This window comes from Blastocatellia bacterium (genome assembly GCA_025055075.1).
Lineage (GTDB): Bacteria > Acidobacteriota > Blastocatellia > HR10 > HR10 > HR10.
In genome coordinates this window covers 1-57671 of the sequence record JANWYV010000006.1, presented here as the reverse complement: position 1 = coordinate 57671, position 57671 = coordinate 1, and the positions used below count along the sequence as shown (strand labels likewise).

The window sequence follows — 57671 nt, the reverse complement described above, 5'->3', positions numbered from 1 at the left end:
GGCGATCACTACCTGCAGCATCAGGACACGGCGCAATCGAACGCCCACTTCCAGGAAGCGAGCCGATGGTACGAACGCGCTCTCGCGCACAAGCCGAATGACGTGAACGTGCGCACGGATTATGGCCTCACGTTCTACAAGCGACAGCCGCGCGACCTGGATCGCGCGATCGCCGAATATCGGCGAGCGCTCGCCGCGGATCCGAAGCATCCACAGGCCTTGCACAATCTCATCGTCGCGCTGACGGAGAAGGGCGAGCTGGACGAGGCTGAGGCCACGCTCAAGCGACTGGAGGAGATCGCTCCTGGAGCGCACATCCTGGAGACGTTGCGGCAGGAGATCGCCAATCGGCGCAATCGGCGGGGCGCATGACCGAGAGGCGCCTTCACGGGGTCTCGTCCGATACGGGCTTCGGCGAGTGACGGTCAAGAAGCGCGAGCAATTTCTCCGAATCCACCCGACCTTCCCGAGCGATGAGTCGGGCAGCGCGATCGCAGATCTCTTGCAACGGATGTCCCGCGTGTCCTCGCATCCACGTCCATATCACCTCATGGGGCTTGGCCGCGCGCTCCAAACGATCCCAAAAAGCGAGGTTGGCCTGCCGTTTGTAAATCCCCCGCATCGTGCGAACCACGTATTGGGAATCCGTGATGAGACGCACGCGCGCGGGTTGAGCGAGCGCTTCCAGACCTAGGCAGGCGGCGACGATCTCCGCTTGCTGATTGGTCGCCGCGCCGAGATACTCCCCGTAGATCGCCATCTCCGCACCTCGTTTCACAATCGCTGCGGCCGCCGCGCGGCGCTCTCCCGAAGACAACCGCTGACTACTCCCGTCGCAGACGATGAGGACATCGGCACGGTCCTCCTCGCGATCGGGAAACGGAAGAAGCGACTGCTGAAATTCCCGCGGCGCTGCTCTCGAGCGCTCGGACGTGGGGGGGACATTCGATTCCTCGCCGAAGCCACAGAGGGGACTTTCGCTGTCGAGAGCCAGCAAATCGGCGGGCGTATCAACGTCGGCGAGCGGCCTGGCCGAGGGGATCTTCTGCTCGTGCACGCGCGCGCGATACTTCTCGATCAGAACGCGTCCCCCGACATCTCCCGACAGCGCCATCAGCTCCGGGAACAGTTCGGCGGAGAAGATCACGGGACTTCCGCGCACCCCCTCGTGCACGGGATAGCAGATGAGCGGACGATGCGCGGCGAAAGCGTCAATGAGCGCGTTCAACATGGACGGCGTCAGCAATGGTTGATCGCACGTCAGAAACATCGCTGCCTCGGCGCCCGGCTCGAGCGCGCGCAACCCGCGACGAATGGAACTGGCCTGCCCTTCCTCATACTCGGCATTGAAGACGATGCGAAGACGCGGATCGCGAAGAAGCGATGCGAGCGCTCGACGAACGTCATGAGCGGCATAGCCAAGAACGACGATGACGTGCCGCAGCCGCGAGGCCAAAGCCGTCTCCGCAACATGTGCGACAAGCGGTTTCCCTCGCCATTCCGCAAGCTGCTTCGGACGTCCGAACCGTCGCGAGAGCCCTGCGGCTAAGAGAATGCCATCAATCACCATGCCGCGAATCCACGATTTAGGAGTTTCCCTCCACCCGCGGCGGAATTCGGCACCTGCCTATGCGAAGCGCACGTGAGCATTCACCGCCCGCGCTTATATCCGTAGAGCCATCGAACCGTTCGACCGCTCGTGTTCCGCACCGAATGGCGCGTCCGACGAGGAATGAACCATTCATCCCCGGGCTCAAGTTGCGCGACCTCGCCCTCCCACTCTACCTCAATGGGAGCATCGAGCGGCGTGACCAATTCGTCCACGCTATGGACGAAATCCTCCCATCGCTGACCAGGCGGATCCACCCACACGTCGCACGAAAAGCCTCGCGCGTCCCAATCTCGCGCGATTTCCTCCTGACTTTTTCCATACCACTTTCCGCGCTCAATGTGCATAGGCTTCCTCTCCCCGACCTCTCAGACACTTCCCACTATCATGACTTCCTTCGTCCGAGATCCGCCGCCTGAGCAGCGCTTAAGGCTGAAGCACGGACAAGCAGAGAGCTTCCAGGTCAATCCCGATGCTCATAACTCCCGCAGCACGAGAGCGGGCGCTTGCCGAGCCGCTCGTCGCGCTGGGAGCATCCCTCCCAACGCTCCGACGAGCGTGGCGAACACCAGACCAGTGAGCATCAACGCGGGCGTCACGCGGAAGGCGAAGATGATCTCGCTGAACGTCTCCCAATTGGCCGTTCCCGTCGTGAGCCCATGTACGGGAAGCGCGAGAGCGCTCCCGATTGCCCCTCCGATCAACCCCAGCAGCGCCGACTCGACGAGAAAAGCGATCCCGATCTGTCTCCGGCGGAATCCGAGCGCGCGAAGCGTCGCGATCTCGCGCGCCCGAAACGCGACGGCCGCATCCATCGTATTCATCGCAGCGAAGCCCGCCCCAACTCCCAGTACGAGCACGAGAAACATCCCCAAAGCGCGAATTGGTCCGGCGACGCGCGTTTGCTCCCGGTAGTATTCCATCTCCGGTTGCGCGAGCAGCGGATATCGTCGCTCTTGTTCGATTCGCTCGATCAGCGTTTTCAACGCTGCCTCATCCGTGGCTTTCAAGAGAAACGAGGAATAGCCGGGCCGATTATAATCGCTCGCCAATTGGTTCACGTCCACCCAGATCTCCGAATCGAAGGCCGTATTCCCGGCTTCGAAAAGCCCCACCACGCGCCACGAGCCTTTGCCAAATCGCACCTCATCGCCTAATCCCAGATTTTGAAATCGCTCGGAGAGCCGACGAGCGACGATGGCCTCGCGCAGTCCGGGACGAAACATTCGCCCCTCGACGATTCGCACGCGCGGCCGCAGCGCCAGGCTCTCCGGTGAGAGCCCCCGCACCGTCACGTTCACCCCTTGCGTCTCGCCACGCCTGGGTAAATTGATGATGACGGCAAGCTCAGCCGAAGCGAGCGGTTCTCCCCGAGAATCTCGCGCGATGCCCGGCAGGTATCGAACCATGGGCCAGATGTCGCGCGGGATGAAACTCGATCCTTCGGAGTCCGAGCCGCGACGACGAACAAGGACATGTTGCGGCTCTCCTGTCGTCCCCAGAGCCGTCTCCAACCCTTCGGCCAACGCCATGACGCCCACGAAGATCGCCGTCGTCAGCGCGATCCCCAGCACGGTCAACGCCGTGCTTCCCCAGCGTACCAATAGGCTGCGCACATTGTATTTCAGCAGCATAGTCCGTCACCTCTCATCCCACGAACCGCAAGCCCTCGAGGACGCTCTTTCGCGCGGCGAGATAGGCCGGGATCCCCGCCGCGATCCCCCCCACGAGGATCGCGGCAACCATCCCCGCCGCGAGCGTCGTCCATGAGATCACCACCTGCTGGAAGAACCCTTGTGAGAAGGCGGCCAGATCCATGGAGGCCCATGTCAGGCGCGCCCACACGCTTCCGATCGCTCCCCCCACGAACGTCAAAAGCATCCCCTCGGCCGTGAGCAATCCCACGATCGTGCTTCGCCGAAAGCCCAAAGCCTTCAGCACGGCGATCTCACGCGTCCGCTCGCGCACGGACATCGCGATCGTATTGCCCGTCACCAGCAGCAGCGTGATGAGGATAACCGTGCTGATCGTCGCCACGAGCAACTTCACGTTCCCCAACATCGAGATGAAGATGAGCGTGAACGCTTGCTCGGTCTCCGTCTTCGTCGGCGCGTCCGTATTCTGGAAGAGCGCATCTACGGCCTCACTCACCCGTGGGGCAGACTCCGCCGAATCCACGCGAATCCAATAGGCCCCGGCGAACCCCTCAAGCCCCCATTCGCGCTTCACGCCCTCTTCGAGGTAGGCATGGTGGAAGTAGACTGAGCCCTCCTGATTCGGCGTGCTCTCGAAGATGCCGCGCACCGTCAGCTCCAAATCCACGGGGAAGATGACCCCCTTGAGCGTGATTCGATCGCCGAGCTTCCACCCGTGCTTCTCCGCCTTGCGCCGACCGACGAGAATCCCTCGGCGATCTTGCTGAAATGCCTGTTTCTGCTCGGGAGGGATCCGAATGTCCGTGTAGACGTCGAAAAACGTCTGCGGATCGCAGGCGAACTGCGCAAAGTCCGTCTGGGCGCGATCGCGATAGATGCCACCGAACCATGTCAGCGGCGTGACGGCGACAACGCCAGGGACTTGCTCGATGAGCGCTCGATGGCGAGCCGGTAGAAAGTTCGTCAGCGAGACCGCATGACGGGTGAGCAGGCGCACGGGGCTCGCCTCTTCGAGATTACGATCAATCTCCTGAACGAAACCGATGAGGGTCATCAACGCGAAGAACGCGAGCGCGACACTCCCCATCGTGAGCAGAGCGCGCCGACGATGACGCATCCCATTTTTCCAGATGAAGCGTCCGTATCCCATCGGCCCTCCCCTTATGCGCGAACTTCCTGGACCTCATCGGGCGCGAGCAAAACACCCTTATCCAAATGGCGCACGACCTTCGCGTACCGCATCGCTCGCGCATCGTGTGTGACGAGCAGGATGGTCTTCCGAAGCCGTTCGTTCAGCTCCCGAAGTAGGGCGAGCACATTCTCGGCCGAATACGCATCGAGATTCCCCGTCGGCTCATCGGCCAAGATGAGCGTCGGATCGGTCACGATCGCTCGCGCAATGGCCACGCGCTGCTCCTCACCACCCGAGAGTTGCCGCGGATAGTGATCCGCGCGATCGGCCAAGCCCACGAGCTTCAAGGCTGTCATGACATGCTCGCGCCGTTCTCGTCGAGAAAGCCGCGTCAGTAAAAGCGGCAGCTCCACATTCTCAAACGCTGTGAGGACGGGAATGAGATTGAACGTTTGGAAGACGAAGCCAATGTGCCGATTGCGCCATGCTGACAGTTCATCCTCGCCCATCCGATGCACCTCGAGCCCCCCTACGCGCACGGTCCCCGATGTCGGCTTGTCGAATCCAGCGATGAGATTGAGCAGCGTTGTCTTCCCCGAACCGGATGGCCCCATGAGGGCGAGAAAAGCTCCGGCTTCGACCTCCAGCGTGACGTCGCGCAGCGCCGGGATCTCGACATGATCCCGCCGGAAAATTTTCGTGACGCCCTCAAGCTGTACGATCGCCGCACTCATCGTTCCCTCCACGTCGTTTTTCTTTTGAAGGCGATTCGATGATCACGGGCGGACGTTGACGCGATCCCCCTCGTTGAGTTTCTCCCAACCGCGGGCGATCACCCGTTCGCCGCCCTGCAGGCCGTTGAGGATCTCTCGGTACCCTCCTTCTTCCCGGCCCGCTGTGACCGATTGCAAAACAGCCCGCCCATCGCGGACTACGAAAATCAAAGTGCGCCCATCCCGCACGAAGACGGCGCTCTGCGGCACGAGCACGACTGAACGCGTCGTGCGCCCATCCGTCCCTTTCTCGTAGAACGTGACCTTCGCGCTCATATCCGGTCGCAGGTACTCGTCAGGATCGAGCACTTTCACCTTCACCCTGATCGTCGCTTTCTGACGATCGGCGATGGGCGCGATATATTCGACGACGCCTCGATACCGGCGCTGCGGATACGCGTCGGGGACGATCTGCGCCGACTGTCCGAGTTCCACTCGAGCGATGTCCGCTTCGCTCACATCCAGTTCGACCTGCAAGTCCCTCAAATCAGCCAAGGACACGAGCGCTTGCTTCGCCCCCCGATCCGAGGTGAAGCCAATGGTCACCATCTCCCCCACGTCCACGTACCGATCGAGGACGGTCCCGCTAATGGGCGCGCGGATGAGCGTATGCTCCAGTTGTGCGCGCGCCAGCCGCACAGCAGCCTCCGCCTGCTGGACTTCAGCTCGCGCGAGCGCGACGTGCTCCGGACGAGGTCCAATTCGCACAAGCTCATAACTCTCCTGAGCAGCGCGATGAGCGGCGCGCGCCATCTCATATCGCGCGCGGGCATCGTCGAGGGCTTGTCGCTCGACGACACCGCGTTCGGCCAATTGCTGCAGGCGCCGCCAGTTCAGCTCGGCGTTCCGCAACTCGGCCTCAGTACGCGCCACTTCCGCTTGCGCGCGCTCGATCTCCTGAGGACGAGACCCCGCCTCTAGCTCCGCCAAACGAGCCCGTGCCGCAGCCAGGGCGGCTTCCGCTCGTTGCAGCTCGGCGCGGATCTCCGAATCCTCGAGCTGCGCGATCACTTGCCCTTCCCGGACGAAATCCCCTTCTCTCACGAACAATGCGATCACGCGCCCGATGATCTTCGATCCGACCTCGACCTGATGACGCGCGATGACGTAGCCGCCCGCTGTGAGGACCGCGCGCTCCCCCCTATCGTCCCGACGCACGGCTTCGGCAACGACTACTTCCTCGACCTCCCGTCCCGCTCTCCAACGCAGAAAAGCGAACCCACTCAACCCAAGCGCTATGATCAATCCCACTCCTCCCCAGATCCACATCCGAGGCCGAGTACGCGCTGTCCCTTCTTGCTCCCGATCAATCCGCAGGGCGCGCAGGTCTTCCTCTCTGATGCGCGGAGGCCGATCTTCCATCACTCAACTCCTCTCGCCATCATGCTGGAAACCGGTGATCATGAAGAGCACCTTTGGCACTCTGCTTGACGCCGAATCCGAACCCGCCCGAATGCTGGATCATCTCAACACACCGTCCATCCTCGGCTTCCCATGCATCTTCTCCCCACGCATTTTATCAACCGCTTTCACACCTGAGCAAGACATCTTACGACACGCCTCCTGCAACTGTTCCCTCCGAATTCCAATCGCGTGCGCCAGCACTTCGACAGAGGGAAATCCACGCGCCCGCGGCTCTCCGCTTGACAAAGTCAGGAATACCCATTACCTTGCTTGGCAATGAATATCCGGTCAATCGAAAAGCGGCGGAGAACACTATGCGATGCCGGTTCGTGCTGCGCACGTGCGCTCTCGTGGTGTTGTTCCTCGGCCTTCTCGATCGCGGATGGGGACAGACCCCGACAGGCGCCGTTCAAGGTCTGGTGACGGATGAGCGTCGAGGTGTCATCCAACGAGCCGTAGTGATGCTCCTCAATCGAGCCACCGGCGAGGTGCGCCGAACCGAGAGCCAAGACGATGGGATCTATCGTTTCGACCACCTCCCGCCGGGCGAATATGAGCTGACGGTCGAAGCCCCAGGATTCGCGCCGACTGTGCGGCGACTTCTGGTTCGCGTGGGGACGACGACCTCGGCCGATGTCACGCTGCGCGTCGGCTCCCCAAGCGAGACGGTGGAGATCACCGCCGAACCCTCCTTACTCGATCGCGTCAGCTATAAGGTGGATGGCGTCATCACGCGCGAGAAGATCGAGGCCTTGCCCCTCAATGGTCGAAACTTCTTGCAGCTGGCGATGCTGGAGCCGGGCGTCTCGGTGACGATCTCAAATCCCGGGCAAGCGAACAACTTCTTCAACGTCTCCATTGGCGGCGCGCAAGCCGCCTTGACGCGCCTGACGGTGGACGGCGGTAACATCGTAGACCCCATCACCGGAGGCGCCGCGCAGAACTTCTCAACTGAGACGATCCAAGAGTTTCAAATCTCCACCTTCAACTTCGATCTCTCGACTGGCATCACCTCGGTCGGCGCCATCAACATCGTCTCCCGCTCGGGAAGCAACGATTGGCATGGCAGCGGCTTTCTCTTCTATCGCGATCGGTACTTGGCGGCCTATCCCGTTCTCGTGCGCGACTCGCAGAATCCGAATCCCTTCTTCCGTCGCGCGCAATATGGCGGCTCACTCGGAGGTCCGATCCGCCGGAATCGCGCCTTTCTCTTCGGGAACGTAGAGTGGTTGACGCAAGATGCGGCGCTCTCGATCGTCCATACGGGATGGGAGGGCTTCCGTCATTTCAACACGGTCGCGCAAAGCCCCTATGACGGCACGGTCGCGACCGTACGCACGGACTTTCGATGGAACGATCGGCACACGCTGTTTCTTCGCTACAGTCGAGATGACAATCGAACGTTCGCGCCTGACGATGCGAATACGCTTCCCTCGAACTGGCGCGTCAATCATAACGACGATGACAACGCGCAGCTCGGATTGGTGAGCATTCTGCGATCCAACGTGCTCAATGATCTGCGCTTCAACTACCACCGGATTCGGAATCGCAATCGCCTCCCGACGGCGCAGGAATGCCCGCCCGCGCAACTCGGATGCTTGGGTTTGGGCGGACCACAAGTGCGCGTGGACGGCAGCAACCTTCGCTTCGGCAACAGCTTCAATGCGCCCCAGGATCGCTTCATTGATCGCTTCCAAACGAGCGACAATCTCTATTGGCAACGCGGACGCCACCGTCTACAAGTGGGGGGCGAATGGGAGTATCTCAATGGACGTGGACGATGGGCATTTTTGGAACCCGCACTTGTAGTGCTGCACGATCCGCGGAACGTACATCTCGTCAATCAACTGGTCGCCCAAATCCCTCTGCCGCCGGCCGTGCGCAGCGCGCTCACGATCCCCCTACCTCCTGTTTTCGCACGATCGGACATCAGGCCGACGCTCGCGGAGATCTTACAATTGCCGTTTGCGGTCGCGTTCGTCGGCTTGGGCGACCCCTCGCAACCTCCACCGTTTCGCGCCAAGAGCGCTCGGCGCAACCATCGGCTCCGCTTCTACGGGCAAGACGCCTGGACGCTCCGGCGTACGTTCACGCTCACCTTTGGCCTCTCCTACCAGTACGAGACGAATCTGCTCAATCACGATCTGCCTAAGCCCCCGCTGCTCGCCCCGATCATCGGCCGACTCGATCCTCCCGGGAAGGACAAAAACAATCTCGCGCCAGCGCTCGGCTTCGCCTGGGACATAAATGGACAAGGCCGAACCGTGCTGCGCGGTGGCTTTGGGATCTATTACGACACAGTCCTCTTCGTCACGCGCTTGACCGAACGCGGGATCATCGGGCCTTTGGGCACCGGACGCGTGCCGCTCAGCAGTTCTTTCTTCCGCAATCCTTTCGCCTTTCCACAAATTCCCGGACTTCTGCCCCCGCTTAATCAGATCAATCCACCGCTTGGAACGCCTTTGCAATTCACTTCGATCCCGACGAAGTTCACGGGCGCACAATTCCTTCAAGCGTTGTCTCAACAGATTCCCGACCTCGAACGCCGGTTCCAAGAGCTGGGACGTTTGGGAGTGACCGCGTTGGACTTCTTCAAGACGGGCTCGGATCTGCTCGATCCCAATCTGGAAGTCGCCTACGCCGAGCATGCCAATGTGGGGATCAGACGCGAGCTGCCGTATCAGATGCAGTTGGCCGCTGACGTCGTTCTGCGGCTCCGTCGTCACACGCTCTTTCAAACGGATCGCAATCTCTACAATCGCGCCGAGGCGCGCGGCGGCGCAGTGATCCCTCGCTGTCTGGGCGCACACGCGACCGATCCTTCGGTCCTCTGTTCGAACGGGCCGATCAGCCTCTATCAGAGCAGCGGGCGCGAACGCTATCTGGCGCTCCTCACGAAGCTCGAGAAGAGGTTCTCGCACCGGCATCAGTTCACGGTCTCCTACGCCCTCTCCAGCCTCACCGGCTATTTCCCCACCGAAGACCTGACCGATTGGTTCGCCCACCGCGGGCCGCTCGATCGCGATGCTCGGCATCGGCTCACGGTGAGCGCCATCGTGGATCTCCCATGGGGAATGCGCGCGTCGCTCATCGCCGTGTATGCGAGTGCTCCACCGTTCAATGCGCGGGTGCGCGGCAATCTTGATCTCAATGGGGATGGGACCTTCGGCGATACGCTGCCCGGATTGACGATCAATACGCTCGGCCGCGGCACGGGTCGCGCCGAGCTGCGCCAACTCGTCGAACGCTTCAATCGCGAATTCGCGGGACGCGAAGACGCGCATGGAGCCATCATTCCTCCGCTGGTGCTCCCGCCCCGCTTCGCCTTCGGCGATTCTTTTCACTCGCATGACGTGCGCTTGGCCAAGACGTTTCGGCTTCGCGAGCGCTACGCCGTGGAAGTGCTCGTCGAAGTCTTCAACCTCTTCAACATCTCTAACCTGGGCGGGTTCACGCCCACGCTCGACGCTGGACAGTTTGGCCCCAACGGCGAGATTCTCCCCCCGACCATCTTCAATTTCGGCCAACCCACGCTTAAGGCCGGGCACTACTTCGGCACAGGTGGCCCCCGCGCCTTTCAACTCGGCCTTCGCGTGAGCTTCTAGTGTGGTCCGGCCGGAAGGACCTCGAACAAATTCCCGGCTTGACAACGCGAATGAGTTCGGGTATTTAACGAGAGGCCATGCGATGCCGAATGCAGCTTTCGATGCTCGTTCGAGTCGGGAGGTGTCCGATGAGGCGATGGTTCACGATCGCAGTGTGCATGCTCGCAACGGCTCTGGCTCCGTTCAACGCGCTCTCGGCGCAAGAGGTGTTCTGGCAAGCGACGAGCGGTCCGGCCACTTATCCTGTTCAAGCGCTTGCGATCAGTCCCGATGGCTTGATCTTCGCGGGTACCGATGGCGGAGGCATCTTCCGATCCCAGGATGGCGGCAGAACGTGGGTTCAGACCAATCAGGGTTTGACTCATCCCTATGTCAGCTCCCTGGTGATTGACCCGGAGGGCCGAATTTTCGCCGGAACGGGGAGTCTCTCGGTGGGAGGCAGCGGCGTCTTTCGCTCCGACGATCGAGGCGAGACCTGGACGGCCATGAACGCGGGCTTGCGCAATCCGCATATCGTGTGCCTGGCTCTGGATCGCACTAGCGGCATCCTCTATGCAGGGACGTGGGACCAGCCGAGAAATCCAGGGGGCGTCTTCCGTTCGACCGATGGCGGGCGAACTTGGACGCGCGCGAGCAATGGGTTGAAAAACCCATATGTCCTCTCTCTCGCCGTGGCTCCTAATGGAGATCTTTACGCTGGGACTGGGGCGCTTCGGCTCTTCGGGACCTTCGGGGGCAGCGTCTTTCGATCCACGGACCAAGGAGCGAGCTGGACGGAGATCGGCACAGGGATGGATGACGCCCCGGTAACCGCTCTCCTGGTGACCTCACAAGGCCAAGTGTTCGCCGGGACATTTAACGGCGACTTCTATCGGCTACTGGGGCGCAGTTGGGTTCGCTACTTTCAATTCAACGCGATAATCTTCTCCTTGATCGCGAACGAGCAAGGACATCTCTTCGCGGCCACCTACGGCGCCGGTGTCTTTCGCTCGACCGACGGGGGACGAACATGGACGGCGGTGAATACGGGTTTGACCGACCCCAATGTCATCTCGCTCGCTCGGAAACCAGACAACGGGGTACTTTTTGCCGGGACCTCCACCGGTGGTGTCTTCCGCAGCGTGGCCTCCACTCTGGAGCGCTAGGCTCAAGCTAAGTCATTTGCAAACAATCTCATGCCGAGTGAGGGGGGCCTCCGAAAAAGGCTTTGACAGAGGCCGAGGAGTTCTGCTACATTATTTGGCTTGAACGTGGGGAAAACCGAGGTGAGGGTGAATGGAAATTGAGCAAAATCTCGACCGAGCAAACGACCCAAACCTATGGAATTGAAAACTGGGGCGCAGGTTACTTCGGGATCAATAAATTGGGCCATCTCACGGTCCGACCCACAAGAAATGGGGCCCAGGCGGCTGATGTCAAAGCCATCGTCGACCACCTCATCTCCCGCTGTCGGTTGAAGCCTCCGCTGTTGCTGCGATTCCCACAGATCCTCGCCAATCAGATCCGTGAATTGCATCAAGCCTTTGCTCAAGCCATCCGCGAGTTCGATTATCGCGGCGCCCATCAGGCCGTCTATCCCATGAAGGTGAACCCACGGCGCGATGTCGTGGAGGCCTTCCTGCACGAAGGCAGCAAATACAACTATGGCTTGGAGGTGGGAACGAAGGCGGAGCTGTACGCCGCCCTGGCCTTGGAGCAACCGCCGGAGTCATTGCTCGTCTGCAACGGCTTCAAGGATGATGCCTTCCTCGAGATGGCGTTTCTGGCCAGCCGGATCGGCAAGCAGACGTTCGTCGTCATCGAGAAGTTGAATGAGCTGGCGAGCTTTTTGCACCTGGCGGCGCAATCCTCGCGCTGGCCGCGCTTGGGCGTTCGCGTCAAGCTTTATTCGCGCGGCAGCGGTCGCTGGGAGAAATCCGGCGGCGAGACGGCCAAATTTGGTCTGACGACCACCGAGACGCTAGAGGTCATCAAGCAGCTTCGGGAACACCGGCTCTTGGACACGCTGAAGATGCTCCATTGCCACATCGGGTCGCAAATCACCGACATCCGTCGCATCAAAAACGCCATTCGCGAGGCCGCCCGCGTCTATGCGAAGATGCGAAAGATGGGCGTGGACCTTCAGTATCTCAACGTCGGTGGTGGCATCGGCGTGGATTACGACGGGAGCCACTCTTCGTTTGAGTCCTCGGCCAACTATACGATGCAGGAGTTCGCCAACGACGTCGTTTACACGATCTCCAGCATCTGCGCCGATGAGAACGTCCCGGAGCCCATCATCGTCACCGAATCCGGGCGCATCCTGACGGCCTACCATGCCATGGTCGTCGTCAACGTGCAAGACGAGATCGAGACCGTGATTGATGAGATCGCTCCCACGGATGTGGACGAAGACGATCCGCAAGTCGTGCTGGAGTTGCGCGATCTGCGCGATCACATCACCTCGAAGAATTATCGCGAGTACTATCACGACGCCTTGGAACACAAGGACGAGCTGGTGACGCTCTTCAACCTCGGCTACATTGATCTCGAAGATCGCGCCAAAGGCGAAGTCCTCTTCTGGCAAATTCTGGAGCGCGTCGAACACTTCGCCCGCCAGTCGAAGGCCTTCCGGGAGGAGAGCGAAGAGCTGCAGAAGCTGCTGGCCGCCAAATATCTCTGTAACTTCTCAGTCTTTCGCACCGTCCCCGATGCTTGGGCTCTCGATCACCTCTTCCCGATCATGCCGATCCATAAGCTGAATGAGCCGCCGACGGAAGCGGCGACGCTTGTGGACCTGACCTGCGACTCCGATGGCATCATTGATAAGTTCGTGGATGTGAAGGACGTCAAAGAGGTGCTCGAGGTCCATCCCTTCACGCACGAGCCGTACTATCTGGCCATCCTCCTGGTCGGCGCTTATCAAGAGGCCATGGGGAATTTCCACAACCTTCTGGGGACGCTCAACGAAGCCCATATCCTCATTGACGAGGATGGGGGCTTTCATGTCCAGAAGATCATCCCCGGCCAACATCTGGACGAGGTGCTTGCCCTCGCCCGCTATGATCGCGCCTTCTTGCAGGAAGGCTTTCAACGAAATCTCGCTCGGGCCATCAAGCGGGGGCAGATAGCCGATCACGAGGAGGCCGATCTTCACCAGCGATATCGCGCATACGCGCAAAAATACACCTATCTGGAATGAACGGCTATGATGGTCATTCGCAAGACCAAGAGCACGAAATTCCTGACGACGCCCACGCGTCCGATCCAGATTGATCGGGATCGGTCTGTTGCGGGTCTGCTCGATAAAATGGAGGGCATCTCCTTCCAAGGGCGGAACCTCGCCCTAGCGCGCAACATTTGGAAGAAGATGCTCGCCGATCATGCGACGATCCTCATGGGGCTCGCCGGATGGGCCGTTCCGGCAGGCATGCGGCGTCTGGTGGCCTACTTGATTAAGAATCGCTTCATTGATGTTCTGGTCACGACGGGCACCAACCTCTTCCATGACTTACATGAGACGCTCGGACGGCATCACTACATCGGCAGTCCGAACTTGGATGATGCGGAGCTCCAAGAAGCGCTCGTTGATCGGATGTACGACACCCTGGCCAGCGAGGTCGAATTTCGCGAGGCCGACGAATGGATCGGTAACTTCATCGCACAATTGGACTTGAGTCGCCCCTATTCGACGCGCGAGTTCTTCTATCTGCTGGGGCGCGAGCTGGCGGAGATCGCCACGGAAGATGGCATTCTGACCTCAGCCTATAAGGCGAAGGTCCCGATCTTCTGTCCGGCCATAGCCGATTCCTCCATCGCCGTGGGGTTGGCCGTCAGCCGAGTTGAACGGAAGACCGCCTTTCAGTTCGACATTGTGCAAGACGTGGTGGAGATCGCACAGATCGTGAGCCGAGCGCCGAAGACGGGCATCATCTGCTTCGACGGTGGCAGCCCGAAGCAGTTCCTGGAACAAGCCGAGACGACGGCCGCGATGCTCAAAGCGAATGCCCGCGGCCATCACTACGCCATTCAGGTCATCACCGATCCGCCGTACTTCGGGACGGTCTCCGGCTCGACCTTCGAGGAGGCGCAGAGTTGGGGCGCCATCGCCAAAGGCGCGCAGACCGTCACCGTCTACTGTGACACAACGATCGCCATGCCGCTGCTGGTGACGGCGCTGGCGCAGGGTGCGATCCGAGAGACGAAAGTCCGCCGCCGTCCCACTTTCATCATGGGGCGCGAGCTGCGCATCAATTACCCGTGAGCGGCCTTAGTCATGTCCGCCCGCTGCACCCGGCGAGAGGACGATGAGCATCCCAGAACTCTGGTTTAACTTCGGCGGCGTGCCCGACGAGCACGCGGCGTGGGAGACGGCGCGCATCCTCATCTGGCCCGTGCCGTTTGAGGCGACGACCACGTTTCTGAAAGGCACGGCGCTCGGCCCCCATGCCATCATCGAAGCCTCGCGCCATCTGGAGCTGTATGACGAAGAGTTGGAGGCTGAGATCTATCGTCTCGGCATCCACACGCTCCCTCCGGCCCCGGTCAATGCGCCCATTGAGGAGGTCATGGAGCGGCTCTTTCACGAGGCGCGCCGACTGCTCGCGACGGGGAAATTCCTCTGCGCCCTCGGCGGCGAACACTCGATCACCAGTCCCATCGTTCGCGCCGTCGCCGAACGCTATCCTGATCTGACTGTGCTGCAGATTGACGCGCACGCGGATCTGCGCGATCAGTATGATGGCACTCCGTATAGTCATGCTTCGGTCGCCGCGCGCCTGGTCGAGATCTGTCCCGTCGTGCAAGTCGGCGTCCGCGCTCTCTCGCTCGAGGAAGCGCGCGCTCGACGACAGCTCCCCGTCACGACGTTCTTCGCCAAAGACCTTCACGATCCTCGCGAATGGATCCCTCAAGTCATCGCTGCCCTGAGCCCTCACGTTTATCTGACCATTGACGTGGACGGCTTGGATCCCTCGCTCATTCCCGCCACGGGGACGCCGGAACCCGGCGGTCTCTCCTGGACCGAGACCCTGCAACTGATTCGTCAAACGGCCGAGCACCGCACCATCGTTGGCATGGATGTCACTGAACTCTGCCCCATGTCCGGACACGAAGCCTCGAATTTCATCGTGGCGAAACTCGTCTACAAAACGCTCGGTTATATCTTCCACCGTGATCTCCCGCGCGAGAGTCTGTGAGCTCGGAACGATCCCAAGCTCTGGAGAAGCCTATGGGTGATGGCCTCAAATTCGGAGACGCGGTCTTGCTCTACTCGCCCGATCGCAAGACCTATCTGATCTCCCTCACCGAAGGAGGGAAACTCGGGACGCACGCTGGAGAGATTCGTCACGCTGACGTCGTGGGGAAGCGCTACGGCGAGGTCGTGCACAGCTCGGCAGGCCGACCCTTCGTTGTGTTGGAACCCGTTCTCGAGGATCGAATGATGAAAGTCCGGCGGCTGACGCAGATCATCTATCCGAAGGACGCGGGCCTGATCTTGGTGAAGACCGGCCTGGGTTCCGGCATGCGCGTCATTGAATGTGGCGTCGGCTCCGGAGCGGCGACGCTCTGCCTGGCGACGGCTGTCGCCCCGACGGGGAAAGTCTATGCCTACGATCGCGAGGTGCGATTCTTGGAGATCGCGCGTGAGAATGTCGAGCGCGCTGGGCTCGCGCACCTGGTCGAGTTCAAAGTGCGAGACGTCACTGAAGGCTTCGACGAAGAGGACGTGGACGTCGTGCTGCTTGATCTTCCCTCTCCATGGGAAGGAGTGCCCGCAGCCCGGCGAGCACTGCGCGGCGGTGGACGCTTGGCCTCGATCTCTCCAACCTTCAACCAAGTTGAACGCATGGTCGCTACACTGGAAGCCGAGGGCTTTGTGATGATCGAGACCGTCGAAGTCCTCCTTCGACATCTGCTCGTGCGTTCCGGCAAGACCCGTCCATTCGAGCGCATGATCGGGCACACGGGCTTCCTCGTCTTCGCCCGACGCGCCCTGCACGCCATAGAGACCTCGCCCGAGGAAGCGCTGGAGGTCGAGATTCCCTGATCCCCCTTGACGACGTCTGCGGGATTGGGTTTAATTTTCCCTAGCATCGAAAAATCATTCTCAGGAGAGGCGAGACATTGTCGGCGAGGGATGAAACGATCAAGGCGAGGATGGCGCAGTTCGTCGAGCACTGCCGCGCGCGCGGATTGAGCGTGACGCCGCAACGGTTGGCGATCTATCATGCACTCATCACGTCCTCGCAGCATCCGAGCGCCGAGGACATCTACCGACGCATCCGACGCCAATACCCGACGATCTCCCTGGCAACTGTCTACAAGACCCTGGAGACGCTCGAACACGAGGGATTCATCTCGAAGGTGACCCCATTACATGAGACGGCGCGCTACGATGCCAATCGCGCGCGTCACCATCACCTCATTTGCGTTCGCTGTCACGCCATTGAGGACTTCTCCGCCGAAGCGCTCGAGCATTTGTCACTCCCTCAAGAAGCCACCAGGTCGTGGCGCGTCCTCGAATATACGGTGCAAGTCCTCGGCATCTGCCGCGAGTGTCAGCAGAAAGAGCGCGCCTCCTAGCTCCCTCCACCGACGAAGTGCACGATCTCCAACCGATCTCCGTCTCGAATCTCGACGCTCGTCCACTGCGCGCGAGGGACGACTTCGCGATTTCGCTCGACAGCCACCCGCTCCGGGTTCACGCCCAGATACTCGATGAGCCTCGCAATAGTGAGCCCGTCGGGAATCTCCCGCTCCTCTCCATTCAGGACGACGCGCATCGGCGCCCCTCCCCTCAACTTCTCTCACCCAAGATCTGTTTGATCATCCACTCGCACAAGCTCGGATTCTCGTTCCAGGTGAAGATGTAGCGGATGCGCCCCGTGCGATCAATGATCGCGATCGTCGGGACCCACGTCACATGATACGTGTCGAAGCTTCGCTGTCCATCATCAATGGCCGTCCCATAGGGCAATTCTCGAAGGCGCTTGAACTCAGCCAAGAACCGTTCCTCTTCTTCCCGAGACGCGCGTCCGACCTCGCGACCATTGAAGCCATAGTATCGAGTCACAGCGAGGACCTTCAAGCCCTCCTTCTCATAGCGCGCGGCCCAGGTGCGCAGATGCGGGATCAGCCCGCGACAATCCGGACACCAAGCCGCCCAAAATTCCAATGCGACGACGCGTCCGCGCAGATCGGCCAATCGTACGGGCGCTTCCTCAATCCATTTCGCGACGGCGATCTCCGGCGCCGATTTGCCGATCAACTCAAGTTGCGCGAGCGTGCTCTCGATCTGCGAGATCGTGCGCGCGAGCATTTGCAGCGCTTCGCCCTGGGCCCACGGCAGTTGCCGTTGGAGCTCTTCCTTCAATCGTGAGAGCAGCGTGCGACTCTCAGCGTGCTTTCCCAAAGCGGCATACAGCTCGGCCAGCGCTCGCGCCGCCTTCCAGGTGAGGGGCACGAGTCCGCTCCCGCGCGCGGCCTCATACGCTTTCTCCTGCTCCTGAAGCGCTCGTTCCAACTGTCCAGCCTGCGTGTAGGCGATGGCCAGGCGCATGGCCGCCATCGCCATTACTTCGCGAGCGTTGAACGCCTGTGGCGAAATGGCCGCGCGCTCAGCCTCCGCCTCCGCCAAACGCCCGCTCTCACAATACCTCTCGATGAGAGCGAGCCGCACGCGCTGCCGATCCTCTTCGCTCAGCGTGCGATCGTTCACAAGATCGCGAAAGAGGGCCAACGCGTTTTCGGTGTCATCGGCGAGGTGGTAGAGATAGCCGAGCTGAAACCGTTCCACGCCTTCGAGATTCCTGCCTTTGAGGCGCGCCGCATATTGCCGCGCCAAAGCGCGCGCGCGCTCGCGCATCGCCGCTGCCTCTTTCTCCGCGATATCCGCTCGTCCAGCTTCGCGCAGAAGCTGTTGCACTTCCTCGACGTACTCGGCCACCGAACGCTCTGGCGCCGCTTGCCCGAAGCTTTCGCGCCAGGAACCACTGGCGCCAAGCCCCACGGCGAGCAGAAGCGCACTCCTCCATATCCACTTCACCGAGACGCTCGCTATTTCTCCGCGACGAGTTCGTCCTCTCGTGCCTCCCATCATCGGCATGAGTTTAGCACAAGGAAGCGGGCGCTTGAAGGCGCCGTCCTCCGTGATGATCTTCTTGGAGCGAAGGCCTGACGGGCTCAATCGCAAAAAGAGTGGGGACCCCATCGAGGGGTCCCCACACGGAGGGCGAGGTGGGGGGTTAATTCTTCCGATAGAAGGAGAGGAAGCCCAAACGTCCGCCCGTATTGAGCGGGCCGATTCCGCCCCAAATGATCATCTCCGTTCCGGTCCAAACGGCGGTGTGCCCGCTGCGCGGACTTGGCGCATTGGAGCTGGTGAAACTCGACCAACTGTTCGTGCGTGGATCGTACCGGCCGCCGGAACTTTGCGCACCATTGAGATTGGTTCCACCCCAGACGAGCATTTCGCTTCCCGTCCACACAGCCGTATGTTGACTCCGCTCATCGGGAGCGTTGGCTGTGCTCATAGCCGTCCAACTGTCGCGCGCCGGATCGTAGCGACCGCCCGTGGCGAAGAAGTCGAGATTGTTGATCCCTCCCCAGACGAGCATGAGCGATCCCGTCCAGATGGCCGTGTGATGGCTGCGGGCGCTGGGCGCGTTGGTCGTGCTGATAGGACGCCAGCTATTGGTACGCGGATCATAAGCTCCGCCGGTGTTTGTGCGCGCACCCCCACTGCCGACGCCCCCCCAGATGATCATCTCGCTTCCGGTCCAAACGGCCGTATGACCGCTCCGCGCGCTCGGGGCATTGGTGGTCGAGATCGGAGTCCAAGTATCGGTTGCCGGATTATAACGCGCGCCAGTGTTCAATGGGCCTCGGCTATCGCTTCCGCCCCAGATGATCATCTCTGTGCCCGTCCAGACGGCCGTGTGATTGCTTCGCGCACTGGGAGCATTCGTCGTCGAAATCGGCCGCCATGTATCGGTCGCCGGATTGTATCGTCCGCCCGTGTTCGTGAAGCCTCCAATGATCAACGTGCTCCCCCCCCAGATGAGCATCTCCGTCCCCGTCCAAACGGCGGTATGTCCGCTGCGCCCACTCGGCGCGTTAGTCGTCGAAGTCGAAAACCAAGCTTCGATCGCCGAGCGTCCAATCTCGGAGAATCCGGCGGCGAGAATCCTCTGATCATTCGGTCGTCCCAAGATGATCGCCCCAGCAGGGAGTGTTCCCTCGGTCGAGATGACGACGCGCTCAGACCCAGGCGGCCCGGGCGGTCCCGGAGGTCCAGCCGGACCGATCGGCCCGGGCGGTCCCGGCGGCCCAGTCGGGAAATCCACGACGCTCACGAACGTCGGCTCCACAGACGCGGAGTCGTATCGCGTCGGATCGTTGGGGACAAGGAGTCTCACGCGCGCAAGCCCCACTTCCGCCGAAGTGAAGGCCACGATCTCCGCGCACACGCGATCCTCGGAGCGAAATGGCTTGGATTCGCCCCGATAGTGAAACTCGAGCGCATTGCTCAGGAAATCCACGCGCACGAGCCAATCTTCAGCGCGCAGTTGCTCCGAGCTGCTGTGCATGCGAATGACCTGACCATCGAGGAGCAGGCGCGCGCGGTCAAACAGAACGCGCCACACGTCTCCCTGCTGTAGCCGCGCCGTCGCGCGCGCGTTCGCATTGCTCACGCACACGAGCATATGGACGTCCTCTCCGACCGGGACGAGGTTCGGAACGATCGCCACGCGCGGCGCTAATCGCTCGGCCTCTGCCGCCGCGATCGGACCAGCGCCTCCCTGCAGCGCCACCCACAGGAGAAGGATGAGCGCGAGCATCCCTTTCGGCTCAATAGTCCCGAGACGCTCGCTCATCATGTGCGCCGTGCGGCAAAACGCGCGCTTCGTGCGACAGTCCCATTTCTTCTTCCCCATCGCTTCCTCCTTCGATTCCACCGAGTTCGACTCCTAATGCTGGGCGAAGTGTTGCACGGAATTTTCTGGCTTGACAGAGCGCATACGCTGTTCTATTCCCTAGCAGGAGATCTCACGGAGGGCAAAAGGCAATGAGAATGAGATGTGGCGGACTTGGCGCACTTCTCTTGATCGTCAGCCTACTGGTCTTTCTATTGGTCCTTCCCTTTGACGGAAGGTCGGCTCCCGCCCAATCCGAATTCTGGGAGCAGACGAATGGGCCTCTGGGCGGGACGATCCTCGCACTGACGGCCAGCCCGACGGGCACGCTCTTTGCCGGAGCCTTTGGCGGAGGTGTCTTTCGCTCCGATGATCGCGGAGAGACGTGGACACGGATAGCTACTCTTGGCGCCCACGTGCTGAGCCTAGTCGTCACGCCGGCGGGCGACATCTTGGCGGGAACGGCCGGTCAAGGCATCTACCGCTCGCGCGATGGCGGAACGACGTGGACGGTTGCGAACACGGGGCTCAAGAATCTCTCCGTGCAAGCCCTCTTCGCCACCGAAGACTACATCCTCGCAGGCACCTTTGGCGGCGGCATCTTCCGCTCTACCGATGGCGGCCAAAGCTGGACGGAAGTGAACTTCGGCGTCGCGGCCCTCGATGTGCGCGCCTTCGCCCGCGATTCACGAGGCCGAATCTACGCTGGGACCAATGGAGAACTCTACCGCTCGACCGATCAAGGACGGAGCTGGCGCTACACCTATCACCTCGGGCTTCTCAACAACAACATCGCGACCCTCGTCATCACGCCTGAAGACACCATTTACGTCGGCACGCTCGGCGGCGGCGTCTTCGTCTCGACCGACGATGCCGATCACTTCCGAAGTGTCAACCAAGGCCTTGGAGACAATGAGATCCTCGCTCTGGCGCTCGCTCCCGATGGCACGCTCTTTGCCGGAACGGCTGACAAGGGCATCTTTCGCTCCACAGACGGAGGCGCGACCTGGCAGGACGTGAGCGCGGGATTGGAGAGCTTACGGGTCTTCAGGATCCTGCCCACTGAGGGAGGGGAAATCTTGGTCGGGACTTTGGGAGCTGGCATCTTTCGTTCAACAGACGGCGGGACGAGCTGGAGCGCGGCGAATCAAGGTCTCATTGCTTCGACCGCCCGCTCGATTGCCGTTCGAGCTGATGGGACGCTCGCCGTAGGAGTGAGCACGAACGGGATCTTTCTCTCTCGCGATCAAGGCCAGAGTTATCGGCGCACGCTCCCGCGCGTCGAAGCATTGGCGCTCGCCACGACGCGCGGAGGGACATTCCTCGCAGGAACGCCCGCGGGCTTTTTCCTCTCGCGCGATGGGGAGACATGGACGCTTGTGGGGTTAGCGAATCTGGCTGTTCACTCTATCCTTGTGACGCCAAGCGGTGACATCTTCGCCGGAACTCAAATCGGCCTCCTTCGCTCCACCGACGGAGGAGGGAGCTGGAGGCGTTCGGGACTTCTCGGACGTCGCGTCCTCGCCTTGGCCTCTGGCCCTGGTGGACAACTGTTCGCTGGAACGGGCAACGGCGTCTTCCGCTCGACGGATAATGGCCAGAAGTGGAGCGGATACGGACTCTCGGGAGTGGCTGGGGTTGGCGGAGAGGAGATTCGCGCGCTTGTGGCGACTTCGGATGGCATGCTCTTTGCGGCGACTAAGCGCGGGGTCTTCCGCACGCCCATACAAGACAAGCCTCAATGGCGACGCGTCGTCACGGGATTGAGCAATCTGGATGTGCGCGCGCTCGTCCTGACCGCAAACGGCCATCTCTTCGCTGGAACAGCTCAAGGCGTCTTTCGCTCTCGCGATCGGGGTGAGAGTTGGACGCCGGTCAATGCCGGCTTGACCAACACAGTGGTCCTCGCCCTCGCTCTCGACGCGCGCCAAGTGCTCTACGCCGGGACCGAAGGCGGTGGCGTCTTCCGCAGCACGCGCCCGGTCAGTCCATGAGATCCGTCAGGAGCCCGCGAGTACGCTCGGCCGCGATCAACTTGAGCCCGCGAAGTGAATAGCTGGAATCTCGCTTTGGCGATCCGCTGTGGATCTTTCATCGAGATCCACGCCACAACACCCCCGCGCAAGCGGGCAATCCGAATTCAGCCTGGAGCGCGAGCAAATCCCTACCGCGGCCAAACTCAATTTCAGATGGTCTCCGCCTGTGGCAGGGCTCGCGATGATCGTGGGGCACTCCCTCAGGACAGCTAGTCAGAATAGTGAGCTCCCTCACGGCCCAACGGCGCAACTTGACATCACCGCTCGTTTCGTTTTTGTTATTCCACAGCCCGACGGCGGGTGGATTGTAGGAGGCGCGGGGATGCTGAGGACAGCATCCCGAATCGGGGGGAAGCAAGAAGAGCCTTCGCTTTGAGGGCGAGAGGAGCTTTCAACTGAAAGAGGGGGTGCGCTATGTCGAAACGACAAATGATGAAGACAGCTTTCGCAGTGGGCATAGGGGGATTGTTGCTCCTGCCCGCTTTGGCCTATACGCAAGTCACTGGAGGGGTGTTGAATCCGAGGCTGCGACAATCGTATTTGAGTCTGTCAGCAGCAGTGGCGGCAGCGGCACCGGGAGACACGCTGCTCGTGAGCGGGACGTTGAACGGGGCGAATGCGATCTTGGATTCCGTTGCTCTCCCAGCTGGATTGAAGATCGTGGCGGCACAAGGCTTGCGGGGGACGCTGCAAGTCACCTCGACGCAATGTGGAGCGACGACACTCGGGGTCATCCTCGATGTGAGCGCTCGCCAGGGATCGCTCCTCATTCAAGGGCTCAAACTCATCGTGCCCAACGGATGCATCGGGATCGGCTCATTGGCTAACGGTAATCCTCTCACCGTGCGCAACGTGTTGATCCAACGGGCGACAGCAACGGCCAATATAAGCGGCATGTCCTTGTGGCAAGAATTCGGTGGTCCCTTCCTCATCGAGGGGAATCTCATTCCCAGCACCGGCAATACGAACAGCAACGTGGGCATCTGGATTGATGGCGACGCGACAAATCCGATTGATGCGACGGTGAGACGGAATCGCATTGGCAGCACGGGCGCGCCGACCGGCTTGGGCATCGGGATCATCGAAGTTCCATCTGGAAGCTCGGTCACTGTGGAGAGAAACGTCGTGGATGGGGGAAACGTGATTTGGAGCAGTGGGATCTCTGTCGTCAACAGCAACGGCGTGACCATTCAGCAGAATACGGTGCGCGGATTCGTGGGTCCGACAGGACCGCAGAATGCTTTTGGGATCCTCGTCACAGAATCCTCCAATATCCAAGTGCTCCGAAACGTCGTCGCGAACAATGACATCGGAGTCGTGGTGTGCGACGCCAGCGCATGTGGAGGAAGTAACGGTAGCGGAACCGCTGGTACTGTTGCGATCAACTTCAACAACCTCACGAGTACGGTCACAGGAGCGATCGGTTTATTCTTTTTCCCGGATCCTGGCGCTCCAGCTCCTCTGGATGCGAGAAATAACTGGTGGGGAGCTACCAGCGGGCCGAGTGATGATGATGGGGACACCACCGATTGTCCGGAATTTGTGGCGCCTGGATGTACGACAACGCCGACGGCTGAAGGAGGGGGGCTGCCCGTGGGGGTCAATCCGCCAATTGCAACGGATGATTGCGATATTGCGGCCGGGACTGTGACGACCTGCCCATATCGGACGTCGCCGGTGAGTCCGGCGGGAGCGTGATCGGGATTTGCGATGGTCGAGAGGAGAGGCCTTCAGTTGCGGATTTGATTAGCAATCTCGTCTGGGGCAATGCTGTTGGTGGTGTTGCTTGGCATCGCTCTGGGCTACAATGTCGCCGACAGCCCGATCCGAGGTTTGCTCGTAGGATTATGAACGGTCCACTTTCGGGAGGAGGTGAGGCGCCTCCTCCCTCCCCCGCATTGGGGCTCGCCTACGCCTCGTCCGAGGCAGAACCTCGACGTGCCCATTTGATCTCGCATGAGGGCGGGGAACAATAAAGCGCGGGATGAAACGACGACGACCGCAGACGTGCACGGCGACGCTGGAACGAGAACTGAATCGCCTCGGCTACCGGCTCATCGCCGGCGTGGATGAGGTCGGACGCGGCGCTTGGGCTGGGCCGGTGGTGGCGGCCGCTGTGATCCTCGATCTCGATCGCTTGCCCGAGGGCCTGGATGATTCCAAACGCCTCTCACCAAGCCGCCGAGAGCAACTCTTTCAAGCGATTTCGAACACGGCTCGCGCCATCGCCCTCGGGATCGTGGACGCGCGTGAGATTGACCGCACGAACATCTTGCACGCCACCAAACGCGCCATGCGGCAGGCGATCGAAGGGCTTCACCCCCGCCCCGACTTTCTGCTCATCGATGCCGTGAAGCTCGACGATGTGGGGATCCCTGGCCGAGCGCTCATCCGCGGAGACCAAATTTCAGTCTCCATCGCCGCGGCCTCGATCATCGCCAAGGTCACGCGCGATCGCCTCATGCGAGCATACGATCGGCTTTACCCCGGCTACGGCTTCGCCCAACACGTGGGCTACGGCACGCCAGCGCATCGAGACGCGCTCGCGCGACTCGGCCCGTGTCCCCTCCACCGCCTTTCTTTCCGAGGCGTCCGGCAACTTCCGCTCGACGTTCGATCCCAACCCGAAAAGACGCGTCCTCCATGATACGATGACTTCAAGCCCCTATCGAACGAACGCGGTTGCAGAGAAAAAGAGAACCACCCTGCCGGAAGCCCCGACGTGAGAGCGCCCTCCTCACCTTCTCCGATCCCTACAGGATGAACAGGAGCGAATCGGACTCACCCAAGACGGCGATCAAAACGAGCGGCAGGATGAAGATGACGATCAAAGCGGGATTAGAGAAAGCCACCCCCGGCAAGATTAGGGCTAGGAGCATCAGGGCAAGATACGGGAGCGCAAACGTCGAAAGCGCCAGAAAAGATGGCGCGACAAAAAGCGCCAACCACATCCACTTCTTCATAGCTCTCCTCCCAATGGCGTTCGCAGGCCCAACTGTCCACCTCTTCAGAGCACGAAGACGAAGACGGCCGGTGGAAGCACAAGTCCCGTAATTCCCAGTCCCAGATCGAGTCCCGTCGCCGTGACGACCCCTGCGACGATAGCGAGAAGTTGAATGAAGTTCAACCCGCCTCCGCCCAAGTTCAGCAACTGGAGGATAACGCTGATGACGCTCGGGACGAGAACCGTTGCGCTCTGCCAGAGCAGTGGCAAGCCAACCGTCAGAAAAAGCGCGTGCCGTTTTCGCATAATGCTCCTCTCCTTCTGAAGAAAATCCTCCGCACTACCTATGACAGCCCTTAGTATATTGGTGAACCCAATCTCTGTCAACGAAATTCTCGTTCGACGAGACCACGCCAACGGAAAGAAGCTCTCGAATTGGCGAGGAATATGCTCGGAATGAGCCGCCGCGATCCCTATTCAAACCCGCATCTTGTAGGCGAGCGCATGCGAGAGCGTGGTCTTGACAGAGGGAGAGAGAATTCTCTCAGGGTGGGAGAGGGGATCCATCGGGCCCCTTTCTTTCGGAGCTTTGGGGAATTCATTTCGAAGGGCCGCTTGTCTTCAAGCTCGCCTCCCCGAGACGCACACACTTGTCCATGCGGGCTCGATGCGGAAGAGCGTCAGGCCCATCTTTCAGCTCGCCCGATGCGGGAGGTGATCGCTCACGACCGCAGTGCGGAATGGGGCGATTTCGATAAGATTCACCTTCGCCTATGGCGAGATTCGAGCACCTCTGTGCCCAGGGTTATAGAGGGGGCGATTTCAATCGAGCGCACCCTCTTTGAGGGTGCCGCATTCGGTCACCTACGTCCCGGGCTCCGCGCAGAGGAATCGCCATCAGCGCTGGCCCTTTGTGGTGAAGGATCCCGACCGACACTGATCCTGGCCCACTTCAAATTCAAATAGATGATTCCCCTCACTCTCACCACTTCTGAGCCACCAGCCTCCTCGCACGCGAGCCCCAAAAAGATGAAAGGTGACGCTTCGGCTTCTCCTGCGGGGAGAAGCCATCGCGTCACCACGAATAGGCCTTCAGCGTGGCAGCCCCACAAATGCCACAAAGAAGATCCAAATGAGGAGAAGCCAAATTGGCAGAGTCATAGTCCTTCATCCTCCTTTCGCCCTTGCGATTTGTCTTCATCCACCAAGGACGCAAGACCCCACGATTTTCCGAAAGGGCCCTTCCTCTTCATTCGAAATGGGGAGCAGTAGGAGAGCTACTGCTCCCATAGCTCCTCTGGGCTTTTCCTACAGACCCATGATGAAATTCGAAATGCCGGGGGTCGGGAAAAAGCCCGAGACGAAATACCCGAAGACAGTTGTGGTCGCGAACAGAGCTGTGAACGCCGCTGGGATGTATGTAGCGAAAACCCCTGAACTCCCATACAGGATCAACGCCATGATCCCGGGCAAAACCTGTCCCAGCGCAACGGGAAAACCGAACAGATAAGTCAATGCTAAAAGCTTCCTCATAGCGTCCTCCTTATCGAAATGTTTTCAAAGCCATTCCGGCCAATTCTCCCGATCTCACGCAATAACCGGGTTGAGTGAGAAGAAGAGAAATCCCAACCCGATCAACGCCGCGATGAACTTCGTGATGACCGTCACGCCAGCCGCCTCGATCAAGAAGCCAATGGCCAGCGCGCTCGGCAGCATCACCGTGAGCGAAAAGCCCAAAACGGATGTCAAGGCCAAGACCATTGTCGCAAGCTTCTTCATAACCCTCCTCCTTTAAGGATTTCCCCTTCGCGGGAAGTTTGAAAAACTCATGCCTTCGCCGTGCCTCTTTAAGCCCCAAGGTTGACACCGAGTGCACCAATTATGCCAGTGAACCCGGCAATCCCCACAAGGGCTGTGAAGAGCGTCGTCACATTCGCCAGGATGTTTCCACCTCCGAGCACCAGCGCGATCACGAAGAGGACCTGAGGCACGACACCCACTGCGAGCGACAGAAGGGGCATGCTCAACAGCCCCATCCCTGCCATCACTTTTCTCATAACCATCCTCCTGACTGAGGTTGAGAAGCAATTCCGGGCGCATATATTATCCGGCGTCTCCCCGTTTGTCAAGAGAAAATTCGCTTACGGGTGAAAAATTTTCGAGCACGGAGGGGTGACGAGCCCGAAGAGGTCGGGCCCTGCCGAGCCGATGAGCCGAAGATCGTCCGGGGTGAGCCCTACGCGAGCCAATGAAGCCGATCGCAGGTGAGCGGCAGCGAATGCCGTCGTTCTCGAACGGACACGCCGAAAGCGCGCCTGCGAAGCGGGCGTTCGACCGCAGCCCGGAATGAGGGCGAGCGCCCTCGGGACACGCGACCTCTCCCAGATGTCTCCAAAAGCCTGCGCCCGTGGGTGCCCTCGCCGAGGGGACAAGCGGCGATAGAGGTCCTCGATCCATGCGTCGGCGACATCGTGCGTGAGGGAGCCTTGGGCGAGGCCAGATCCATAGAAGGAAACTGACGAAATCGGAGGCCAGCGGGCTACCCGGGGGCTCGTCGTGAGGCCAGCTCCATGGAAGCTACCTCGCCTCGTTGGGAATTGCTCCTGGGCGCATTTGGTCACCTGTGTGGAGAAACCGGATGCGCTCCCGGTCGCTTTCGATTACTCTCGACCGTCCTCTTCCGGCAAGAAGGGGAGGCGGCGGAAGCGCAGGAAGCCTTGGGAGCTTCCGCCGCTGACGAACCACTCGACCAATTCCGCTTGGGCCAACACCTGCGATTCGGGAGTCGCCCATTCTTCTCCGATCACGACGGGCGTGGCTTTCACTCCGACCGCGCGCAACGTATCCGCCCGTTGGCGCGCGCGACGGATGTCCTGTGCGTCCACCTTCTGCGAGATCTCCACAAGGAGCACCTCGTCCTCTTTCCACCAGAGGAGATCGGCCAAGAAGGGATCGGCTGGAGGATCTGGGGTCTGACCTTGCTGATAAAGCGGGCGAAGCCATTGACTGAGGCGACGACGGACATCGGGGTCGCTGGGCGCACCGCCCTCACCGCCGAGGAACAAGTTCGGAGCCCGCGCTATTGTTCGCCGTTCATATCGCTCGCCTTCACGTCGGCCCGCTTCGCCCTGTTGCCATCCGACCAATTGCAGCAAGACTTGCCCCATCTGCCGCTGCGCCGCCGCAAGCTCGGCCGTTTGCTCTTGCATCTGTCGTTGCGCCGCCGCCAATTCAGCCACTTGTTGCTCCGTTCGCCGTTGCGCAGCCGCTAGTTCGGCCAGTTGCTGCTCCATCTGTCGTTGCGCCGCCGCCAATTCCGCCACCCACTGCTCCGTCCGTTGCTGCGCCGCCGCCAGCTCGGCCACCTGCTGTTCCGTCCGTCGTTGCGCTTCGGCCAGCTCTCTCACCTGCTCTGCTAAGGCCTGGACCCGCTCTTCCGTTCGCCGTTGAGCCTCGGCTAATTCGTGGACAACAGTGGGAAGCTCCAGGAGTTGATCCGTCAAAAGGAGTCGCCTCAGTTCGGCTCGCCATTCGGGATGCTCTTCCAAGATCCGAACCAGGTCATGAAAGTCCTTCAAGGTAAAGGCCATCGTGTCCTCCCCTGCTGTTCAAGCCTTTTATTATACCTCGCCCCGATGATGAAGGCGATAGATGACTGTCCGAAGCCTCACCATTTGGGCATTCGCACACGTCGGGCTCGCGTAAGAGTGAGCGAGGGTGAGGCTCGTCGCTCTGCCCACAAGCCCACGTGAGGGATTGAATAGAAATGGCCACGCTGCGACTCACTCCACTACACGGGCCCGCGAAGGGGGTGTCCGCGGCTCGATTGGGGTGAGCGAAGCGAATCCTAAGGAGCTTCTGCCGCTTGCTCCGCAGGCTTCATGCCACCGGAAACTCATCGGCTCTCTGCAGGCCCTCGATGGGGACGCTTCACGAAGTGCAGCAGCTCGACCGACTCGCGGTCTTCTCCAGCGAAGAGTTGGAAGATGAGACGGCCCATTTGCGTGGCCGCCCGTTTGAGCACGCTGACGTCCTTCGTCAGACGGCTGAGCGGAAGTTGAGGATCGAGAAAAAGCGCCACGATGTTCGCCGGCGCGTCGCGACGACCGAGGGCGAGATCGAGGGCGCGATTGTAGGTTTCGTGCCGATGGAGGAAGGCGCGTTCGAGATCCCGACTGAGCGGACGGAGCAGCCGAGCGGCCAACATGCGTTCGAGGGCGCTGGGGGGCTTGGCGCGATGGGTCTTGGGGACGGTGAGCACGACCAGGAGATCCGTGCATCCGTCGAGCAGGGCGCGCTCGATGGGAATCGCGTCCACGACGCCGCCATCCACGTAGAGGCGCTCGCCGACGCGCACCGGATAGGGGTAAAGGATCGGCAAAGCGGCGCTGGCTTTGAGCGCGGCGAGCAGATCGAGCTCATGGTCATGGCTGCTGAAGAGGACTTCGCGCCCGGTTTGAACTTCGGTCGCGATGATGTGGAGCGGCGTTCGATTTTGGCGCACGCGATCGAGATCGAGCCGTTTTCGGCGGGCGATGATCTCTTGGAAGAGGAAGTCCATGTCCACGATTTTCCACAAGCGCGCGGGATTGATGAAGCGGCGATTGGCGATGTCCTGGTAGTAGATCGAGGTGCCGAAGGCAGCTTGTCCGGCCAGGAAGTACGCACCGTTGATGGCTCCCGCCGAAGCGCCGTAGACGGCGTCGAAGGCCTCGGTGAAGCCGAGTTGCTCCAAAGCGATAATAGCGCCGGCGCTGGCGACGCCGCGCATGGCGCCGCCTTGAAGGACGCACGCCGTTTTGAGAGAACGCGGAGTCCACCGTTGCGCTTCGCGCTCGAGCTTGCGCTCGAGGATGTGGTGAAGAGCGGTCTCTGGCCGAAGGCCGGCGACGCGATCTGAGAGCGCTTGGATCGTTCGCGCGATCCGCGCGCGATCAATCTCGCGCTCGTTCATCGCAACTGCTCGAGAGGGCGGCGCCCCGCAAATCCGGTATCGAGCGGATGCCAATAGGCGAGCCGGGGCTCACCGACTCGCCAACACAAGTAGACCTCTTCCCCATCAGGACGTCGGTGCGGGAAGTCCACGAGTCCGTCTTCAAGGCCCTTCACGAGGATGCCCTCGCGGTGCAGGCGCGCGACGATCTGCGACAGGGTGACGAATTCGGGCGGATACGGCCCGAGCTGATCGGGATGGAAGCCTGGGCGATAGTGCCCCGCCGAGACATCGAACCCCCGCGCCGCGAGCGTTCGCGCGAGTTCGGCCATGCGTTCGATCTCCGCGCGCCAGCGCGCCAATGCGCGCTCGGCTTCCTCGATCGAGAAATACCGCTCATGTCGCATCGTTCCCCCTCCCGGGTTTTGGCGTCGTCCTCACGGGATCCAATCGGCGATGAAGAGATTGGTCTCGCCGGGCGTCCTCGCGTTGCGATTAGAAGCGAAGACGAGCTTTCGGCCATCGGGCGAGAACATGGGGAAGCCATCGAACGCGGGACTGAAGGTGATCCGCTCCAGCCCCGTCCCATCGTCGTTGATGAGGAAGAGGTCGAAGTTGCGCCGCGTCGGATCGTGATGATTGGAGGAGAAGATGATGCGCCGGCCACTCGGATGAAAGAAGGGGGCGAAGTTCGCCGCGCCATTGTTGGTGATTTGGCGCTGCCGCGAACCGTCAGCGTCCATGACGTAGATCTCCAGGCGGATGGGACGAAGCGCGCCATCCCTGAGCATCGCCTGGAAATTGGAGAGTTCGGCCATATTGCGGGGATGATGGGCGCGATAGACGATGCGCTTGCCATCGGGCGAGAAGAAAGCACCGCCGTCGTAGCCGGGCGTGCGGGTCAAGCGCTTCACGTTGCGACCGTCGGCATCCATGACGTAAATGTCCGGATCGCCATCGCGCATCGAGGTGAAGACGATCTTCTTTCCATCTGGAGAGATCGTGGCCTCGGCGTCATAGCCGGGCGTATTCGTGAGCTGCTTGAGATCGGAGCCATCCGCGCGCGCGGAGAAGATGTCGTAGCCCTCGTAGAGCGCCCAGACGTAGCCGCGCGTGCGATCCGGTGGCGGCGGACAATCCGGACTGACGTGATGCGTCGAGGAGTAGATGATGCGATCCCCCTTCGGGAAGAAATAGGCACAGGTCGTGCGCCCTTTGCCCGTGCTCACCAGCCGAACATCGTTCGTCTGCAGGTCCAAGATGAAGATCTGGTCGCAGAGAAACGGCGGGCGCGTGGATTGGAAGATGAGCTTCTTCCCGTCGGCGGAGAAATAGGCCTCGGCGTTCTCACCGCCGAAGGTGAGTTGGCGGATGTTGGCCAGATGGCGTTCTTCGCCGGGAAAGAGCAAGCCGCGCGGTTCCGCGGCTGGCGGTTCTTGTCCCACTGAGGGACGGCCGCCGACGCTCGCGCCGATCACAGCGAGAATGAGAGCGCTCGTTCGGATCCATAGACGTCCCCTCACGGCGTGTTTCCTCCCTTAGTCGTTCGGCTCAATGGAGTGCTTCACGAGCACCCATCTCAGAAGCGATGAAGTCTATGCCGTTTCCGCGCCTATTTCAAGAGCGGGTAAGCGGCGGATTCTTCTTCCCCTAAAGGATGCGATTCGAGTTCCCGGGCAAGAGGCCGAGGGGGCGGCTCGGTTGCTTGCCCGGGGGGAGATTATGTATGATTGAGCGCAGAAGAATGGCCCCAGGGCGATCCCAAAAGCGCGGGGGGGGAAGAAGCGATGGGGCGCAAGAAGGGAGGGAACATGCCGGAGTCATCGAGTGCCAGACAGCGTCTGGCGGAGGAGATCGAAAATTTGAGTGAGGAAGAGGCGGTGGAAGTCCTCGAGTACATCTCCATCATGCGGTTGATGAAGGAAGAGGAGCGCCACCCGGAACAGTTTCAGAAGGAGTTGCTCTCCTTGCTCTCCCCTTCGGAGAAAGGGAGCGCCTCCGCTTCACGAAGCCGGAAGGGCGCATCGTGAGGGAGCGTTCCACGAAGGCTTCGCGAGCAGGAAGATGGACTCCTACCCCTCTCCTGACCGCATGAGGTTCTCCTCCGAGCTTTCGGCGGAAGGCGAATGCGCGGGCTCGTCGTCATTCTGGTGACGCTCATCGGCAGCGGGAGTTTCGAGACCATCGCCGTTCAAGAGAATCCGGAGGCAGCGAAGCGCGCGCTGATCGAGCAGCTTCGGGCTCCGGACGCGACGCGCCGCCGAGATGCCCTCTTGGCCTTGAGCGCGTTTCACGATCCGGCCTTACTTCCTCTTTTTCAGATGGCAGCTCAGGATTCGGAGGCCAGCGTGCGTGCGGCGGCGATCATGGCTCTGGGGCAGTTCAACCCAACAGAGGCCTCTATGGGGTTGAAGGAAGTGATCCCGCTGCTGCTGCAAGCCGTGAGAGATTCGCATCCGCTGGTTCGACGCGCGGCGGCTTGGACGCTCGGCCGCGTGCGCGATCCGCGAGCGACGAACGCCCTTCGAGAAGCTGCGCGAGATTCGGACGCTGCCGTGCGCGCGGCCGCTATTGAAGCGCTCGCCGAGCATCCGGATGACGTCGCACTTCCCACGCTTCTCGAGCGCTTACAGGACAAGGATGCTTTCGTGCGGCGTCAGGCCGCGCGCGCCTTGGGGCGATGGCGCGCCCAGGCGGCTACGATCCCTCTCATCACGCGGGTGACGCGCGAGAAGGACCCAGAGGTCAAACGCGCGATCGCCTGGGCGCTTGGCGAAATCGGCGATCCACAAGCAACGGAGACGCTGCGGACGCTCTCCCGTTCTCCCGATCCGTACCTGAGCGAGGCGGCTCGCGAAGCGCTCCGCAAGGTCCGCGCTCGCGAGCGCTGAGGCTCACCCTTGCTTCACGAAGACCTGCCTGCGCGTCCGCTCGCCCTGCGGCGTCATGGTCGTCGTCTCGATGATCAACGTCTTCCCATCCTCCGAGAGCGTGCGCGTTTCGGTGATCTCCAGATCTATCGTCCCCATCGGGGATTGGATCGTTTGCATGCCCTTGGTCACCAGTTTGCCCTTCTCCCACTTCGTCTTGGAACGGAATTCTCCGCCGCGCATGCCGGGATTGACGTTCTCCTTCCCGTCGGTCGTATAGACCAGCTCTTGTACCTGCTCGCCGCGCTCGCTCTTGATGATGCGCTTGATCTTGAGCACAGGCTCCTGATGCTCGATGATCAGAGTGACGTCGGGGCTGAACCCGCCGCGTCCCCCCATCCCCATGCCAGGCGGATCGCTCTTCTCCTTATCCAAGACCCAGGTCCCACTCAGGTTCGGCCTCTCCTGGGCCATCCCCGCGAGCCCGAGGACAAGCACGCTGATGGCAACGACGGCTATTCGCTTCATGCGCATCCCTCCTTTTGCTGAGACTTTCGATTCGGTTATCTCCATGTGGCTAAGAACGTCCCCAGCCGAGAGGAGGTTACACGGAAAATGGGCGTGGGCCGATCCTCGAAGGAGGCCTCACGCGCGAGCCGCGTTGGCGCGCTGTCGGAGCGCTTCAAAGAGGACGATTCCGACGGCGACCGAGACATTGAGCGATGTGATTTGCCCCCTCATGGGGATAGAAACGAGCAGATCGCATTGGGCGCGGGTGAGGCGGCGCAATCCTTTCCCTTCGCTGCCGAAGACGAAAGCGATGGGCCCCGTGTACGCCACCTCTGTATAGGGGATGGGACCATCGGCCTCCACGCCAATGATGCGCACGGCGCGCTCGCGCAGTTGACGGCAGAAGGCGGCGAGATTGGTCACGCGCGCCAGCGGCGTGTGGATCCATGCGCCGGCCGACGTCTTGGCGACGACCTCCGTCAAACCGGCGGCGCGATCCTTGGGGATCACGACGGCTTGCGCCCCCGCGCCGTGCGCCGTGCGCAAGATCGCGCCCAAATTGCGTGGATCCTCGACGTGATCCAAGAGCACCAGCAGCGTCTCCTCCGTGAGATGGGCCAGGATTTGTTCCGGATCGGCGTATTCGCCGGCCGCCAGATAGGCGATCACTCCTTGATGAACGGCCTGTGGGGCCAACCGATCTAAGACCGCGCGCGAGACGATGTGTACGGGAATGCCCGCACCGCGCGCCTCAGCCAACAACTCGTTCATGCGCTGCCGCTTCCCTCCTCGGGCGACGAGCACCTTGTGCACCGCTCGGCCTCGAGCGCGAATGGCCTCGCGTACGGGAGCCCATCCGTAAACGATCGTGGGCTTCGTCGTCATGGCGCCTTCGACCAACTCAAGTGTAGCACGAAGCCGAAGAGGGAAGGACGCTCATCGAGCTAAGGAAGGGAGTTTCGACCGAGTGGAGATGGAACGAATCAGGTACCGACAGACTGTCTCCCCATCTTGGATGAAACACTCGCGCGTGACACAGGCGCGAAGCAGTTCCTCGTGCATGCGCAGCTCTTGCTCGCAGAGTTCTGGACAGACCGCTGCGATGCGGCGCAAGGGACAGTGGGCTTGCGTCAAGAGGAAGCGGCCGGCGCCGATCTTCTCCCAGGAGGCGAGAAAGCCCATCTCCGTCATCGCTTCCGTCAAAAGCTGGACGCGCTCTCGCAGGGACTTGCCCACCAGGCGCGTCCGGAGCCGCGCGATCAGCTTTGTCGTCCGATGCCGCAGCAGCCGACGGAGCGCGCGCTCGCCGAAGAGCTCGCGCACGCCTTCGAGGAGCTCCACGGCGAACTCGCTATACCGCTCGGGAAAAAACCGATCGGCCTCCTCCGTGAGCCGATAGACTTTCACCGGACGTCCACGCCCTCGAGGCTGAATTTGGGCCGTGACCAAGCGATCGCGCTCCAACAGATCGAGATGGCGGCGAAGACTCACGCCCGACAGCCGCAGCTCACGCGCCAATTCCGCGACCGTCGCGCTTCCCCACTGCTTGAGCCGCTCGACGACGCGCATGCGGGTGGACGTATTGGTATTCGACCATCGCTCCATACATTCGGTCGTATTGTACCACAGGTCCGCGCCTCAGCAAACACAGATTATTCAGGCAAAATGTTGCCTATTTCGCGGCGAGCTGATAAGATTAGTCCTTCGCGAGAACTCATGGCAGGAGGGAACGACGATGACACTCACGATCACCGAAGCCGCCGCGGCTGAGATCAAGAAATTCATCGAGAGCGAGAATCTCTCGCCGGAGCGGGTCGGCTTGCGCGTGCGCGTCATCCCAGGCGGATGTTCGGGATTTCAGTATGACCTCGCCCTGGATGACGCCCCCGAGAGCACTGACGAGATCTTGGAGATTCACGGGATCCGGGTCTTCGTGGATCCGTTGAGCAAGCGATACCTGAACGGCGTCGAGATTGATTACGTGCGCTCGGTGATGGGCTCAGGATTCACCTTCCGGAATCCGAACGCCCGCGGGACGTGTGGCTGCGGCAGCAGCTTCACCGTTTGATGGGGCCTTTGGCGAAACGCCCAGCGCTTCGCCGAACCCCTCCGAAAAGGAGGCGCACATGTTCGGCAAGAGGGTCAGCGAGAGCGATGTCCTGCGGGCTCTGCGTCAGGTCGTGGATCCCGATTTGCACCGGGACATCGTCTCGCTGGGATTCATCAAGAATCTCAAGATCGAAGACTCCGTCGTGAGCTTCGACATCAACTTGACCACGCCCGCCTGCCCCGTGAGGGAGCGGATGCGGGAAGAAGCGCGGTGGGCCGTCGCGCAGCTGGAGGGCGTGCGCGAGGTGCGGGTGAACTTGACGGCAGACGTTCGACCGCACGCTGGGTTGGACCGATCTGCGCTCGCCGGAGTGCGAAACATCGTCGCCATCGGCAGCGGCAAGGGCGGTGTGGGTAAATCCACTGTCGCTGTGAATCTGGCCGCTGCTCTGCACATGAGTGGCGCGCGCGTCGGATTGCTCGATGCCGACATTTACGGTCCGGCCGTTCCCATCATGCTCGGGCACCAGCAGCAGGCCGAAGTTCGTGGAAACCGCATCTTGCCCGCCGAACATCACCGCTTGCGCTTCCTCTCGATGGGACTGTTTGTGCCCGGCGATAAGCCGTTGATCTGGCGCGGCCCGATGGCCCATAAGGCCTTGCAACAATGCCTCTTCGATGTGGAGTGGGGGGAGTTGGATTACCTGCTCGTGGATCTGCCCCCTGGGACGGGAGATGTTCACCTGACGTTGGCGCAATCGGTGCCTGTCACCGGCGCCGTCATCGTCTCCACGCCTCAGGACGTGGGATTGGTGATCTCAATGAAGACGCTGCGCATGTTCCAGCAAACGAACGTTCCCATCCTGGGGATCGTGGAGAACATGAGCTATTACATCTGCCCCCACTGCGGCGCCCGCGAAGAGATCTTCGGCCATGGGGGAGCGCGTCGAGCCAGTGAGGAGCTGGGCGTTCCTTTCCTCGGAGAGATCCCCATTGACGTTCGCATTCGTCAGCAGGCCGACACGGGGATGCCGATCGTACTCGCCGATCCGGAATCGCCAGCGGCTCACGCCTATCGTGCGATCGCCGAGCAGTTGGCGGCGCAGATCAGCATCGTGAACTACCAAATGACCCCGCTTCGGATCGAGGAAGTCTCGACATGATCGAGCCCTTTGATCCCTCAAGGAGCGGGAGCATGAGCGCACATGGCCCCATTCGCCCTAGTGCGATTAAGAAGGTCGGAGCGTCCGAGATTCACATCCTCTGGAGCGACGGGCACGCGAGTATCTATCGGGCGAGCTATTTGCGACGTCACTGCCGCTGCGCGCTATGCGTGGACGAGCTGACTGGTCGTCCCACGCTCGTTCCCGAGACGATCCCGGATGACCTCACCATCATCAGCGTCGAGCTGGTCGGCCAGTATGCCCTGCACTTCCAATGGAGCGATGGACACAGCACAGGCATCTATCCGTTCGCGCAGCTTCGCGCCCTCTGCCCGTGCGAGCTGTGCGCGAGCGCATCATCGCGAGCAGCACCTTTGACATGAAGATCCCGCATGCTCATCCGCATCGCGCGCGGAGGGACGAGGAGCGATCTTATTGGCTCAGGTCATCGGACGCGTCGTTTATACGGCGAAGGATGAGACGCCGCACGAGCTGAAGTTGCTTGTGATTTCCCCCTCTCTCTCTCCGGACAGGGAACCCGCTGGGAATCCCCTCATCGCCACGGATCCTGTCGGCGCCGGAGCGAGCGAATTCGTCCTCTGGTGTCGGGGACGCGGGATGAGCTTCCCGATCTTCCCGCGCGAAGTCCCCGCCGATTGCCCCATCGTCGGGATCGTTGACGACATCGCCACCTCCCTTCATCGCCCAGCGCGAGACCACTTCCGTCTCGACCGGCCTTCAAGTGGCGAAAAAAGTCTTGACTTCCTCGCCCTCTTGCTATAGGATGCAGCCGCATCGGTTGGGCGTATGTTGTGGGGTGTGTGTGGCGAAGGTGAGAACCGAACCGTCGTCCTTCGCCCAAGACGTCGGTTCGCAATCCCCTGGGGATTCCCGGCTCTTTCTTCGGGCCATCTCTTTTTAGAGCCTTCTTCGGAAGCGCAGCGTTCCCTCGAAGAGGGATCCGGCGAAGGGATTTTCCATCAGGAGGTCAGACCATGCCGAGGATGCGAGGAAGAGTGAAGTGGTTCAACAACCAGAAGGGGTATGGGTTCATCGAGCAACCCGATGGCCGCCCCGATGTGTTCGTCCATTACTCGGCGATTCAAGAGGAGGGGTACAAGTCTCTGAAGGAAGGACAGCTCGTTGAGTTCGATCTCGTAGAAGGTCCGAAGGGATTACAAGCGGAGAACGTGGTGAAACTCTAGCGTCGGCGCTTTAGGAGACCTTCGGCGTCAGAACCTCCCCCGATTTTCGCAGCGCGTGTGCGAGTCTTCCGAGGCCTCCCTGGAGGAAGCCCTTGTAGACTCGTGCTGGGAAGATCTTTCGTCTTGCGCCACGCTCTCCCCGATCGCGCGAAAAGCCCCAGGTGAGTGGCGTCGGGCGCGTCATCTCCCCCATCGGAGGGCATATCAAGGCGTCGTGCGACGTTTGCGACCGCAGCGAGGAGATTTACTGAGGTTCCAGCAGCGCGCGTTTTGCGGCACGCAAGTTGCATCTCTGAAGAGCGGGAGCCTCGAGCGACCCACGTGATCGCGCGAGGCATCTTCGCCGATTAGGAGGGGACATATGCCGGAGCCGGAAGAGGAGAAAGAGCTTGAGAAGGAGAGAGGCTTCGAGATTGAGCTTCTCTTCTTCATCGTCGGTGCAGGGTTCGTCTTCTTCGGCTTGCTGTTCATCCTGACCGGGATCGGCGCGCTGATTGGCATCGGCATGGTCGTGCTCGGGGGGTTGATCGGGCTTTTCGGCTCGGCCATTGGTGTGGTCCTCGAATGGCGAACATCGCGCAAGCGAGGGACTTGAGCCGGATCTCACCGGATGCACAGACGTTCCAGAAGCCGGGCGAGCAGTTCCGAACGATTCGTCGGGGTCAACTCCCAGAGCTCGACATCGGGGCGCGCGCGGATCCGCTCAATGACCGGATGGGAGCTTTGTTGAATTGTCGCGATGAGGCGCTTGGGGCTGATCAAGATCTTGTCGAGGACACGAACGAAAGCGTGCGAGAAGAGTTCCATGCGCGCGATCTCATCCACGATGAGGAAAGGGATGGCCTCATCAGTCAATCCCCGCTCCAGAACGGGGACAGCGACCTCTTCCATCGCGCGAACGTCCACGCCATATCGGGAGACGCGATAGGGAGTTTGAAAATCCACGTGAGCGAGCAAGCGCCGCTGCCCCTCCAACGTGACGATCTCAAATCCGACGCGATGGCCTGCCGCGTCTCGCACTTCGAGCGTGTAAAAGCCCGCTGCTTGTGGGACCAATCGCTCGGCCACTTGTCGAAGGAGCGTCGTCTTGCCAACACCCGGCCGTCCCGTGATGAGGAGATGGCGTCGCGTCGGCGAGACCGTCGGCATCATGTCACTCACGGATTTCCGATGGGCGCCGAACGGTGATCACCTGACGGCGGCTGCGTCACGACCTCGCGATGTTGCCAACAACGACCACCGCCGCGCACGCGGCGTCGACATGGGCGTCCGCTTTTGGTCGGCGCGCCGCACAGGGTGCTGACTTCCTGAGAGGTGCTCCTCGAAGACGAATTTGGATTCCCCGAAGGGGGCGCCGGAGGCATCTCGCGAGGAGGAGCGAGGCGTTCGATCCGAAGCACCGGGTCTGGAGAAGGAGCGCGTACCGAGAGGCGGCCCACCAAAAATCCCAAGGCGAGACTCGCAATGAGGAGCGCACCCAGCCATCCCCGTCGGTGTCGTTCGAAGCGGCGGGCACACGCATCGCAAAACTGCCGGCTGTGCCAGAAACGCCAACGCTCTCGTTCGATGCGATGCCCGCATTCGGCGCAATAGCGAGGCCGATACATGCGCAGTTCCGTTCATCCGCCCGTGCGGCCACGGGCGTCACCGACCTTCTTTCAGCAATTCCCGCAGGACGTAAGGCAGAATGCCGCCGTGCCGATAATATTCGACCTCGATGGGGGTATCTACGCGCGCGATGGCCGAGAAGACCGTCTCGCTGCCATCTTCGCGTCGAGCGCGAACCGTGAGCATTTGACGCGGGGCGAGTCCTTCCGCCAAGCCCGCGATGTCATAGATCTCACGACCGGTGAGGCCGAGCGTCTCGCGATTCTCCCCTTCGCGAAATTGCAGAGGGAGGATGCCCATCCCGATGAGATTGCTGCGGTGAATGCGTTCGAAGCTCTCAGCGAGCACAGCACGCACGCCGAGCAGGCGCGGCCCCTTAGCCGCCCAATCCCGCGAAGAGCCCGAACCATATTCCTTCCCGGCGATGACCAGAAGCGGCACATGCTCCGCCCGATACCGCTCGGCCGCCTCAAAGATCGTCACGCGCTCGCCGTCTGGGAAGTGCACGGTCCATCCCCCCTCGACGTCCGGCACGAGCAGATTCCGCAAGCGAATATTGGCGAACGTGCCACGGATCATCACCTCGTGATTGCCGCGTCGCGCTCCATAGGAATTGAAGTCCGAAGGGGCGACGCCGCACGCGATCAGATATTGCCCGGCTGGGCTTTGAACGGGAATCGAACCGGCGGGCGAGATATGATCGGTCGTCACCGAATCGCCGAGCACAAGAAGCGCGCGCGCTCCACGAATGTCCTCGAGGGGAGATGCCTCGATCGGCATCTCCTCGAAAAATGGGGGACGACGAATGTACGTGGAGGCCTCGTCCCATGCGAACAATTCTCCTGTCGGCGCGGAGAGCGCGTTCCAGCGTTCCTCGCCGCGGAAGACGTCGGCGTAGGTTCGGCGGAACATCTCGCGGCGAATGGCGGCGCCCATTGTCGCCTGAATCTCCTCAGGCGTCGGCCAGATGTCCTTCAGATACACGGGACGGCCTTCGGGATCTGTCCCAAGCGGCTCTGCCAGCAGATCCACATCCATCGTGCCCGCCAGCGCGTAGGCGACGACAAGTGGCGGCGAGGCCAGATAGTTCGCGCGCACCAGAGGATGCACGCGCCCTTCAAAATTGCGGTTACCGCTCAAGACGGCGACGGCGACCAGCCTCTCTTCCTGAATCGCGCGAGCGATGGGCTCGGGCAACGGCCCACTATTTCCGATGCACGTCGTGCAGCCGTAGCCGACGAGGTGAAAGCGCAAAGCCTCCAGATAACGCAGCAAGCCCGCTTCGCGCAAGTACTCGATGACGACGCGCGAGCCCGGTGCTAGACTCGTTTTCACCCAAGGCTTGGCTCGAAGCCCACGTTCGACGGCCTTCTTCGCCAAAAGCCCAGCGGCGATCATCACCGTGGGATTCGATGTATTCGTACAACTGGTGATGGCAGCGATGACGACCGATCCGTGCCCTAGCTCCGCCTCGTGATCGTTCACGCGCACTGAGACCCGCTTCCGAAGGGGAATGGGTGCGGACTCCACGGCTTCGCCTTCGACCCATTGAGCGAGCTGCTCCGCACCGAACTTTTGGACCTCGCCGTTGACCATGCCCACGAGCGCTCGACGGAAGGCGCGACGCGAATCCTTGAGCGGAACTCGATCTTGAGGACGGCGGGGTCCAGCTACGCTCGGCTCGACCGTGCTGAGATCCAGCTCGATCGTGTCGGAGAAGATGGGATCCGGCGTCTCTTCGCTTCGGAAGAGCCCTTGCTCCTTCGTATATGCCTCGACGAGCGCCACCAAGTCGTCCTCGCGTCCGGTGAAGCGCAGATAGCGCAATGTCTCCTCATCCACGGGGAAGAAGCCGACCGTCGCACCATATTCCGGGGCCATGTTGGCGATCGTCGCGCGATCAGCCGCGCTCAAGCTCCGAAGCCCCGGCCCATAAAATTCCACGAATTTCCCGACGACACCTTTTCGGCGGAGCATCTCGGTGACGGTGAGCACCAAGTCCGTGGCCGTCGCTCCCGGAGGCAGCTCCCCTGTCAGCTTGAAGCCCACGACTTCCGGAATGAGCATCGCGATCGGCTGGCCGAGCATCGCAGCTTCCGCTTCGATCCCTCCAACGCCCCAGCCCAGCACGCCGATCCCATTGATCATCGTCGTATGCGAGTCCGTGCCGACGAGCGTATCCGGATAGGCGAGACCTTCCTCCAAGAACACCACGCGGGCTAAGTATTCGAGATTGACCTGATGCACGATCCCCATCCCCGGAGGGACGACGCGAAAATTCGCGAAGGCCTGCTGCCCCCATTTCAGGAAGCGATATCGCTCGTGATTTCGCTCGAACTCGCGCGCCACGTTCTCGGCGAAGGCCGTCGGCGTGCCGGACTGATCCACCTGAATGGAGTGATCAACGACCAAGTCCACCGGAGTCAGCGGATTGATGCGTCGCGGATCGCTGCCTTGCTGACGCATCCAATCGCGCATCGCCGCCAGGTCCACGAGCGCTGGCACGCCGGTGAAATCCTGCATGAGGACGCGCGCCGGTCGAAATGCGATCTCGCGTTCCTGGCGACCTCCGGTCACGCTCCGACAGACGGCCACAACGTCCTCAGGCGTCACCGTGCGACCATCCTCAAAACGCAAGAGGTTCTCCACGAGAACCTTCAGCGAGAATGGGAGTCGCGCGACCTCTGGCACGCCCGCCCGCGCTAAGGCCGCCAGAGAGAAGTACTCCACCGAGAGCGAACCTATCGAGAGTCGGGATCGGACGCCGAAACTGTCCTTCGTCCCCCTGCCCATAAATCGTCCTCCCTTTCGGTCCCTGCGCGCCTCGGAATCCCCACGACGGGATTCCTCCCACGAGGAATTCAACCCTTGATGATACCAATCCCGCCTCGAATTTTCCACCGAGGACGTCTCCTTCGGTCGGAGAGAGAGTCAGCGAGAGCCCATTTGACGACTTTTCGAGCCTTTGGCTAACATCAAACACTGTTCTTGATCGTCTGGAGGAGTCCCGAACGGGGATTCCGGCGGAGAGAAAGGCTGTGGCGGTCACGGAGGCGGAGCTGAAGCGGATCTTCGCGGAAGCGGTGCGTCAGATCACAGGGCGGCGATCGGTGCCGGAGATTGAAGTGGGGTTCTATCCGTTCGCCGGCCTCAATAACTATATCCGTTTGCGAAGCAATCGGCTGCATGTGAAGCTCTCAGACATTCTGCGGGAAGCGCCACGGCGCGTCCACCAAGCGTTGGCGCATATCCTGGTGGCCAAGCTCTTTCGGCGAAAGGTAGAGGACGAGTGGGAGCGGATCTATCGCACTTATGCGGCTGATCCAGCTATCCTTCGCGCTGCCGAACTCGCTCGGCGCCAGCGTGGACGCAAACGGATTCTCGGCCCACAGGGCCGGTATCGAAATCTCGAACATACCTTTCAACGGCTGAATCGGCTCTACTTCGGCGGCGCTCTCCGAATGCCGATCTTGACCTGGAGTCCATATCGCAGCCGGACGGTACTCGGTCACCTCGATCACACGCATCGGACGTTGGTCATTAGTCGGTTGCTCGACGATCCGCGCATCCCGGAGTTCTTCTTCGAGTACGTGCTCTTCCACGAAATGCTCCATCTCGTCTATCCCCCGCGCACGATCAACGGGAAACGCTATTATCACACGGCGGAATTTCGGGAGGCGGAGAAGCGATTCAAAAACTACGAGAAGGCGAAAGCTCTGGCCGAGCGCATCGCCAATGGACGCGGATATCGCCGATGAGACGAGTCGTCACATGAAGGCATCGGACGTCATTGTCGTGGGAGGAGGAATCATCGGGTGCGCGATCGCCTACACCCTGGCGAAGGAGGGGCTCAGTGTCCGACTTCTGGAGCGCGAGGAGCCCGGGCGCGAAGCCTCATATGCGGCGGCTGGCATGCTCGCGCCTCAATCCGAGGTGATGCACGAGCCTTCTGGCCCATTCTTCGAGTTGTGTCGGGCAAGCCTTCAGCTTTATCCCGATTTCGTCGCCGAGATCGAAGAGGTGACTGGCCTCCCGATCGAATACCGCCGCGAGGGAGCGCTCTTTCTGGCCTTTGATTTCGCTGAGGGCGAGGTCTTGGCCGCTGCTTATGAAAGGCAAAAGGCCATAGGCTTGGCCGTTGAAGACCTGACGGCCCAAGAAGTCCACGAGCGCGAACCCGCGCTCTCGGACGCCGTGCAGATGGCGCTCTTTCTGCCGGACGATCATCAGGTGGACAATCAGCAACTCATGAAGGCACTCATTCTGGCGGCACAGCGTCGCGGCGTGGAGATTTTGACGGGACAGCTCGCCCTCGGTCTGATGCGAGAGGGGGATCGTGTGGTCGGCGTGCGCACCAATCACGGCGCGTATACGGCAACGTGGGTCATCAATTGTGCCGGCGCGTGGGCAGCGACTGTGGATCCTCAGCGGCATCCGCCGCTCCCGGTCAAGCCCATCCGCGGACAGATCGTCGTTCTTCACGCCCGCACGCCCCTTCTGGAGCACGTCGTGCATTCAGCACACTGCTATATCGTCCCGCGTCGCGATGGTCGCTTGTTCATCGGCAGCACGATGGAAGACGTCGGCTATGAGAAGCGTGTGACAGCCGATGCTCTTCTTCGCCTTCTCGCAGCCGCTCGACAAATCCTCCCGGCGATCGAGCGCTGCACGTTCGTCGAAGCTTGGGCTGGATTTCGCCCCGATACCCCAGATCATCTCCCCATCTTGGGGGAAGCCGAGCCAGGTCTTCTCATCGCCACGGGTCACTTCCGCAATGGGATTTTGCTCGCTCCGATCACGGCTCGCTTGATCGCGGAACTGATCACGAGCGGACAAGCGAGCCGAGATCTCACCCCGTTCCACCCCCATCGGTTTTGACCATTACGTGGAGCGCTGCCGACCTTTCCCAGAAGGGAATCGTCGGCTCATCCCCCCTCGACTTCAGGGGAGGCCCATGCTATAGTCTTCGACGAGCTATGCCGAATGCACATACGTTTGAAGCCTACCGGTTGCTGCGAGAGAAGCTGGGGGACGAAGCCACGGCGGCGCTATTGCAGTACATCCACGAGGTGGCTCAAACCCATGTGGCGACAAAAGAGGACATCTACAAGCTGCGCGAGGAGATGAAGGATGAGATCCACAAGCTGCGGGAGGAATTGAAAGGGGACATCGCCACCGTTCGGGAAGAGTTGAAGGGGGATATTGCCGCCGTCCGGGACGAGTTGAAAGGGGACATCGCCGCCGTCCGCACGGAGATGTACCAGATTCGGGACGAGTTGAAAGGGGACATCGCTGCCGTCCGCACGGAGATGTACCAGATTCGGGACGAGCTGAAAGGGGACATCGCCGCCGTCCGCACGGAGATGTACCAGATTCGGGACGAGCTGAAAGGGGACATCGCCGCCGTCCACACGGAGATGTATCAGATTCGGGACGAGCTGAAGCGAGACATTACGCAGATCCGCGAGGAATTGAGGGGCGAGCTGTTCCGCGTCAAAGCGATCCTGTATGTCGTGATCGCCCTGGTCATTTTGAGCAATCCCAAGGTCATTGACACCCTGGGGCGAATCGTTGACTTCCTCAAGTGAGCACCTGCAACTTTCTCTGAGGAGCCGGGACAGGAGCACCCACGCTATTTGTGCGCGAGAGTGGGGACAAATCCCTCCGAGGCGCGGGAAAGAGGGACCCACATTACGTTGAAGAGGAATCGTTGTCCGAAGAGAGTTGCCCTAACCGTCCCTTCGGATGCAGGAGATGGTACTGCTGGCGAGTGAGGCCTTTTTCCACCTGCAAAGCGACCGAGAGTGCAGCCAACACGTAGATCTCAGCCAACACGCTCGCACGCGGGGGAAGATTGAGGGGATCGCCCTCATGAGTAACGCCAGCGTAGAGAAAGACATCCGAATGTCGCGCGAGCCAAGATCGAGGCTGTCCGCTGACGCCGATGATGCGGGCTCCGATCCGTTTGACGGTCGTGACGGTCTCTTTGAGCTCTTGGGTCTCGCCGCTATTGGAGATGGCGATGACGACGTCGCCGGGCAAGACCTGTCCGGCGCTCCCATGTACGGCCTCCGTCCCATGCAAGAAATAGGCCGGTGTGCCCGTGCTGTTGAGCAATGAAGCGATGTAGGTCGCCACATGTTCGGGCTTGCCCACGCCGGTGACATGCACGCGCCCGCCGCGCTGTTCGGCCTGCAGGATCAATTCCACAGCCTGATCGAAATATCCGGGCGTGAGCCGCTTTCGCAACGCTTGCAATTCAGCCAGCGCAATGTCCAGGAATTCTCGAACGGCTGCCTCATAGCGGCGGACCGGTGCCGCTTCACGCGTTTCGAGCCGTCCCCTCATGTTCACATACCTCCGGTGAGGTCTGTGACGACGTGATAGAATCGCTGCCGGAACTCCTCGGGCGTCATGGGATGTTGCTTGGTCGAGGCCACCCGCGCCAGTTCAGCCAAGCGCCGTTCATCTTCGAAATCCTCGCGTTCGAGTCGAATCATATACTCGCGCGCGATCCGATACATCGGGGCCGTGACATCCACGATGCGAATACGCGTGCGCCCGGTGGTCGGGTCCATCAATTGCTCGAAAGGCAGAAATCGAAGCTGCCCACTCACAACGCAAACCAGGGCCCCGGACTGTTCAGCTTGCTCCGGCGTAGGATTGAGCAGGAACTCGATGGCCCCATACCCAAGCGTCTTCACATATTGGCAATCGAAGGCGATCGGCGGAGCCGACCGCACCTCGTAGCCGATCGTCTTGTGAACGATCGTGAGAGCATCTCCACGCGCGGCGAAGCGGCGTTCGACAATCGTCTTGAGGATATGTGCCAGGTCCATCTCGGCCAACCGTAAATGGCCGTACTCATCACGAGTGAGGCGCACGCCTTCGATGTGACTCAGCTCGTCTTCCGGAATGCGCTCCAGCAGCCCCTCGGCGATCACAGCGACGCCATCCCGTCGCTGCCAGAATGCACGTCGTTTCAGGATCGCTCCTTCGAGGACATCGGCCACTGTCTCCAAATGCACGACCTCAGGGAACTCCTCTGGGAGGATAATCGTCGTCACGCCAGCTGCCATGCCGCTTTGCAGGGCGAGATGCCCAGCCGATCGCCCCATCACGACCACGAAATACCAGCGGTTCGTCGTCCGGGAATCCTCCATCAGGTTGCGCAGCAGCTCGAAGATCAACTGACGCGCCGTCTCGAAGCCGAACGTCGGCATGTCGCCCGGGAGCGGCAAGTCGTTATCAATCGTCTTGGGAACGTGGCAAACGCGAATGCGCCCGTTCGCCTGCCGCGCCACGCAATACGCGGCGTACATGGTGTCATCGCCCCCAATGGTCACCAGATATCGAATGCCCAGCGCCTCCAACGACGCGACCACTCGCTCCAGATCCTCCGGACGACGCGTCGGGTTCGCCCGCGAGGTGTTCAAGATCGAGCCGCCCTGGAAATGAATCCGCGAGACCTCGTCATGCTCCAGGAGTCGCACGCGGCTCGTCTCCCCTTTCATCAGCCACGCAAAGCCATCGTAGATGCCTACGACCTCATGTCCACGATTGCGCGCCTCGAGGGTCACAGCGCTGATGACGCCGTTGATTCCCGGCGCTGGCCCTCCTCCGACTAAGATCCCCACACGCCCAGCACTCATTTTTGATCTCTCCCCTCCTCGACGACGGGCATGAGGGCCTAATCTTAGCACTGACGTTGCCTCCGCGCCAAACCGAACGCTTCGAGGAACCCATTCCCACGCTCAGGAGCCGAAGAGCCCGCGTGGCGGGCGCCCGACGCTATCTTGACTTCCCCAAGCCGTGCTCCTAAACTCCAAGCGCTGATCAATCGAGCAGAAGGAGACGCTTCATGCGAATACACGAATATCAAGCGAAAGAGCTGCTCAAACGCTATGGCGTGGCGATCCCTCGCGGAGAAGCGATCACCACGCCGGACGCTGCGCGCGCCGTGGCTGAAAAGCTCGGCGGACGCGTCGTCGTGAAAGCGCAGATTCACGCGGGGGGGCGAGGGAAGGCCGGAGGGATTCGTCTGGCCGATTCACCGGAGCGCGCCTATGAGCTGGCGCGTGAGATGCTGGGGATGACCTTGGTGACGCCCCAAACGGGACCCCAAGGTCGAGTGGTGCGTACCCTTCTCATCGAAGAGGCCCTGCCCATTCGGCGAGAACTCTACTTGGGGGTCATCTTAGATCGCGCGGCGCGCTGTCCGGTCTTCATGGCGAGCCCAGCCGGCGGCATGGACATCGAGGAGATCGCGCAGCGCTCGCCCGAACTGATCTTCAAAGAGCACGCCCATCCAACGCTCGGCCTCCAACCCTATCAGGCGCGCAGGCTCGCTTTCGCACTCGGCTTCACGGCCGAGCAACTTGGGCCCGCCGTGCGCTTCATCCTCGGCCTCTATCGCGCCTTCGTCGAACTCGATGCCTCGCTCGTCGAAGTGAACCCCCTTGTGGTGACCGAGGATGGACGCCTCTATGCCCTCGATGCTAAGGTCACCTTCGATGATAATGCGTTGTTTCGACATCCGGAGTATGCGGAACTGCGCGATGTGAACGAGGAGGAGCCACTGGAGGTGGAGGCCTCCCGGTATGACTTGAACTACATCAAGCTGAACGGCACCATCGGCTGCATGGTCAATGGCGCCGGCCTAGCCATGGCGACGATGGACATCATCAAGCTCGCTGGAGGGGAGCCTGCGAACTTCCTCGATGTCGGCGGAAGCGCAACGACGGAACGCGTGGAGAATGGCTTTCGCATCTTGCTCTCGGATCCAAACGTGCGGGCCGTCTTGATCAACATCTTCGGCGGCATCGTGCGCTGCGACATTGTCGCCGAGGGCGTCCTCCAAGCGGCGCAGAAGATTGGCGTCACCGTCCCCATCGTTGTGCGGCTGGAAGGGACCAACGTCGAGCGCGCGCGGGAGCTACTGGCGCATTCGGGATTGGCGATCACTGTCGCCCACAGCATGAGCGAAGCGGCGGAGCTGGCCGTCGCCCTCGCTCGCCAGGCGTGAGCCTCGAAGATCCCCCTGTTGACAGCTTCGCCATGCGCGCGATAGGGTGAATGACTGGGAGCAGCCCATCATCGGTTGAGAGCGCGAAGATGAAGCGATACATCTTGAAGCGAACAGCGATCCGGCGCACGCTGATCAATTACCGCGCGGAACTCAACGAGGAACAGTATGCGGCGGTCACCTCGGGGGAAGGTCCGGCCTTGGTGATCGCCGGTGCCGGCTCGGGCAAGACGCGCGTGATCACCTATCGCGTCGCTTGGCTCGTGGAGCAAGGGATCGATCAATCGCGTGTGCTGCTCGTGACCTTCACCAATAAGGCCGCGCGCAGTATGCTCCAGCGCGTCGAGGCCCTATTGCAAACGGATTGTCGCCGCATCTGGGGGGGGACGTTCCATCACATCGCCAACCGCGTGCTGCGTCGACACGCAGAAGCGCTCGGCTACCATCCGAATTTCACGATCCTCGACAGCGAGGACGCGCGCGAGCTGCTCGAGGCATGCGTGCGCGCCTGCGGCATCGAGACGCGCGCGCGGCGATTCCCCCGCGGCGAAGTCCTTCAGGATCTCCTCAGCCTCTCGATCAACACGGGGCGCTCGCTGGAGGAGATCGTCCTGGCGCGCTTCCCTTATTTCGAGCCGCTTCTTCCGGAGCTTGAGCGCGTCTTCCACGCCTACGCCGAGCGCAAACGGCGCGAGAACGTGATGGATTACGATGACCTGCTGATGAATTGGTGGCGATTGCTCACCGAGCATCCGGCGATCGCCGCCCTGTATGCGGAGCAGTTCCAGTACATCCTCGTGGACGAATATCAGGACACGAATCGGCTTCAGGCCGAGATCGTGGATCAGCTCGCGGCGCGCCATCGCAACGTCATGGTCGTCGGCGATGATTGTCAAACGATCTACAGTTGGCGGGGGACGGACTTTCGCAACATCTATGAGTTCCCCGAGCGCTATCCCGATGCGCGAATCTACCGGCTGGAGACAAATTATCGGAGCACGCCGCAGATCCTAGCACTGGCTAACGCTTCCATTCGGCACAACGAGCGGCAGTTTCACAAAGAATTGCGCGCGCGACGCGCGGACGGGCCGAAACCGGCCTTGGTGCCGGCACAGGATGTCTACGAGCAAGCGGCCTTCGTCGCCACGCGCATCCTGGAGGCGTACGAGGAAGGGGTGCCACTGTCGGAGATCGCCGTGCTCTATCGCTCGCACTACCACTCGATGGAGCTGCAGGTCGAACTGATGCGGCGGCGTATCCCCTATGTCGTTCGCTCCGGATTGCGCTTCTTCGAGCAGGCGCATGTCAAGGATGTGCTCGCCTATTTGCGCGTCGTCGTGAATGCTCACGATGAACTGGCATGGCGGCGTCTGTTGCGCATAGTGCCGGGGATCGGACAGCGTACGATCGAGCGCATCTGGCCGGTCATCGCCGGAAGTCCGGATCTGCTGCGCGCGCTCGCCGAGGTCGAAGCGCGAGGCTCCATCCCCCGCCGCGCCCAATCCGGATGGCGCGAATTGCGCGAGCTGTTGGAGGTGCTCATGGACGAACCGCTCGCCCAGCGCCCAGCCGCTCAGATCGAAGCCATCCTCGCCAGCAGTTACACGGACTATCTGCGCGCGACCTACAGCAACGCCGAGATGCGCTTGGAAGATTTGCGCCAGCTCGCGCAATTCGCCGCTCGTTATCCCTCGACCGAGCATCTCCTGAGTGACGTCGCCCTTCTCGGACAGGAGCGATTCTCCATGCGCGACGGACTCTATGGCGAAGATATCCTCGGCGGAGCGGAAGGCGAAGAGGAACCTCTCGTGCTCTCTTCGATCCATCAAGCGAAGGGTCTGGAATGGCGCATCGTCTTCCTGATTTGGGCCGCTGATGGACGCTTCCCCACAGCGCGCTCGCTCCAGGATCCGGATGCTCTGGAAGAAGAACGCCGGCTCTTCTACGTCGCTGTCACTCGTGCCAAGGATGAGCTGTACGTCTGTTACCCCCTCATCGCCCGTGAAGGCGTGCGCACGATTTTGCTTCGCCCCTCTCGATTCATCACCGAGGTCGAGCCCGAACTGTTCGAGACGTGGGTGATCGAGTCGGCGTGAACGCGCTCTCTGGAAAGCGCGTGGCGAGATCGCCGCTCGACGAACGCTGGGGATCAGGCCGAATGTGAGCGCGTCTCCTCCCTATCCTGGAGATTCACCGCGACCGGTCGAAGCGCCGCGCTTCGCTCCCCTGGATCCGCGGTTTCAACCCATGCTCTTTCTGGCGGCGGCTTTCGCTGCCGGCATCGCCTTGGGCCGCGTCCTTCCCCATCGCCCGCTTTTGTGGGGAATCATCGCTACTGGTACGTGGTTCCTCGGCCTCACCGCGCGGCGCTCGCGCGCCTTCGTTCCCATATTGCTCGTCGGATACAGCCTGGTCGGCATTCTTCATCTGCAACTCGCAGAAGGACGCTCGGCGTCGCCGCGCCTCCGAACGCTTTACGACCGGGGACTCCTCGCGGCCGGAGAAGCCACGCGCGTGATCGGACGTCTGGCGGCTTCGCCCGAGCGCGCGCCGGGGAGGGTTTATCTCGATATTGATGTCGAACACGTCGTCGCGTTCGAGCGCATCTATTGCACAAGCGGTCGCCTGCGTTTGATGGTCGCCCTCCCCGATGCAGAAGCGCGCGCCATCTACGAGCGGCTGGGACTGCGCTACGGCCAGCGCCTCCAAGCGCTCGGGCGGCTCGTGCGTTTGAAGCGGCATCAAAATCCCGGTTCGCCGGAATACGACGAGTATCTGGAGCAGCGGGGATACGATCTCGCAGCCGTGAGCAAAAGCCCGCTGCTATTAGAACCGCTCGAGGAGACCTCGCCCGCTCCCTTCCCCCACGCGGCTTCGTGCGCCCGATCTTCGACGCAGGAATTTGCTCGCGGGCTCCTAGTGCGCGTGCTCACTCCGCTTTCCGACATCAAGGAGCTGCTCGAACAGGAGATTGACCGGGTATTCCGCGAAGCAGGGCCTCGAACGGCAGGACTTTTGAAAGCGCTCCTTCTCGGAAACCGACATTTCCTCGAAGCCCACATGGCGGAGGCGCTCCGCGCCGGAGGGACGTTTCACATCGTGGTGATCTCCGGGTTGCACGTCGGATTTTTGGCCGGGATGCTCTTTGCCGTGATCTCCTGGTACACGCGGCGATCGTTCTGGCGCGCCTTCGGCACGCTCATCCCCTTGTGGGGCTATGCCCTCATGGTCGGCGGCCAGCCTCCGGTTTGGCGCGCGACCGTGATGGTGACGGTCTTTCTGCTCGCTTCGCTTTTATTTCGGCAGGCGCCAGTGGCCAATAATCTCGGCATCGCCGCCTTGGTCCTGCTCGTCATTACCCCTCAACAGCTCTTCTCCCCCTCATTCCACCTCTCCTTCGTAGCGGCCGGCAGCCTAGCCCTGCTTGTAGCGCCACTGATCGCGCGGCTTCAAGCGATCGGGTCTTGGCGACCGACGCCCGAGCATCCCTATCCCCCACAGAGCTCAGAGATCGTGCGGCGATTGGCCGAGTGTCTCTTTTGGAACGAACGGCAGTTTCAGCGCGAGCAAAAGACTTCGCTGATTCGCTTCCGATTGGAGAAGGGATCCCTGGCCCGTGCGCTCAATCGATTTCGGCTCCAACCCCTGGTGCGCGCCCTTGTGCTCTCGCTGCTCGTCTCGTCTATCGTCCAACTGGCCATGCTCCCCCTTATGGTCGAGTACTTTCACCGCACTGCCCTTATCGGCATTGCGCTCAATGTGGTCGTCGGCGCGACGATCGCGCTCCTTGGGTTGACCGCCCTCTTCGCGCTCGCGCTCTCGCTGTGGCAAGAGTCTTTGGCCACCTATCCGGTCACGCTCAGCCGCGTGCTCACGGAAGCGACCGTCGCTAGCTCGGAACTCGCCCTTCGATTCCCCGCGCTCAGCCCTCGCGTCCCAGACTATTCGGGAGCGGGCGTGCTCGTATACCTCGCCTATTGGGCCATTCTCCTCTACTTCGCATATCGGCTCCACGCCTGGCGTCCGCTGGACCCTCCCGCTCACACTTTACCGCAGCCTGGCGCACGGCATCGGGATCGCCCACTGAGAGTACGGCGATTGGCGCTGAGCATTGCGCTCGTCCTCCTCACCGTGAATCTCGGATTCCTCGTCGCCCACCCGTTTCCGCCCGCCCGACCAAAGGGCTGGCTCCTCCTTCATTTCCTCGACGTGGGCCATGGGGATGCGATACTCCTGGAATCTCCCGATGGCACGACGATGCTCGTAGACGCCGGCGGAGAGATCGGACCGTCGCCGACGCAGATGGCCGACGACGGGGAGCCGGAGTTCGTCGAAGACCGTTTGCCCATTGGAGAAGCCGTCGTCTCCAACTTCCTCTGGTCGCGAAGGCTCAAGCGCATTGATCTCCTGGTCCCCACGCACGCGCACGCCGATCATCTGCGCGGATTCCTGAATGTCGTTCGGAATTTCGACATCGGAGCCGTGCTCCTTGTGCGCCGTCCCTCAAAGGACCCCATTTTCTCCGCCTTCCTGCAAGAGGTTCAACGACGGCGCATTCCCGTGGTGGAGATCCAGCAAGGCGATCGCCTTCGGATCGGACGCGCGATCCCGCCCGTCACGGCCACCGTGCTCTGGCCACCTCCCTCAGACCGTCCCCCTGAAACGTGGGAGAACGCGGACTCGCTCGTCCTCCGCATTCAGTATGGGGACACGAAGCTCCTGCTGACTGGGGACATCGAGCGCGCTGCCGAAGAAGCGCTGCTCGCCGCCGGTTGGGAGTTGCAGAGCGACGTCCTGAAAGTCCCCCATCACGGAAGTCGCACCAGTAGTTCCGATGCTTTCCTCGAGCGAGTCCGGCCTCGATGGGCGATCGTCACGGCCGCTGATCCTGTGGCCGGGCGATTCCGATACCCGCATCCCGAGGTCCGAGAGAGATATGACCGCCGGGCCATCTCGCTCTTCCACACGGGGCAGCAAGGCCTGATCACTCTCATGACCGACGGGCAAACGTTTCGGATCTCCCCATTTGGTCGGTGAGCGAGCGGGGAACGATCGCTCGAAGGCCACTATGAGATCTCGACCTGTTGTCAACCCCTCGCCGGATGTGATATTCTAGGGCGCGAATCGCTCGGTGTGGGGAAGGGCCGGACATGGAGCTAACCGAACGAGTCTTTCGGACTTACACAGAAGCCGAGCTGACCGAGCTGCTTCGGCAGGCCCAGCAGGAATCGCACGAGGCCCTCGAAGAGCTTTTTTCTTTCTTGCGTGAAAGAATTCTCTCGCTCGCCAAAAGAAATACACGAAATCTTGGCCTGCGGGCTGCGGATGCGGAGGAAGCGACTCAGGAGACGCTGCTCATCGTTCACAGGCATTTGCAAAGGCTGGAGACGTGGGAGAGCGTGATGAAATTCGCGCGGCAGGTCTTGAGAAATCGTCTTGGCAATTATTACCAGTATCGCCTCCGCCGCGATCCGGTGGAAGTCCCAATAGAGAAAGCGCGCGTTTCTGCCCGCATAGAGCTCCAACTGGAAGTCAAAGAACTGGAACGAATCATCGAGCGAGCGATTGACGAACTGCAAGCGAAGCGGCCTCGGCAGGCGGCGATCTTCCGTGGCCTCCTCATGGGGTTGAGCAAGGAGGAGCTGTGTCAGGCCCTCCGCATCACGCCCAATCATTTCGATGTCGAGTTGCATCGCGGTCGGCGCCTCTTACGGCGCCTTCTCAAAGAAAAATGGGGGATCGAATGGTAGCCCCAACGGAGAGAAGACCGAGTATGTCAGCAAGCGAACGGAAATGCACGGATCCGCGGCTCGGGCGATTACTGCCGCAATATGAATTGGGCCTGTTGGAGGAAAGCGAGCGCAAGGCTTTCCTGAACCATCTGCTGCAATGCAATTTTTGCCATGCCGAGCTGTACGCCTTGGAGCCCGTCATGGATCTGTTGCGCGCCAAACGCGAAAAGGCCCTCGCCTCTCGAAAGCGATCCCTTCTTCTCAAGATGCGCTTGGCGCTGCTCGCCGAGCGAAGACGCGCGATCCAGTGGGCGGCTTCGATCCTGATTGCCGTGAGCGCCAGTACGATCGCCTTCTTCTGGTTCCGCGCGTCCGAAGAGACCTCTGATGTACCCAATATCGCTTCGCCGGAGAAGGCACCGTCTCCCGCTCCGAAATCCTCACTCTCACCCGAGGAGATTGCCCGGCTGCGCAGCGCGGGGACTGCGGAGACGATGGAACGCGCGCGCTCCGCTTACGAGAAGGGCGATTTCCCCCACGTCGTCGAACTCCTCATGCCGATCGCGCGGCTTGAACCTGAGAACGCGGAAGCCCATTTCTACCTCGGGGCATCCTGGCTTCAGCTCAATCGCCCACAAGAGGCCATCGCTCCTCTTCGACGAGCCGTGCAGCTCAGCATCGGCATCGAACAGGAGCGCGGCCGATACTATCTCGCTCTCGCGTATGCTCGTGCTGGTTATCGCGAGGAAGCGCTCCGGGAGCTGGAAATCCTCATCGCCGGCAACAGCCTGTATCGCACGGAGGCTGAGAAGGCGAAACAACAGCTCCTTCAGTCTGGCACCGTGAGATGAGAAAGCGCACGATGCGACGAACGATCATCCTCATCGGCGCAATGGCGGGCTTGGTGATCGCCGCCACGCTCTTCTTCGTCTGGCGCGCTCCTGGAGCACGACCGATTCGCTTCGGCGAACGCCAGGAAGCTCTCCTGCGGCCGCAGGATTCGTTCGCGCCGGGAAGCGTGTGCGGGCCGAAACACTTCTGGAGCTTTCAAGCCGAAGCCGGACAGCGAATCACGCTCACGGTCACCTCGTATGAGTTCGATCCCTCAGTCCAACTGCTCGGTCCCTTGGGACGCCCGATCGGCTGGAGCGAAGATGACGACTGGTTCTTCACCGCGCGCTTGCGCGCGACGCTACCAGTGAGCGGACGCTACATGGCGATCGTCTGCGGGACGAACGCCGATCAATACGGCACGTATTGGATCACGCTGCGGCAGGGCGATGAAGAACCGTTGTGGCGAGAGAACGATGTGTTCGCCTTCTTCCGACGCGGGTTGGAATGGGCCGAGCGCCAACGGAATCTGCGTGCGCAGAGCTGGCTGCACCTGGCGCTTGGCCGATATCTCCGCGAGCATCGGCGTTGGAAGGAAGCGGAAGCGCATTACGCGCAGAGCGAACAGGTTGCGAAAGAAGCCGCTTTCTCCTATGGTCGCTGGTTCTTGGGCCTTGAGCGGGCGGCGCTGCTTGCCCGTCACCTGCAGTACGAAGAAGCGATCGCCGAGCTGGAACGGGCGCTCGACTTCGCGAAGAATTTGCGCGCTGCGGAGTATGCCGAAGCGCTCACGCTCACGCGCCTGGGCGATCTTCACCGCTCTTTGGATCGCCACGAAGCAGCGACGGCGTACTATCGCCGCGCACTTGTGCTCACTGAGCGATTGAAGCATCCGACGCTGCTCGTGCCGCTTTACGCTTCCCTGTCCGAATTCCTCCGCCTCTCGGAACGGGAGCGCGCCTTCGCCTATGCTGAGCGCGCTTACGCCCTCCGCGAGGGCGTTGATCCCCTGCTTCGCTTCCTGGCCACTTATCGGTTCGCCGAAACCCGCATCGCATCCGGGAAGATCGCTGAAGGCTTGCGGATCGCTTCCGAAGCCCGTGATCTCGCTCGTCGCCTTGGATGTCGAGATCAAGAGAGCGCCATTCTCCTCGCGATGAGCATCGCGTACTTCTCCATGAACGATCCGGAGGGGATCGTTCGTTCGGCTCGCGAAGCCCTGGAGTTGACCGATCCCAACGATGCCGATCCGAACCCCCGCCGCATGGCTCTGCAGATGCAAGCAGATGGGGAGATGCTTCGGGGACGTCATGAAGAGGCCTTACAACTCTGCACCGAAGCGCTGCGCGTGACCGAGCGCGCATGGGCGCGAGCGCCGATCGAAGAGCTGCGACAGCGCTTCCTCTCCTGGTCGAAGGCGATCTCCACGCAGATCATCCGGAACCTGTACACCCTCTATGCGCGCCATCCCAATGCAGAATACGCGCGCCAGGCTTTCGATGCGGCCGAGCGGAGTCGGAGCCGGACGTTGCTCGAACAACTCGCGGCTTTGAAGGTCGGCTCCGCCGTGCGGAACGACATCGCACTGCTGGAAGAAGAACGAGCGGTGCTCGATCGTCTCTCGGCGCTCGGGCGCCAACTCGTCCTCGCGCGCTCAAGCGGGACGCTCGATGCGTCGGAATTGAATCGCTTGGAAGAAGAGCGAGCCCGGTTGCTCAACGAGCGCATTCAACTCGAAGCGCGCATCCGTCGCATGACGGCGGGCGAATTGGACAAAGCGTGGATCGCGCCGCTCACGGCCGAGCGCGTGCAGCGCGAGTATCTGGCCGCTCACCCCAACGCCGCCATTCTCCTTTATCAACTCGGCATTCGCGAGAGCTTCCTCGTCGTCCTCACGCGCGAAACCGCGCATTTCTTTAAGCTGCCCAACTGGACGACGATCCGGGATACCGTGAACGAATGGCGGGCGCATATTCGACGACAGGTCACTCCGGAAGGGCGCACGCCCGAAGCCCTGCGGGCCTATGCGCGCGTCGCCCATCGGCTCTACGAATTGCTCCTCCGCCCAGCAGCTCACGTCATTCGAGGCCGAGAGCTGGTGATCATCCCCGATGCCGCGCTTCACGATCTCGCCTTCGAAGCGCTTGTCGTGAATCCTCCCGATGAAGGAGCTGCGCCGGCTCAGGAAGGGAGTGATCGCGCGAGATCTTTCCGCCCGCGCTATCTCATCGAGGAGCACTCGGTCGTCTATACCCCCTCGGTCTCCGTACTCGTCGAGATCGCTGCGCGGCAGAAACGAACGGCTTCAAGCGGCAGGGTGCTTCTCGTCGGCGATCCCATTTTCAACGCGGATGATCCGCGCGCGAAGGAAGCCGCACCGACGCTCGTGGCCATGAATACGCCAGCCGCTCGATGGCGCGGAGGATTACATCGGCTTCCTCTGACGGAGCGAGAGGTGTGGGAGATCGCTGCGCTCAGCGCGCGACACGGGCTACGACCGACGGTTTGGCTCGGACGCGAGGCGAGCGAGGAGAACCTGAAGGGTCGCGATCTCACGAAGTATCGCTTCGTGCATTTGGCGACGCATGCGGTGGCCGATCCGCAAGACGGGGATTTTTCGGCCGTCGTCCTCTCGCTCGTGGGAAGGGATTCTCGCGAAGATGGCGTCCTCACGGCGGCCGAGATCGCGCG

General features: G+C 61.3%; 53 protein-coding genes (1 of these 53 running past the window's edge). 27 read left to right on the top strand and 26 right to left on the bottom strand.

Annotated elements, in window-relative coordinates; genetic code table 11:
* Positions 1-372 carry the 3' portion of a tetratricopeptide repeat protein gene (locus NZ746_02160; protein ID MCS6816165.1) on the top strand. Its footprint begins 354 nt before the window's first position, so the window shows 372 of its 726 coding nt (coding positions 355-726); the start codon falls outside the window, past its left edge; the stop codon is at positions 370-372.
* 13 nt (positions 373-385) lie between these two features.
* Here the strand turns inward: NZ746_02160 and NZ746_02155 are convergent, their stop codons facing one another.
* From NZ746_02155 to NZ746_02130, 6 genes are all read right to left on the bottom strand, one after another.
* Positions 386-1570 (bottom strand): NTP transferase domain-containing protein, encoded by a 1185-nt coding sequence (locus NZ746_02155; protein MCS6816164.1) that lies wholly within the window; start codon positions 1568-1570, stop codon positions 386-388.
* A gap of 80 nt (positions 1571-1650) precedes the next feature.
* Complete coding sequence (locus NZ746_02150) at positions 1651-1956, bottom strand: cupin domain-containing protein (protein ID MCS6816163.1); 306 nt, start codon at positions 1954-1956, stop codon at positions 1651-1653.
* 129 nt (positions 1957-2085) lie between these two features.
* Complete coding sequence (locus tag NZ746_02145; GenBank protein ID MCS6816162.1) at positions 2086-3243, bottom strand: ABC transporter permease; 1158 nt, start codon at positions 3241-3243, stop codon at positions 2086-2088.
* 13 nt (positions 3244-3256) lie between these two features.
* A complete protein-coding gene (locus NZ746_02140; protein MCS6816161.1) occupies positions 3257-4414 on the bottom strand; it encodes an ABC transporter permease in 1158 nt (385 codons plus the stop codon).
* An 11-nt stretch (positions 4415-4425) separates the two neighbouring features.
* Positions 4426-5130 (bottom strand): ABC transporter ATP-binding protein, encoded by a 705-nt coding sequence (locus tag NZ746_02135; GenBank protein MCS6816160.1) that lies wholly within the window; start codon positions 5128-5130, stop codon positions 4426-4428.
* Between the two features lie 42 nt (positions 5131-5172).
* Positions 5173-6531: an efflux RND transporter periplasmic adaptor subunit gene (locus NZ746_02130; GenBank protein ID MCS6816159.1), complete on the bottom strand. Its 1359-nt coding sequence runs from the start codon at positions 6529-6531 to the stop codon at positions 5173-5175.
* A gap of 356 nt (positions 6532-6887) precedes the next feature.
* Between NZ746_02130 and NZ746_02125 the strand changes: the two genes are divergently transcribed.
* The 7 genes from NZ746_02125 to NZ746_02095 all read left to right on the top strand — a co-directional run bounded on the left by NZ746_02125 (position 6888) and on the right by NZ746_02095 (position 16742).
* Positions 6888-10178 carry a TonB-dependent receptor gene (locus NZ746_02125; protein ID MCS6816158.1) on the top strand — a complete coding sequence of 1097 codons (3291 nt, stop codon included), beginning with the start codon at positions 6888-6890 and terminating at the stop codon, positions 10176-10178.
* A 128-nt stretch (positions 10179-10306) separates the two neighbouring features.
* Positions 10307-11323 carry a glycoside hydrolase gene (locus NZ746_02120; protein MCS6816157.1) on the top strand — a complete coding sequence of 339 codons (1017 nt, stop codon included), beginning with the start codon at positions 10307-10309 and terminating at the stop codon, positions 11321-11323.
* 137 nt (positions 11324-11460) lie between these two features.
* Positions 11461-13359 (top strand): biosynthetic arginine decarboxylase, encoded by a 1899-nt coding sequence (speA, locus tag NZ746_02115; GenBank protein ID MCS6816156.1) that lies wholly within the window; start codon positions 11461-11463, stop codon positions 13357-13359.
* A 6-nt stretch (positions 13360-13365) separates the two neighbouring features.
* A complete protein-coding gene (locus NZ746_02110; GenBank protein ID MCS6816155.1) occupies positions 13366-14421 on the top strand; it encodes a deoxyhypusine synthase family protein in 1056 nt (351 codons plus the stop codon).
* Between the two features lie 43 nt (positions 14422-14464).
* Entirely contained in the window at positions 14465-15355 is an 891-nt protein-coding gene (gene speB, locus NZ746_02105; GenBank protein MCS6816154.1) for an agmatinase, read from the top strand.
* A 32-nt stretch (positions 15356-15387) separates the two neighbouring features.
* Positions 15388-16206, top strand: a complete 819-nt coding sequence (locus NZ746_02100; GenBank protein MCS6816153.1) for a tRNA (adenine-N1)-methyltransferase — start codon at positions 15388-15390, stop codon at positions 16204-16206.
* A 110-nt stretch (positions 16207-16316) separates the two neighbouring features.
* Positions 16317-16742, top strand: a complete 426-nt coding sequence (locus tag NZ746_02095; protein MCS6816152.1) for a transcriptional repressor — start codon at positions 16317-16319, stop codon at positions 16740-16742.
* Here the strand turns inward: NZ746_02095 and thiS are convergent.
* The 3 genes from thiS to NZ746_02080 form a co-directional block, all read right to left on the bottom strand.
* Complete coding sequence (thiS, locus tag NZ746_02090; GenBank protein MCS6816151.1) at positions 16739-16942, bottom strand: sulfur carrier protein ThiS; 204 nt, start codon at positions 16940-16942, stop codon at positions 16739-16741. The genes NZ746_02095 and thiS overlap by 4 nt on opposite strands.
* Before the next feature lie 14 nt (positions 16943-16956).
* Positions 16957-18204 carry a redoxin domain-containing protein gene (locus NZ746_02085; protein ID MCS6816150.1) on the bottom strand — a complete coding sequence of 416 codons (1248 nt, stop codon included), beginning with the start codon at positions 18202-18204 and terminating at the stop codon, positions 16957-16959.
* 199 nt (positions 18205-18403) lie between these two features.
* A complete protein-coding gene (locus NZ746_02080) occupies positions 18404-20095 on the bottom strand; it encodes a hypothetical protein (GenBank protein MCS6816149.1) in 1692 nt (563 codons plus the stop codon).
* Between the two features lie 131 nt (positions 20096-20226).
* Here NZ746_02080 and NZ746_02075 point away from each other — a divergent pair, with 131 nt between their 5' ends.
* The 3 genes from NZ746_02075 to NZ746_02065 all read left to right on the top strand — a co-directional run bounded on the left by NZ746_02075 (position 20227) and on the right by NZ746_02065 (position 24757).
* The gene (locus tag NZ746_02075; GenBank protein MCS6816148.1) at positions 20227-22068 is read left to right on the top strand and encodes a hypothetical protein; all 1842 of its coding nucleotides are present in this window, start codon (positions 20227-20229) and stop codon (positions 22066-22068) included.
* Between the two features lie 456 nt (positions 22069-22524).
* Positions 22525-23808: a hypothetical protein gene (locus NZ746_02070; protein ID MCS6816147.1), complete on the top strand. Its 1284-nt coding sequence runs from the start codon at positions 22525-22527 to the stop codon at positions 23806-23808.
* Positions 23809-24094: 286 nt separating this feature from the next.
* A complete protein-coding gene (locus tag NZ746_02065; GenBank protein MCS6816146.1) occupies positions 24095-24757 on the top strand; it encodes a ribonuclease HII in 663 nt (220 codons plus the stop codon).
* 106 nt (positions 24758-24863) lie between these two features.
* On the opposite strand, the gene NZ746_02060 is transcribed toward NZ746_02065, so the two are convergent.
* The 9 genes from NZ746_02060 to NZ746_02020 form a co-directional block, all read right to left on the bottom strand.
* The gene (locus tag NZ746_02060; GenBank protein MCS6816145.1) at positions 24864-25073 is read right to left on the bottom strand and encodes a hypothetical protein; all 210 of its coding nucleotides are present in this window, start codon (positions 25071-25073) and stop codon (positions 24864-24866) included.
* A 44-nt stretch (positions 25074-25117) separates the two neighbouring features.
* The gene (locus NZ746_02055; protein ID MCS6816144.1) at positions 25118-25360 is read right to left on the bottom strand and encodes a hypothetical protein; all 243 of its coding nucleotides are present in this window, start codon (positions 25358-25360) and stop codon (positions 25118-25120) included.
* A gap of 1002 nt (positions 25361-26362) precedes the next feature.
* The gene (locus NZ746_02050; protein ID MCS6816143.1) at positions 26363-26587 is read right to left on the bottom strand and encodes a hypothetical protein; all 225 of its coding nucleotides are present in this window, start codon (positions 26585-26587) and stop codon (positions 26363-26365) included.
* Positions 26588-26641: 54 nt separating this feature from the next.
* A complete protein-coding gene (locus NZ746_02045; protein ID MCS6816142.1) occupies positions 26642-26833 on the bottom strand; it encodes a hypothetical protein in 192 nt (63 codons plus the stop codon).
* Between the two features lie 68 nt (positions 26834-26901).
* Entirely contained in the window at positions 26902-27111 is a 210-nt protein-coding gene (locus NZ746_02040) for a hypothetical protein (GenBank protein MCS6816141.1), read from the bottom strand.
* A 603-nt stretch (positions 27112-27714) separates the two neighbouring features.
* Positions 27715-28644 carry a hypothetical protein gene (locus NZ746_02035; GenBank protein ID MCS6816140.1) on the bottom strand — a complete coding sequence of 310 codons (930 nt, stop codon included), beginning with the start codon at positions 28642-28644 and terminating at the stop codon, positions 27715-27717.
* A 305-nt stretch (positions 28645-28949) separates the two neighbouring features.
* Positions 28950-30008, bottom strand: coding sequence for a patatin family protein (locus NZ746_02030; protein MCS6816139.1), 1059 nt, complete (start codon positions 30006-30008; stop codon positions 28950-28952).
* On the bottom strand, positions 30005-30394 hold the full coding sequence (locus NZ746_02025) for a DUF2203 domain-containing protein (GenBank protein ID MCS6816138.1): 390 nt from the start codon (positions 30392-30394) through the stop codon (positions 30005-30007). The genes NZ746_02030 and NZ746_02025 overlap by 4 nt, the downstream gene beginning before the upstream one ends.
* Positions 30395-30424: 30 nt before the next feature.
* A complete protein-coding gene (locus NZ746_02020) occupies positions 30425-31510 on the bottom strand; it encodes a hypothetical protein (GenBank protein ID MCS6816137.1) in 1086 nt (361 codons plus the stop codon).
* Positions 31511-31798: 288 nt separating this feature from the next.
* Here NZ746_02020 and NZ746_02015 point away from each other — a divergent pair, with 288 nt between their 5' ends.
* The gene (locus NZ746_02015) at positions 31799-32017 is read left to right on the top strand and encodes a hypothetical protein (protein MCS6816136.1); all 219 of its coding nucleotides are present in this window, start codon (positions 31799-31801) and stop codon (positions 32015-32017) included.
* Between the two features lie 96 nt (positions 32018-32113).
* Positions 32114-32878: a HEAT repeat domain-containing protein gene (locus tag NZ746_02010; protein MCS6816135.1), complete on the top strand. Its 765-nt coding sequence runs from the start codon at positions 32114-32116 to the stop codon at positions 32876-32878.
* Positions 32879-32881: 3 nt separating this feature from the next.
* Here the strand turns inward: NZ746_02010 and NZ746_02005 are convergent, their stop codons facing one another.
* The 3 genes from NZ746_02005 to NZ746_01995 all read right to left on the bottom strand — a co-directional run bounded on the left by NZ746_02005 (position 32882) and on the right by NZ746_01995 (position 34972).
* The gene (locus NZ746_02005; protein MCS6816134.1) at positions 32882-33385 is read right to left on the bottom strand and encodes a hypothetical protein; all 504 of its coding nucleotides are present in this window, start codon (positions 33383-33385) and stop codon (positions 32882-32884) included.
* A 117-nt stretch (positions 33386-33502) separates the two neighbouring features.
* A complete protein-coding gene (gene rlmB / locus NZ746_02000; protein MCS6816133.1) occupies positions 33503-34252 on the bottom strand; it encodes a 23S rRNA (guanosine(2251)-2'-O)-methyltransferase RlmB in 750 nt (249 codons plus the stop codon).
* A 51-nt stretch (positions 34253-34303) separates the two neighbouring features.
* Entirely contained in the window at positions 34304-34972 is a 669-nt protein-coding gene (locus NZ746_01995) for an ArsR family transcriptional regulator (protein MCS6816132.1), read from the bottom strand.
* Between the two features lie 130 nt (positions 34973-35102).
* Between NZ746_01995 and erpA the strand changes: the two genes are divergently transcribed.
* From erpA to NZ746_01965, 6 genes are all read left to right on the top strand, one after another.
* On the top strand, positions 35103-35435 hold the full coding sequence (gene erpA, locus NZ746_01990) for an iron-sulfur cluster insertion protein ErpA (GenBank protein ID MCS6816131.1): 333 nt from the start codon (positions 35103-35105) through the stop codon (positions 35433-35435).
* Positions 35436-35493: 58 nt separating this feature from the next.
* Positions 35494-36579, top strand: coding sequence for an Mrp/NBP35 family ATP-binding protein (locus tag NZ746_01985; GenBank protein ID MCS6816130.1), 1086 nt, complete (start codon positions 35494-35496; stop codon positions 36577-36579).
* A gap of 32 nt (positions 36580-36611) precedes the next feature.
* Positions 36612-36962: a DUF971 domain-containing protein gene (locus tag NZ746_01980; protein MCS6816129.1), complete on the top strand. Its 351-nt coding sequence runs from the start codon at positions 36612-36614 to the stop codon at positions 36960-36962.
* A gap of 52 nt (positions 36963-37014) precedes the next feature.
* Positions 37015-37362 (top strand): EutN/CcmL family microcompartment protein, encoded by a 348-nt coding sequence (locus NZ746_01975; protein ID MCS6816128.1) that lies wholly within the window; start codon positions 37015-37017, stop codon positions 37360-37362.
* 221 nt (positions 37363-37583) lie between these two features.
* Positions 37584-37784, top strand: a complete 201-nt coding sequence (locus NZ746_01970; protein MCS6816127.1) for a cold shock domain-containing protein — start codon at positions 37584-37586, stop codon at positions 37782-37784.
* 361 nt (positions 37785-38145) lie between these two features.
* Positions 38146-38379: a hypothetical protein gene (locus tag NZ746_01965; protein MCS6816126.1), complete on the top strand. Its 234-nt coding sequence runs from the start codon at positions 38146-38148 to the stop codon at positions 38377-38379.
* An 8-nt stretch (positions 38380-38387) separates the two neighbouring features.
* On the opposite strand, the gene NZ746_01960 is transcribed toward NZ746_01965, so the two are convergent.
* Positions 38388-38933, bottom strand: coding sequence for an NTPase (locus NZ746_01960; GenBank protein MCS6816125.1), 546 nt, complete (start codon positions 38931-38933; stop codon positions 38388-38390).
* A gap of 495 nt (positions 38934-39428) precedes the next feature.
* Complete coding sequence (gene acnA, locus NZ746_01955) at positions 39429-42185, bottom strand: aconitate hydratase AcnA (protein MCS6816124.1); 2757 nt, start codon at positions 42183-42185, stop codon at positions 39429-39431.
* 245 nt (positions 42186-42430) lie between these two features.
* Here acnA and NZ746_01950 point away from each other — a divergent pair, with 245 nt between their 5' ends.
* The 3 genes from NZ746_01950 to NZ746_01940 all read left to right on the top strand — a co-directional run bounded on the left by NZ746_01950 (position 42431) and on the right by NZ746_01940 (position 44980).
* Positions 42431-43150 (top strand): SprT-like domain-containing protein, encoded by a 720-nt coding sequence (locus NZ746_01950; GenBank protein MCS6816123.1) that lies wholly within the window; start codon positions 42431-42433, stop codon positions 43148-43150.
* Between the two features lie 13 nt (positions 43151-43163).
* On the top strand, positions 43164-44270 hold the full coding sequence (gene thiO, locus NZ746_01945) for a glycine oxidase ThiO (GenBank protein ID MCS6816122.1): 1107 nt from the start codon (positions 43164-43166) through the stop codon (positions 44268-44270).
* 98 nt (positions 44271-44368) lie between these two features.
* Complete coding sequence (locus tag NZ746_01940) at positions 44369-44980, top strand: hypothetical protein (GenBank protein ID MCS6816121.1); 612 nt, start codon at positions 44369-44371, stop codon at positions 44978-44980.
* A 103-nt stretch (positions 44981-45083) separates the two neighbouring features.
* Here the strand turns inward: NZ746_01940 and NZ746_01935 are convergent, their stop codons facing one another.
* Positions 45084-45740, bottom strand: coding sequence for an SIS domain-containing protein (locus NZ746_01935; GenBank protein ID MCS6816120.1), 657 nt, complete (start codon positions 45738-45740; stop codon positions 45084-45086).
* A 2-nt stretch (positions 45741-45742) separates the two neighbouring features.
* Positions 45743-47044, bottom strand: coding sequence for a diphosphate--fructose-6-phosphate 1-phosphotransferase (pfp, locus tag NZ746_01930; protein MCS6816119.1), 1302 nt, complete (start codon positions 47042-47044; stop codon positions 45743-45745).
* A gap of 209 nt (positions 47045-47253) precedes the next feature.
* On the opposite strand from pfp, the gene sucC reads away from it, so the two are divergent.
* From sucC to NZ746_01915, 3 genes are all read left to right on the top strand, one after another.
* Entirely contained in the window at positions 47254-48417 is a 1164-nt protein-coding gene (gene sucC, locus NZ746_01925) for an ADP-forming succinate--CoA ligase subunit beta (GenBank protein ID MCS6816118.1), read from the top strand.
* An 89-nt stretch (positions 48418-48506) separates the two neighbouring features.
* Entirely contained in the window at positions 48507-50513 is a 2007-nt protein-coding gene (locus NZ746_01920; GenBank protein ID MCS6816117.1) for an ATP-dependent helicase, read from the top strand.
* Positions 50514-50577: 64 nt separating this feature from the next.
* Positions 50578-53454 carry a ComEC/Rec2 family competence protein gene (locus tag NZ746_01915; protein MCS6816116.1) on the top strand — a complete coding sequence of 959 codons (2877 nt, stop codon included), beginning with the start codon at positions 50578-50580 and terminating at the stop codon, positions 53452-53454.
* Positions 53455-53573: 119 nt separating this feature from the next.
* Here NZ746_01915 and NZ746_01910 read toward each other — a convergent pair whose 3' ends face one another.
* A complete protein-coding gene (locus NZ746_01910; GenBank protein MCS6816115.1) occupies positions 53574-54110 on the bottom strand; it encodes a hypothetical protein in 537 nt (178 codons plus the stop codon).
* An 80-nt stretch (positions 54111-54190) separates the two neighbouring features.
* On the opposite strand from NZ746_01910, the gene NZ746_01905 reads away from it, so the two are divergent.
* Positions 54191-55000, top strand: coding sequence for a hypothetical protein (locus NZ746_01905; GenBank protein ID MCS6816114.1), 810 nt, complete (start codon positions 54191-54193; stop codon positions 54998-55000).
* Between the two features lie 11 nt (positions 55001-55011).
* The coding region (locus tag NZ746_01900; protein ID MCS6816113.1) for a CHAT domain-containing protein at positions 55012-57671 on the top strand (2660 nt) is incomplete at its 3' end.

Bases quoted from the DNA above. Each gene is read 5' to 3' on its own strand.
- NZ746_02155 (MCS6816164.1), bottom strand. From the start codon at position 1,570: ATGGTGATTGATGGCATTCTCTTAGCCGCAGGGCTCTCGCGACGGTTC.
- NZ746_02150 (MCS6816163.1), bottom strand. From the start codon at position 1,956: ATGCACATTGAGCGCGGAAAGTGGTATGGAAAAAGTCAGGAGGAAATC.
- NZ746_02145 (MCS6816162.1), bottom strand. From the start codon at position 3,243: ATGCTGCTGAAATACAATGTGCGCAGCCTATTGGTACGCTGGGGAAGC.
- NZ746_02140 (MCS6816161.1), bottom strand. From the start codon at position 4,414: ATGGGATACGGACGCTTCATCTGGAAAAATGGGATGCGTCATCGTCGG.
- NZ746_02135 (MCS6816160.1), bottom strand. From the start codon at position 5,130: ATGAGTGCGGCGATCGTACAGCTTGAGGGCGTCACGAAAATTTTCCGG.
- NZ746_02130 (MCS6816159.1), bottom strand. From the start codon at position 6,531: ATGGAAGATCGGCCTCCGCGCATCAGAGAGGAAGACCTGCGCGCCCTG.
- NZ746_02125 (MCS6816158.1), top strand. From the start codon at position 6,888: ATGCGATGCCGGTTCGTGCTGCGCACGTGCGCTCTCGTGGTGTTGTTC.
- NZ746_02120 (MCS6816157.1), top strand. From the start codon at position 10,307: ATGAGGCGATGGTTCACGATCGCAGTGTGCATGCTCGCAACGGCTCTG.
- NZ746_02110 (MCS6816155.1), top strand. From the start codon at position 13,366: ATGATGGTCATTCGCAAGACCAAGAGCACGAAATTCCTGACGACGCCC.
- speB (MCS6816154.1), top strand. From the start codon at position 14,465: ATGAGCATCCCAGAACTCTGGTTTAACTTCGGCGGCGTGCCCGACGAG.
- NZ746_02100 (MCS6816153.1), top strand. From the start codon at position 15,388: ATGGGTGATGGCCTCAAATTCGGAGACGCGGTCTTGCTCTACTCGCCC.
- NZ746_02095 (MCS6816152.1), top strand. From the start codon at position 16,317: ATGGCGCAGTTCGTCGAGCACTGCCGCGCGCGCGGATTGAGCGTGACG.
- thiS (MCS6816151.1), bottom strand. From the start codon at position 16,942: ATGCGCGTCGTCCTGAATGGAGAGGAGCGGGAGATTCCCGACGGGCTC.
- NZ746_02080 (MCS6816149.1), bottom strand. From the start codon at position 20,095: ATGGGGAAGAAGAAATGGGACTGTCGCACGAAGCGCGCGTTTTGCCGC.
- NZ746_02075 (MCS6816148.1), top strand. From the start codon at position 20,227: ATGAGAATGAGATGTGGCGGACTTGGCGCACTTCTCTTGATCGTCAGC.
- NZ746_02070 (MCS6816147.1), top strand. From the start codon at position 22,525: ATGTCGAAACGACAAATGATGAAGACAGCTTTCGCAGTGGGCATAGGG.
- NZ746_02065 (MCS6816146.1), top strand. From the start codon at position 24,095: ATGAAACGACGACGACCGCAGACGTGCACGGCGACGCTGGAACGAGAA.
- NZ746_02060 (MCS6816145.1), bottom strand. From the start codon at position 25,073: ATGAAGAAGTGGATGTGGTTGGCGCTTTTTGTCGCGCCATCTTTTCTG.
- NZ746_02055 (MCS6816144.1), bottom strand. From the start codon at position 25,360: ATGCGAAAACGGCACGCGCTTTTTCTGACGGTTGGCTTGCCACTGCTC.
- NZ746_02050 (MCS6816143.1), bottom strand. From the start codon at position 26,587: ATGAGGAAGCTTTTAGCATTGACTTATCTGTTCGGTTTTCCCGTTGCG.
- NZ746_02045 (MCS6816142.1), bottom strand. From the start codon at position 26,833: ATGAAGAAGCTTGCGACAATGGTCTTGGCCTTGACATCCGTTTTGGGC.
- NZ746_02040 (MCS6816141.1), bottom strand. From the start codon at position 27,111: ATGAGAAAAGTGATGGCAGGGATGGGGCTGTTGAGCATGCCCCTTCTG.
- NZ746_02035 (MCS6816140.1), bottom strand. From the start codon at position 28,644: ATGGCCTTTACCTTGAAGGACTTTCATGACCTGGTTCGGATCTTGGAA.
- NZ746_02030 (MCS6816139.1), bottom strand. From the start codon at position 30,008: ATGAACGAGCGCGAGATTGATCGCGCGCGGATCGCGCGAACGATCCAA.
- NZ746_02025 (MCS6816138.1), bottom strand. From the start codon at position 30,394: ATGCGACATGAGCGGTATTTCTCGATCGAGGAAGCCGAGCGCGCATTG.
- NZ746_02015 (MCS6816136.1), top strand. From the start codon at position 31,799: ATGCCGGAGTCATCGAGTGCCAGACAGCGTCTGGCGGAGGAGATCGAA.
- NZ746_02010 (MCS6816135.1), top strand. From the start codon at position 32,114: ATGCGCGGGCTCGTCGTCATTCTGGTGACGCTCATCGGCAGCGGGAGT.
- NZ746_02005 (MCS6816134.1), bottom strand. From the start codon at position 33,385: ATGAAGCGAATAGCCGTCGTTGCCATCAGCGTGCTTGTCCTCGGGCTC.
- rlmB (MCS6816133.1), bottom strand. From the start codon at position 34,252: ATGACGACGAAGCCCACGATCGTTTACGGATGGGCTCCCGTACGCGAG.
- NZ746_01995 (MCS6816132.1), bottom strand. From the start codon at position 34,972: ATGGAGCGATGGTCGAATACCAATACGTCCACCCGCATGCGCGTCGTC.
- erpA (MCS6816131.1), top strand. From the start codon at position 35,103: ATGACACTCACGATCACCGAAGCCGCCGCGGCTGAGATCAAGAAATTC.
- NZ746_01985 (MCS6816130.1), top strand. From the start codon at position 35,494: ATGTTCGGCAAGAGGGTCAGCGAGAGCGATGTCCTGCGGGCTCTGCGT.
- NZ746_01980 (MCS6816129.1), top strand. From the start codon at position 36,612: ATGAGCGCACATGGCCCCATTCGCCCTAGTGCGATTAAGAAGGTCGGA.
- NZ746_01970 (MCS6816127.1), top strand. From the start codon at position 37,584: ATGCGAGGAAGAGTGAAGTGGTTCAACAACCAGAAGGGGTATGGGTTC.
- NZ746_01965 (MCS6816126.1), top strand. From the start codon at position 38,146: ATGCCGGAGCCGGAAGAGGAGAAAGAGCTTGAGAAGGAGAGAGGCTTC.
- NZ746_01960 (MCS6816125.1), bottom strand. From the start codon at position 38,933: ATGCCGACGGTCTCGCCGACGCGACGCCATCTCCTCATCACGGGACGG.
- acnA (MCS6816124.1), bottom strand. From the start codon at position 42,185: ATGGGCAGGGGGACGAAGGACAGTTTCGGCGTCCGATCCCGACTCTCG.
- thiO (MCS6816122.1), top strand. From the start codon at position 43,164: ATGAAGGCATCGGACGTCATTGTCGTGGGAGGAGGAATCATCGGGTGC.
- NZ746_01940 (MCS6816121.1), top strand. From the start codon at position 44,369: ATGCCGAATGCACATACGTTTGAAGCCTACCGGTTGCTGCGAGAGAAG.
- NZ746_01935 (MCS6816120.1), bottom strand. From the start codon at position 45,740: ATGAGGGGACGGCTCGAAACGCGTGAAGCGGCACCGGTCCGCCGCTAT.
- pfp (MCS6816119.1), bottom strand. From the start codon at position 47,044: ATGAGTGCTGGGCGTGTGGGGATCTTAGTCGGAGGAGGGCCAGCGCCG.
- sucC (MCS6816118.1), top strand. From the start codon at position 47,254: ATGCGAATACACGAATATCAAGCGAAAGAGCTGCTCAAACGCTATGGC.
- NZ746_01920 (MCS6816117.1), top strand. From the start codon at position 48,507: ATGAAGCGATACATCTTGAAGCGAACAGCGATCCGGCGCACGCTGATC.
- NZ746_01910 (MCS6816115.1), bottom strand. From the start codon at position 54,110: ATGCAACTCGACATCGAAATGATTGGGCGTGATGCGGAGGGCCTGACA.
- NZ746_01905 (MCS6816114.1), top strand. From the start codon at position 54,191: ATGTCAGCAAGCGAACGGAAATGCACGGATCCGCGGCTCGGGCGATTA.